This window comes from Streptomyces sp. NPDC048504, assembly GCF_043200035.1.
Lineage (GTDB): Bacteria > Actinomycetota > Actinomycetes > Streptomycetales > Streptomycetaceae > Streptomyces.
The window spans coordinates 520,029-574,449 of the sequence record NZ_JBICXA010000002.1; the positions used below are offsets into that span (position 1 = coordinate 520,029).

Below are 54,421 nucleotides of genomic sequence, written 5' to 3' on the forward strand. Positions count from 1 at the left end.
GTCGATCTTGCCGCCCCGGATCACCACCCGCTCCAGCACGGCACCGTGCAACTGCACCCCGCCCATCCGCGCGTCGATCACCTCGACGTCACGCAGGGTCGACTCCGCGAGGTCGGTGCCGACACCCCGTATGCCGGTGAGGACGGAGTCCAGCACACGGGCGTGATGCAGCCGCGTCTCGTCCAACGCGCAGTCCGTCAGCGCGCAGTCCATGAAACGGGCACCCCCGCCGTCCTGCCCGACGAAGTCCTCGTCCCGGAACCGCAGCCCGTCGTAGTCCCCGTCCGGCTCCAACTCCCCACCCCCGTAAGCCTCCAGAGCCGGCAACCGCACCTCCGGCCGCCGTGCCCCCTTCACTCCACCCGCGCCACTCGCCGCTCTCCTCGCCATGCCCCCATCCTGCACCCCGCCACTGACAATCCCCCTGACCTGCGCAGACGCAATTCACCTCCCCGCCGACGTCACATTCCGGCCCCCTCGAACCGTCGTACTCACAGAAAGCCGCACCCAAGAAACGCCCAGGCGGACGCTTGACCTCAAGCACGCTTGAGGTTGAAAGGTGGAGCCCGCGCAAGCCACAACTCGCCCAAGCCGCATAACGCGCACAGCCCTCACGCGAAGCAACCCATCCCTACGTGACGACGGGGACCTCATGCACGCCATACGACTCCACATCTTCGGCCCCGCCGAAAACCTCACCCATGAACCTGTCGACGATCCCGCCCCCGCCCCCGGCCAGGTCCGTATCGCCGTCGCCGCGGCCGGCGTCCACCTCCTCGACACCGTCCTGCGCGCGGGCGAACAGGGCCCGCTCCCCGAACTCCCCTCCCTCCCCACCATCCCCGGCCGCGAGGTCGCCGGTGTCGTCGAGTCGCTCGGGGACGGGGTCGCCGGGCTGTGGCTCGGGAAGCGGGTGGTCGCGCATCTGGGGTTCGCGCCGGGCGGGTACGCGGAGTTGGCCGTGGTCGATGTCGACCGGGTGCACGAGATCCCCACGAACCTGGACTTCGCACAGGCCGTCGCGATGATCGGGACCGGGCGTACGGCGATGGGGATCGTGCAGTTCAGCGAGCTGGGCGTGGACCCCGTAGTCGTCGTTCCGGCGGCAGCGGGCGGCCTCGGGACGCTGCTCGTGCAGTACGCCCAGCACGCCGGTGCCACGGTCGTCGGTCTCGCGGGCGGCCCGGAGAAGGTCGCTCTCGTGCGGGCGAACGGCGCCGATCTCGCCGTCGACTACACGGACCCGGAGTGGCCGGGGAAGGTACGGGCCTGGCTGGGCGGGCGGCACGCGACGGTCGTGTTCGACGGGGTGGGCGGAGCCATAGCAAGGGAGACCGTCGACCTGCTCGGGCCGAAGGGCCGGCACATCGTCTTCGGATGGTCGAGCGGCGAGCCGTATGCCGTCGAAGAGCTGTCCGAACAGGTGCTCGGCCCCGTGATGATGCGGAAGGCCGGCGGCCCGAGCCCCATCCGGACGCTGGAGCTGCGCGCACTCGCCGAGGCGGCGGAAGGCCGACTCACACCAACCGTCCAACGATTCCCGCTGGCCGCGGCGGCGGACGCGCACCGGGCACTGGAAAACCGGAAGACAACCGGAAAGGTGGTCCTGGAACCATGACCACACCGAGCACATCACCCGGCACACCACCGAACACACGCGCGAATACGACTGGGGATGCGATACCTACCGATTCATGGTCTTCTGACCAGATGAGCGTCACCCAATCAGGTGAATCAAGCGCAGCTACCGGGCCGGATCCCCGCCGCTGGTGGGGGCTGGTGATCATCGCTCTCGCGCAGCTCATGGTCGTCCTCGACGCGACGATCGTGAACATCGCGCTCCCCTCCGCGCAGCGCGACCTGGGCATGTCCGACGGCAACCGGCAGTGGGTCATCACCGCGTACACGCTCGCCTTCGGCGGCCTGCTCCTGCTGGGCGGCCGCATCGCCGACCTGGTGGGCCGCAAACGAACATTCATCATCGGACTGATCGGCTTCGCCGCCGCCTCAGCACTCGGCGGCGCGGCCACGACCTCGGGCATGCTCTTCGGCGCCCGCGCCCTCCAGGGCGTCTTCGCCGCTGTACTGGCCCCCTCCGCCCTCTCCCTCCTCACCACGACCTTCACCGACCCCAAGGAACGCGGAAAGGCCTTCGGGATCTACGGCGCGCTCGCGGGCAGCGGTTCGGCGATCGGCTTCATCGCGGGCGGGCTGCTGACCGAGTACCTGAACTGGCGCTGGTGCCTGTACGTCAACATCCCCATCGCGGTCATCGCCGTCTTCGGCGCCTTCGCCCTCCTGCACGACCGCCCCGGCCACTCCGGCGCCCGCCTAGACGTACCCGGCGTACTACTGGGCTGCGGCGGTCTGGTCGCGATCGTCTACGGCTTCAGCGAGGCGGAGCCGCGCGGCTGGACGGACTCACTGGTACTGGGCCTCTTCGCCGCAGGCGCGGTACTGCTCGCGTCCTTCGTCTGGTGGCAAACCAGAGCCCCCAGCCCCCTCCTCCCCCTGCACATCGTCAAGGACCGCAACCGCGCCGGCTGCTTCCTCACCATGGGGCTCGCGGTCATCGGCATGTTCGGCATGTTCCTGTTCATGACCTACTACCTCCAGGTCATCCTCGGCTACTCCCCCGTGAAGACCGGCATGGCCTTCCTGCCCCTCACGGTCGCGATCATCATCGGCTCGACCCAGATCTCGGCCCGCCTGATGCACCACGTCCCGCCGCGCGCCCTGATGGTGCCGGGCGCGGTCCTGGCCGCGGCCGGCATGTCCTTCTTCACCCGCCTGACCGTCCACTCGGACTACACGACCGAACTCCTCCCGGGCCTGCTCCTGATGGGCCTCGGCATGGGCCTGATCTTCATGCCGGTGTTCGCCACCGCCACGGCCGGTGTCGCCCCGCAGGACTCGGGCGTGACCTCCGCGACCGTCAACACGGCCCAGCAGGTGGGCGGTTCGATCGGTACGGCCCTCCTCAACACGATCGCCACGACCAGCAGCACGGCCTACATCGCCGCCCACCTCCACAACCCGGCCCAGAAGGCCCTCATCACCAGCAAGGGCATCGTCCACGGCTACACGGTCGCCATCTGGTGGGCCGTCGCCGTGATGCTGACGGCGGGACTGGTCGCGGGGTTGATGGTGACGGCCCGGGCGCCCAAGCACGGGGAGGCCGCACAGTCACCCGCGTCGGAGTCGGCGTCCGAGTCGGTGACCTGAGCCGAGCGGACCGCAGGCCGCGTACGGCGGCAAGGCGACGTGTCGGGGGGTGTCCGCCCGCAGCGGTCGGCGCTCAACACCGCCACGTTCTTGAGGAACCTTGCCGCGCCGATCCGAGGACGGACACCCCCCGGCGCGGCGCCGCCCCACAACGAACCACAGGCGCCGAAACGCACCCGCACCCACACACGGAGCCGCACCCCCACCACCCAGGGGCGCGAGGAACGGCGCGACCAGCCCCCACCGGACCCGCACCCGACAACGACCCGCCCCCGCGCCTCAGTCCCGCCCCGCCACCCGATCCGCGAACCGCGCCAACCGCGACGACTCCGCGCTGCGCCCACCGGACTCACGCCGATCCGCCGCCCGATACGTCGCGTACATCCCCTGCACCCCCAGCCAACGGAACGGCTCCGGCTCCCACTTGCGCACCTTGTGCCCGACCCACGGCAGCCCGGTCAGATCAGTCGCCCCCGCCTGCCCAGAGTCCAGCTGGACCAGGTCGCGGAGTGTCCGCGCGGCGAGGTTGGTCGTGGCCACCCCCGAGCCGACGTAACCCCCCGCCCACCCCAGCCCGGTCGACCTGTCCAGCGTCACCGTCGCGCACCAGTCGCGCGGCACCCCGAGGACCCCCGACCAGGCGTGCTCGATCCGCAGCCCCGCGAGCGAGGGGAAGAAGCGGACGAGGATCTCGCGCAGCGCCTCGACCGTCGCCGCCTGCGTCCGCCCGTCGTTGTCCGTCCTCGATCCGAAGCGGTACGGCACCCCGCGCCCGCCCAGCGCGATCCGCCCGTCGGCGGTGCGCTGCGCGTACATGTAGGCGTGCGCCATGTCACCAAGCGTCTCCAGACCACCCCACCCCACCGACTCCCACTGCGTGTCGGTGAGCGGCTCGGTAGCGATCATCGAGGAGTTCATCGGCAGCCAGGTCCGCCGCTGCCCCTTGAGGCTCGCGGTGAAGCCCTCGGTGCAGCGCAGGACGTAGGGCGCGCGGACGGTGCCGTACGGCGTGACGGCGTGCTGGGGACGGATCTCCGTCACCGGCGTCGACTCGTGGATGACGACGCCCAGCGCCTCCACCACCGCCGCGAGCCCCTTCACCAGCTTCACCGGGTGCAGCCGCGCCCCGTGCGGCGTCCACGTCGACCCGACCGCGTCCACGACCCGGATCCGCTCGGCGGTCTCGCGGGCGCCGTAGAGCTCGCGGTCGGTCTCGCCGTACGACAGCTCGTGCTCGTGGAAGGCCTTCAACCGCGCCAACTGAGCGGGCGTACAAGCGACTTCGAGCACGCCACCCCGATGGATGTCGGCCTCGATCCGCTCCTCCTCCGCAACCCTGACGACCTCGGCGACCGTGTCGTTCATCGCCTTCTGCAGACGTACGGCGGCTTCGCGGCCGTGGAGTTTCGCGTACCGGTCGCGGCCCGCGATGCCGTTGTACAGCCAGCCACCGTTGCGCCCCGAGGCGCCGTAGCCGCAGAACTTCTGCTCCAGGACGGTGACCCGGAGGAAGGGGGCCGCCTTCTTCAGGTAGTACGCGGTCCAGAGGCCCGTGTATCCGCCGCCGACGATCACGACGTCGGCGGAGGCGTCACCGGCGAGGGGCTCCCGTCGTGCCGGGAGGCCGTCGTCCGCGTACCAGAAGGAGATGCCGCCGTTCACGACACCGCTCACCGAGCTGCTCATGCCCGGACGCTAACCCCTGAGGGCGGCCACTGTCTCCTTCGGATTCCATGCTTTTCCACAGCCCCTGACCAGCGGATAACACGCGAGACCGATCAGCACGGAGGTGAAATGCCCGAGATCGGTGAAGGTGCGGTGGGTCTCCAACGGCACCCCGTAGATGCCCAGTACGACCACCAGATACGGGTACCGCCACGGGACCGCGATCCGGTACACCAGCACCCCGACGACACCCGCCAGCGCGTAACTCACCCCGATATCAAGGGTGTTGACTGCGGACTGCGGCGCCACGCCCTTCCTGATCGCCTCCAGCAGCGCGCCCTCGCTGATCAACGAGGCCAGCACATGCGCGGCTACACACACCATCAGCCACCGCGCCGTCCCGAGCCACCGCTCGGCCTGCGCGTGGAACACCGTGTACAGCGCGGCGTACGGCAGCCAGCGCCCCCCGTCTATCCACATCGCGCTCGCGAACAGCACCCGCACCGGGTTGTTCGACAACTCGTGGATGTTGGTGGACCGCTGGCGCAGGAACTCCTGCTCGAACTCGGGCGACATGTGGTGCATGGCGACCGTGGTGACGAAGAGGATCCCCAGCCAGGCGTAGGTGCCGGGGGCGCTGCGGACGTACGCCCACACCCTGTGGAGGCCCCGGGTAATTCGCATGAGCCGATTCACGCACGCAAGTATCGTCGGAGGCGTGATCGACATTCCGGCCGGACTGGTCGCCAGTTACGAGAGTTTCGGCGGGAAGTCGGGAGAGACCTTCGCCACCGCCCTCCGGGAGCGGGCCGGGCGGTTCCTCGATCAGTGGGAGCTGCGCCTCGACGGACCGTCGATGAACGGCCGGTGCGCGCTGGTCCTGCCCGTGCTGCGGGCGGATGGGACGCCGGCCGTGCTCAAGCTCCAGGACGTGGACGAGGAGACGGCCGGGGAGCCGGTCGCGCTGCGGGTCTGGGACGGCGACGGGGCCGTACGACTGCTGGAGGCCGACGCCGGCACGGGCACGCTGCTGCTCGAACGGCTCGACTCGGGGCGGGCGTTGGCGGATCTGCCCGACTCCCGCGAGGCCACGCTGGTCGTCGCCCGGCTGCTGGCCCGCCTGACGGCCGTCGAGGCACCGGCGAGTATGCGGCGGCTCGGCGACATCGCGGCGCGGTGGCCGCACCGGACCTCGGCGGTACTGCCCCGCGTCTGTGACCCCGCCGAGCGGCGGCTGCTCGCGGACTGCGCGGCGGCGGTGCGCGAGGTCGCCGGCGAACCGGGCGACCGGCTGCTCCACTGGGACCTGCACTTCGAGAACGTCCTGGCCGCGGACCGCGCCCCCTGGATCGCCATCGACCCCAAGCCGCTCGCGGGCGACCCCGGCTTCGACCTCCTCCCGGCCCTGTGGAACCGCTTCGACGCGGACGAGGTCGGGTGGCGGTTCGACGCGATGACGGAGGTACTCGGGCTGGACCGGGACCGGGCACGCGCCTGGACGCTGGGCCGGGTGCTGCAGAACGCGCTGTGGACGGTGGAGGACGGGCGTCCACCGTCACCGGATCACCTGGAGATCGGCCGACGGCTGCGCGGCTAGCTAGCTAGGTCTGTTTTTTACGCCCAGGACGGTGTCCAGGTCTCCGCGTCGTCGGAGTGACCTGGCCCGCCACCGTCGTGAAGGTGATCGCGGAGGGCGGCCAGCGCGGGGTGGCGGTTGTCGCGGTGCCGGACCAGCGAGTGCGGGTAGACCGGGGTCGGATTCCGTACGGCGATACGGCGCAGGTCGTGGCCGGCGGGCCAGACCAGGCGGGTCTGCTCGCCGACGAAGGTCGCCAGCGAACGCGAACCGGCGATGGTGTCCAGCAGCGGTTCCACGCCGAAGTCGGGGCCGCTGCTCTCGATGGTGAGACCGAACGCGGCGGCGAGCGCGTCGTAATACGCGGCCCACTCGGTGCCTGGGACGAGGCCGGGCATCCAGATCCGGTGCCCGACGAGGTCGGCCGGGGTGACGGTCCGGGCGGCGGCGGCGAGCGGGTGGGCCGGGCCGGTGAGGAGCTGGACGGGTTCGTCGAAGGCGCGGCTGACCTCGATGTCGTCGGGAAGCCGGCGGCCGGTCATCGTGACGGCGCGGAAGGACGCGTCGACCGCGCCGGAGCGGATGGCGTCCACGGCCGCGTCGGCGTCGAAGAGGGTCACGACGTCGAGCTCTATCTCGGGGCGGGCGCGATGGAAGTCCCGTAGCAGGGCGGCCGGGGCGAGCCCCCGCCCGATCACGTCGACGCGCAGCGCGCGGTGGCCGGGCCGGACGGAGGCGAACGCCCGCGCCTCGGCGTGCAGCAGTTCGCGGGCGTGCGGCAGGAACGCCCGCCCGTCGACGGTCAGTTCGGCCCCGCGCGGGGTCCGCGCGAAGAGCCGTACGCCTACGGCCCGCTCCAGTGCGGCGACCCGCTTGGAGACGGCCTGCTGGGTGATCGACAACTCCGTGGCCGCATGCTGGAAACGGCCCGCGTCCGCGATGGCCACGAAGGTGCGCACAGCGTCGAGATCCACGTCGGCGACGATAGCGGCGGCCACTGACAATCGCCGTTCATCAGCGGGTACAACCTGGGGTTGTAGCTTTCCGGCGAGTCGGTTGTTTGATCTCGGCGTCCGGCACTCGCTTGGATGCCGGTGGCCGAAGTCGTGGCCGTGGTCGGCGGGCGGGTGTCCCGGAAAGGGTGGGCGGGGATGGCGGGGAGACGGGCGCTGGGGCGCCGGTTCGGGTGGCTGTGGGCGTCGTTCGCGGTCAGCTCGTACGGCACCGGGCTCGGGTTCGGCGCGTTCTCCTTCATGGCGATCCTCGTGCTGCACTCCGGGCCGACCCAGGTGGCGGCGCTGGCCGCCTCGGGGCGGGCGGTGGGGGCCCTGGTCGCCGTACCGCTGGGGCCGTGGGTGGAGTTCCGCCGCAAGCGGCCGGTGATGATCGCGATGGACCTGACCCGGTTCGGGGCACTGCTGACCGTCCCCCTCGCGTTCGCGTTCGGGCTGCTCACCTTCGCCCAGCTCCTCGCGGTCTCGGTCGTCGTCGCCGCGGCGAACATCGCGTTCAACGCGGCCAGCGGCTCGTACCTGAAGGCGCTGGTGCCGCCCGAGGACCTGCTGGTCGCGAACTCCCGCTTCGAGTCCACGACATGGACCTCGACCATGCTCGGGCCGCCGCTCGGCGGGGTCGCGATCGGGCTGTTCGGCCCGGTGACGACGGTGGTGGCCGACGCGGTCAGCTACCTGCTCTCGGCGCTGGGCATCCGTGCCATCGGCGGGACCGAACCGCGCCCCGAGCGGAGCGGAGCGCCACGGCTGCGCGCGGGCGATCTGCTCGACGGCTGGCGCTACATCCTCGCCCATCCCACCCTGCGCCCGCTGCTCCTCAACGCGATGGTGGTCAACGGCCTGATCATGGCCGCCGAACCGCTGCTAGCCGTACTCCTGCTGGGTCACCTCGGCTTCTCTCCCTGGCAGTACGCCCTCGCGCTCGCGGCCTCCTCCGGCGCCGGGGGCTTCGTCGGCTCCCGCCTCGCGCGCCCGCTCGCGGCCCGGTTCGGGCAGCACAGGGTGATGCTGGTCTCCGGGGTACTGCGCGCGTGCTGGCCGGTCGGCCTGGCGTTCGTCCGCCCCGGAGTCCCCGGGATGCTCCTCGTCACCGCCGTCCAGCTCGGCCTGGTGACCTGCATCGGCGTCTTCAACCCCCTCCTGGCCACCGCCCGGCTCACCCACACCGCCCCCGACCGCGTGGCCCGTACCCTCACCGCCTGGTCGGTCAGCACCAGCGCGGCGATCGCGACACTGACGGCCACGTGGGGGCTCCTGGCGGCGACCACCACCCCGCGCACGGCGATCGCGATCGCGGGGGTCCTGCTGCTGGCGAGCCCGCTGCTGCTGCCACGCCGGGAGCACGCGACCCACGACGACCCCGGCAAGGACCCGAGCGCGTCTACCCTCTCGGCATGATCCGCACCGCGACCCCCACCGACATCCCCGTCATCCACGCCCTGATCCGCGAACTCGCCGCCTACGAGAAGGAACCCCAGGAGGCGAGGGCGACCCCGGAACAGCTCCACGAGGCGCTCTTCGGCCAACACCCGGGCGCCTACGCCCACATCGCGACCGACGACACCACCGGCGAACCGGTCGGCTTCGCGCTGTGGTTCCTCAACTTCTCGACCTGGCGCGGCGTCCACGGCATCTACCTGGAGGACCTGTACGTCCGCCCCACCGCCCGCGGCACCGGCCACGGCAAGGCCCTCCTCACCGAACTCGCCCGCATCTGCGTCGACCGCGGCTACGAACGCCTGGAGTGGTCCGTCCTCGACTGGAACCGCCCCGCGATCGACTTCTACGAGGCGCTGGGCGCCCGGCCCCAGGACGAGTGGACGGTGTACCGGCTGACGGACGGGGCGTTGAGGGAGCTGGGCGGGCGCCGGTGACCGGTGGACCACCTGCCCACCTGCCCACCTGCCCGACTGGGCGTCTGTGGCCGGGAGTTGAGGACCGACGGCGAAAATTGGCGCGCACGATCATGTGGAGAATGGGCAGGGTCGGGGCATGAGCTTCACGAATATGCCAACTTTTTTACCCGGCCTCGAACTCTCCCGCCATTTCTACACAGAAGCCGTCCGCCCTCTCCTCGAAGACGCCGCCCCCGACATCCCGCACTCCGCCGCCCGCATCGGCAGCGGCTCCGAGGTCCTCGGCTACGACACCCCGCGCTCGACGGACCACGAATGGGGGCCGCGTCTCCAGCTCTTCCTCCGCCCCCGGGACGTCCCCCGCCACGCGGGCCGCATCAGACACCACCTGGCCGAGCACCTCCCGAAGACCTTCCACGGCTACCCGACGAACTTCGCCCCGACGGCCGACGGCGAAGTCCGCGTCATGCGCACCACGACCGGCCCGGTCCACCACAGAGTCGAAGTCACCCACACCACGGCGTGGTTCACGGCGACGCTCGGCTTCGACCCCAGCCACGAGATCACCGCGTCCGACTGGCTGACGACCCCCACCCAGCTACTGGCCGAGGTCACCGGCGGCGCGGTCTTCCACGACGGCCTGCACGAACTGGGCCCTCTGCGCCACACCCTCCGCTGGTACCCCCGCGACGTGTGGCTCCACGTCCTGGCCCGCCAGTGGAACCGCGTCGCCCAGGAGGAGGCCTTCGTGGGCCGCTGCGGCGAGGTGGGCGACGAACTCGGCTCGGCGACGGCGGCAGCCGGCCTCACCCGAACCCTGATGCGCCTGTGCCTCCTCATGGACCGCCGCTACCCCCCGTACAACAAATGGCTGGGCACAGCCTTCGCCCGCACGGCGGCCGGCCACCGCCTGATCCCGGTCCTGACGGCCGCCCTCTCGGCGACGGACTGGCACACGAGGGAGAAGCACCTCACCCATGCCTACGAAGCGGTGGCCGGCATCCACAACCAACTGAACCTGACCGACCGCGTGGACCCGGCCACCCGCCCCTACCACTCCAGACCCTTCCGGGTACTGCGCGCCGACCGCTTCACCAACGCCCTGACGGCCCGCATCACGGACCCGACACTGAAGGATCTGCCCGACGACTTACGAAAGCCCGGCCCCTGAACACCCCTCGGCCGGACGGTGTGGCTGCGCGTCTCCCGAATCGATCACGCCTTCGCCTACCACGCAGCCCTCGACGGCAACACCTGGCGGATGATCCGCTTCTTCACCTTCGACGACACGTCCACGCCCGCCTCCATCGGCTTCGAGGCACAGTCGCCGACCGGTGACGGCCGTGCGGTCACCTTCGACGACATCCACTTCACCCGCGAGCGTCTGCGCGAACTGCGCGACGGCTCGTGACTCAAGGGCCGTTTTCAGCTAGTTGGCGTCGCCGCATGCGCCACAGGGACAGGAAGACCTGCCGCCGGGTGCGACGGTAGGCATCGCTCCCGCAGAAGGGGCTGCTGATCAGTGTCCGTGCCGGGCCGGGTGGCGCCGTGGCTGCGTCCGCCGCCCGGTCCGGGGTTCAGGTGCCCGCTACGAGGTCGGGGTGCTCGTGTTCGCAGGTGTCGTCGATGCCGTAGGTGTCCCAGGCGAGGAACGGGTCGACGGGCGGGAGGCTCTCGCCGTCGGTCATGAGGCAGTTGGTGAGGGTCGCGTGCAGGGTGTCCGGGTGCAGGTGTGTGCCGATGAAGACCAGTTCCTGGCTGTCGGGGCTGTCGGGGTTGCTCGCGGCGGAGGGTTCGAAGCGTGCGACGGAGCCTGCCTGGGACCACAGACCCGTCACCCGCGGGCGGCCGGCCAGCGTGAAGAAGCCCTTGGAGCGCAGGATCTGCCCGTATGCGCCGCTGTCGAGTCCTTCGGTCACGAACGTCCACAACCGGCCCGGATGGAAAGGCAGTTCGGAGCGGAAGACGGTCGAAGAGATGCCGTACTCCTCCGTCTCGGGGACGTGGTCGCCGTTGAGTTCCCGCACCCAGCCGGGGGCCTGTTGGGCACGTTCCAGGTCGAAGAGCCCGGTGCCCAGTACGTCGCCGGCCCGCACGCGGCCGTGGACGGCCGGGATGACGCGTGCGGCCGGGTTGAGGCGGGTGAGGGTGGCCCGCAGCCGGTCGGCCGAATCGTCGTCGACGAGGTCGAGTTTGTTGAGGACGATGACGTCGGCGAACTCGATCTGGTCCATGAGCAGGTCGCTGACGGTGCGTTCGTCGTCCTCGTACTGGTCCAGGCCGCGTTCGGCGAGTTCGTCGCCGCCGGTCAGTTCGGGCAGGAAGTTGGCGGCGTCGACGACGGTGACCATGGTGTCCAGGCGGGCGATCTCGCCGAGGGTGGCGCCGTCGTCACGGGCGAAGGCGAAGGTGGCGGCCACCGGCATGGGTTCGGAGATACCGGACGACTCGATGAGCAGGTAGTCGAAGCGGCCCTCGCGGGCCAGCCGGTCGATCTCCTCCAGCAGGTCGTCGCGCAGGGTGCAGCAGATGCAGCCGTTGGTCATCTCGACCAGGCGTTCCTCGGTGCGGGACAGGGCCGCCTCGCCGTCGCGGACCAGGGCGGCGTCGATGTTGACCTCGCTCATGTCGTTGACGATGACGGCGACGCGCAGTCCCTCGCGGTTGCCGAGGACGTGGTTGAGGAGGGTGGTCTTGCCCGCGCCGAGGAATCCGGACAGGACGGTGACGGGCAGCCGGTCGTGAGAGCCGTAGGACATGAACGGTCAGCCCTCGGGGCGCAGCAGCCCGCGCTCGTACGCCTTCGCCAGCCGCTGGGGCACCAGGTAGGGGACGCCGTCGATGGTGATCGGCACGAGCGTCGGCGTGGCCGCCTTCCACTGGGCGCGGCGGTGACGGGTGTTGCTGCGGGACATCTTCCGCTTGGGAACGGCCATGGGGACCTCCTGGACGACTGCGATGGACAGCGGTGAGCTGCAGCAAAGCTACATGAAAATGAATCCCATTATGAACTTGCCCGGCACTGCGGGCAGAGACCGGTGAGTTCCACGGTGTGCTCGACCTCGGCGAAACCGGAGGAATCGGCTACCCGCGCGGCCCAGGTCTCGACCGCCGCGGAGTCGACCGGGGTGCTCAACCCGCAGGCGCGGCACAGCAGATAGTGCTGGTGCTCGGGGAACGGGCGGTGGCGGAAGAGGCGTTCACCACCCCGGTCGCGTACGACGTCGGCGCGGCCGGCGTCCACGAGGGCGGCCAGGGTGCGGTAGACGGTGTTGAGGCCCACGCGCGCGCCCTGAGTTCTCAGTACGTCGTGCAGGGCGCGGGCGCCGACGAAGCCGCCGTGGTCGATCAACGCCCGTACGACGCTGGTGCGTTGGGCGGTGCGGCGGCCGATGAGGTCCAGGTCGTCGGCCGGTGCGCCCATCACGCCTCCGTGAGAGCGGCGTGGGCGTGCGGTCGGCGTACGGCGATGAGCGCGGCCGCGTAGACGGTGGTGGCGACGGCCATGATGGCGAAGCTGGGCGGCAGTCGGGGGACGTAGTAGCTCAGGGCGAGGCCCGCCCACATCTCGGCCACCGCGAGTCCCGCGGACAGGGCCAGAGCGGGGTAGGGCCGGTCGGTGAGTCGCTGGGCCGCGCCGGCGGGGGCGGCGAGCAGGCCGAGCAGCAGGAGCGAGCCGACCGCCTGGGTGGCCTCGGCCGCGCAGGCGCCGACCAGGATCAGGAAGGCGAGGCCCAGCAGGCGTACGGGTACGCGGCGGGCCGCCGCCACGGCCTCGTCGACGGAGGCGAAGAGCAGGGGACGGGCGACCACGAGCACGGCGAGGCAGATGACGCCCGCGACGACGGCCGCCAGTTCGGCCTGGCCTGTGGAGAGACCGAAGATCGATCCGAAGAGGACGTTCACCCCGGCCGTGCCGTTCCCGGTGTTGCGGGACGTGGTGTAGAGGGTGAGGAAGAAGACGCCCAGACCCAGGATCCAGGAGAAGAGACTGCCGATGGCGACGTCGTCGGCGCGACTGCGGCGGCCCAGCGCGCCGAGCACCACGGCGAACAGCACCGTGGCCGCGAACAGTCCCAGCCGCAGGTCGTAGCCGAGCGCGAGGGCCGCGAGCGCCCCGGTGAACGCCACGTGGCTGAGCGCGTCGCCGGTGAAGACCTGGGCGCGCAGCACCAGGAAGTACCCCACGAGACCGGCCGCCAGGGCGATCGCGGTGCCGGCCAGCAGCGCATGCACGAAGTACGGATGTGTGAAGGCGCTCATGCGAGAGCACCCGCTCCCACCGTCCGCTGCCTGCCGACGGTCGTGGTGAGAGTGCGGGTCGCGCGGGCCAGGACGTAGACGGCGAAGGCGAAGGTCGTCACGTAGAAACCGATCGGGTACGGCGAGTAGTAGGCGGCGATCAGCCCGGTCCAGGTCACCGCGATCGCGATCAGCACCGAGAGCGCCAGGCTCGCGGCGGGCCGCGCGGTGAGCTGTTGCGCGGCCGCCGCGGGCATCACCAGCAGGGCGAACACCAGCAGCGTGCCGGTGATCTGGCTGGCTTCCGCGGTCGCCGTCCCGAGGAGGACGAGGAAGACCACGGACAGGGCCCGCACCGGCACTCCGCGTCCGGTGGCGACGTTCTCGTCGACGGAGGCGAACAGCAATGGCCGTCCGATGACCGCCAGTGCGCCGAGCGCGAGTGCCGCCACGATCGTCAGCACGGCGACCTGGTCGGTGGTGATGCCCAGGAAGCTGCCGAACAGCAGGGAGTTGACCCCGCCGAGGAAGCCCTTGTACAGGGCGACGAAGAGGAATCCGCAGGCCAGCAGGAACGCCTGGACGGTGCCGGTCAGCGCCGACTCCTGGCCGCTGCCGCCACCCTGCCCGGCGCGTGGGATGGCGGCGATCACGAGGGCGCCGCCGATACAGAACGCGAAGTAGCCGAAACCCGCGCCGATGCCCAGCAGGGTCGCGCAGGCCGCGCCGGGAAAACTGACCACGGCCAGGGTGTGCCCGGCGAAGCTCTGCCGCCGCAGCACCATGAACCAGCCCATCACGGCGGCCAGTACGGCCACGACGGTACCGGCGCGGAAGGCGTTGACCATGAAGGGGAACGCCCAGATCTGCTGGAGGTCGGTCACCGGGTTCCACGACCAACCGGCGCTCGCATCAGCCCAGTTCACGACCCACCTCCCTCGGCGTGCCGGTCGGTGTGGACGGCGGGTGCCTCGGGCTGGCCGACGACCACCAGTCGCCCGTCGCTGGTGCGCAGCACCTCCACCGGCACGCCGTACAGCCGCGACAGCGTCTCCGTGGTGATGACCTCCTGCGGTGGGCCCGCGACCGCACCGCCCTCGGCGATGTACACCACCCGGTCCAGCCAGGCGAGGATGGGATTCACGTCGTGCGCCACCATGACGACGCTCACGCCGGCCTCCCGGCAGATCCGCCCGATCAGCGCGGCGACCGCGCCCTGATGCGACAGGTCGAGACTGTCCAACGGCTCGTCCAGGAGCAGCAGTTCGGGGTCGCGCACGAGTGCCTGGGCGATCAGCAGCCGCTGCTGCTCCCCGCCGGAGCACTCGCCGATCGGCCGGTGGGCGTACGCGCTCGCCCCGACCAGTTCGACGACCTCGGCGATACGGTCCCGGGCCGCCCGCCGCCGGGCGCTGAAACGGGCGGGCAGCGGAAGCGGTACGCCCCAGCGGTCGCCGTCCAGGCCGAGCCGCACGATATCGGTGCCGCGGATGCGCAGGCTCGCGTCGAAGCTTCGGCGCTGCGGCAGATAGCCGACGCGGTGGCCCGCCCGGCCGGGCGCCTCGCCCAGCACCCTGACCTCACCGGCCGACGGAGGCAGGATGCCGAGCAGCATCTTGACCAGGGTCGACTTGCCGACACCGTTCGGGCCGAGGACGGCCACGAACTCACCGGCGCCGACCTCCAGATCGACACCCGACCACAGGGTCCGGCCACCGACGCGCACACCGGCGCCGCGCAACGACACGGCGGGAGAGCGCGGCGGCTGTGGTGCGGCCGGCTGTGCGGGGACTCGGTGCCGGGCCGTTTCGCCCGGCCGGATGGCCGGATTCACCGTGCTCACCTGCCCGTCGCCTGCCCCAGGGCCTTCTCGATGCCCTGCAACTGCCGCACCTGCCACGCCTGGAAGGACGCCCCGGCCGGGGTGAGGGTCTCGGTCACGGTCGCGACCGGGATGCCCTCGGCCTTGGCCGCCTTGACCTGGGCCTGCACGTCAGGGGTGGCGTTCTGGCTGTTGTAGACGTAGACCTTGATCTGCTTCTCGCTGATCTGCCGGTCGATCGTCTGCTTGTCCTTGGCCGTCGGGTCGGTGCCCTCGCTGATGGCGTCCAGGAAGGACTCGGGCGTGAGCATCTTCAGGCCGAGGCCCTCGGCGAGCGGGGTCACGATGGACTCCGAGGCGCCGACCGGGGTGTTGGCGTACTTGGCCTTGATGTCGGCGATCAGCTTGTTGTAGGGCGCCAGGGTCTTCGTCTCGAAGGTCGTCTTCCGCGCGTCGAAATAGGCGGCGTCGGCCGGGTCGAGCTTCTTGTAGTCGGCGGTGATCTTCTCGATGACCTGGTGGACGTTGTCCGGTGAGTACCAGCGGTGCGGGTTGCCGCCCGGCTTGATGCCCACCAGGTCGCCGACCTTCAGATCGGTACGGCCGCTCTCGGGGTTGGCGGACAGCAGCTTGTCGGCCCAGGCGTCGTAGCCGATGCCGTTGACGATCGTGTACTGCGCGCCGGCCACCAGCCGGCCGTCGGCCGCGGTCGGTTCGTAGTCGTGGGGGTCGGCGTTCGGGTTGTTGATGATGCTCTTGACCTGGACGTGGTCGCCGCCGAGTTGGGTGGCGATGCTGCCCCAGAAGTTCTCCGCCGCCACGACCTTGATGGTCTTGCCTGCTGTCGTCGACCCGGCGTCCGCGGTGTCGGTGGAGGAGGCGGTGGAGCAGCCGCTGGTGGCGGCCAGCGCCGCGACGGCGGCCAGGCCGCCGGCGATCAGGCGGGCGGGGCGGGATATCGGGATGCCGGCAGTGCGCACGACGCGGTCTCCTTGACGGGCTGATGGGCCTCGCACACAGGGCAGGGCCCGGTGGAGCGGAACACTCACGACCGTAGATGGAAACGATTGTCACTACTAGAGGGTCAGCTGATCCAAATGAAAATCATTACGGATACTTGACCCTTGTCGTCGTGCGGCGATGCCGACGGTGATCTTGGCGACGTGACGCCGATCGGCAGCGGTGTCAGCAGTCGCGGAACTCCGGCGACTGGTTGAGGATCTGGGACCGCAGCGAGGTGAAGCGGGTGTACGTCTCGCCGCCGCGGGCCTCGGGGCGGAAGGCGGCGACGCGGTGGCAGTTCTGGAAGGCGAGGGTGACGCCGAAGTGCCGCTCCAGGCTGCGGCGGATCGCGTCGCTGGACAGGGCGCGCAACAGTTGGCCGCGCTCCTTCTCGGAGGGCGGCGGGGTCTGGTTGTCGGTGAACTCGGCTGTGCCGGACAGCAGTTCACTGACCAGGCGGTCGACGAGGTCGTAGGCGTACGGCAGGGATGTACGGACCGTTTCCACGAAGTCCTCCTCCCGCACCTCACCGTTCTCGGCTTCGGCGAGCAGCTGCGGGGAGACGTCGAGCGACATGTAGGGAAGTCCTTGTCTTTTGGGGCTTGTTGCGGCTTGCGGGGTCTGTTGCTGAGCTGGTTCTGCCGGGTCAGGCGAAGGTGGCCAGGGCCGCGGGGCCGTGCTGGAACTCCGGGTCGACCTGGGCGGCGAGGTCCTGGCCCGTGGCCTCGTTGGCCCAGGCGGTGGCGTTGCGCAGGTGGAACTCGGCGGCATGCCGCTGGAAGGCGCCCCAGTCCTTGGGCCGGGCGTCGACGGCCTCGCGCAGCAGCTCCAGGGTCCGCGCGTTGTGCGGCTCCAGCGCGCCGGGCTCACGGCCCTGCTCCTGGGCGCGTACGAACGAGGACTGCTCGCAGTGGGCGACGAGGTCGGCGCCGACGTGCTCCCGGAGGAAGGCGAGGTCGTCCTCGCCGGTGACCTTGTTGCCGACGACGCCGACCGGGACGCCGAACTCGGCGGCGTGGTCCCGGTACTGGCGGTAGACCGAGACGCTCTTGCGGGTCGGTTCGACGACCAGGAAGGTCATGTCGAAGCGGGTGAACAGGCCGGAGGCGAAGGCGTCGGCGCCGGCCGTCATGTCGACGACGACGTACTCGCCGGTCCCGTCGACGAGGTGGTTGAGGTACAGCTCGACCGCGCCGAGCTTGGAGTGGTAGCAGGACACCCCGAGGTCGCTCTCGTCGAAGGCACCGGTGACCATCAGCGCCACCCCGCCGACGTCCTGGACGTGGTGGGCGTGGATCTCGTCGTCGCCCAGCAGCCGCAGCAGGCGGGAGCCGCGTCCGGGCGGGGTCGTCTTGACCATGGCGGCGCGGGAGCTGATCCGCGGGTTCGTGCCGCGGAGGTAGTCCTTGATCTCGCCGGTTCGCGCGCTGAGCGGCGGCGCGGTGAAGAACTCGTCCTCGTCGAGGCCGAGCGCGTAGGCCAGGTGCTGGTTGATGTCGCCGTCGACGGCGACGACCGGTGCGCCGGAGCGCGCCAGGTGGCGGGAGAAGAGGGCGGACAGGGTCGTCTTGCCGCTGCCGCCCTTGCCGACGAATGCCACACGCATGTTCAGCCACCCCTGTTGGAAATGGATTTCATGACCATAGAGTGGGGAGGTGGCTGTGCGGTGTCAAATCATTCGCCGCCAAATGGCTTGCCGCCGGAGTGAGTTGAGCCCGAATCCAAAGGAGGGCACGGACATGGGCGACGCGGGTCGCGGCCCCCGGAGCCACCCGTTCACCCTTGTGGTCTGCTCGTCCCGCCCGGTGCCTGGAGAGAGTTCCGCACTGCCGTCGCGACCGCGGGCTGCAGGCCGCGGTGCAACCGTGCGCCATGGCAGGTCGCCCGCCTCGACTGAGGGGCTACTCCTGTGCGTGCCGGATGGCGTCCAGCACGATGTGGGCGACATGGTCGTCGGTGAGGCCGTACTGGATCTCGCGGGCCTGCCGCCGGGCCGTCACGATGCGGGAGTTGCGCAGGACGCGAAGATGCTGGGAGACCAGCGGCTGGCTCACGCCGAGGGCGGCGACCAGTTCGTGGACGTACTTTCCGCCCCCGGACAGCTCCCGCACGATGCCGAGGCGGACGGGTGAGGCCAGCGCCTTGAGGAGGTCACTCGCGGCCTCCAGGGCGCGTATCGGCTCGTCCGCGGGAGCTGTCGGGGAGGGAGGAGTCGTCGTCACATGCATACATTAGCAAGTGACAATGATTTTCGATCTGGGTGAGAGCCTCCGGGGGACGGATCAGTGATCGTCCCAGTGACCCTCGTGGGCGGCGTGACGGTGGCCGTCGTGCACGTAGTCGACGTGGTCCTCGTGCGGTACGGCGACGTGGCCGCAGTCCTGGCCGTGCTGGTGGTCGTGTCCCTCGTGGGCGCTGTGGCCGGTGCTCGCGCACTCGTCGACGTGGTCCTCGTGGACCTTGTGGAGGTGGCCGTCGTGCGCGTAGTCGGTGTGGTCGCCGTGCGGGACGGCGACGTGGCCGCAGCCCTCGCCGTGGGTGTGCGTGTGGCTGTCGTGGGTGCGGTGCTCGGTGGCGGTGGTCATGTCGTACTCCTGCTTCCGCTTCTGCTTCCGGGGTGCCTGCGGCCGTGTCCCGCAGGCGATGCATGGCGACATTAACATATAGCGATCCATGCATGTGTTGATTGGTGTGCGGCGCCCGGTGCTGCCTCGATGTCAGTCGAGGGCGCGTGCGCCGAGCCGCAGGTGCTCGATGTGGTGGACGGCCTGGTCGAGGAGTTGGGCGACGTGGTCGTCGTAGAGGCGATAGACGATGCGGCGGCCGTCGCGTTGCCCGGTGACGAGGCCGAGGGCGCGCAGGAGGCGGAGTTGGTGGGAGACGGCGGACTGCTCCATGCCGACGGCTGTGGCGAGTTCGGTGACCGAGTGCGCCGAGTGGCGCAGGGTGGTGAGGATCAGCAGTCGGGAGGGGGTGGCCAGTGCCTGGAGAGTGGCGGCCACCGAGGCGGCGGTTGCCTCGTCGAGGCGGGCGGCCACGATGATGTCGCGGCTGCCCTCCGCCTCGTCGGGATGCTCACCGGCGTGCACGGAGCCGGGCCTCGCGCGGCGGGCGGACGAACTGGAGCTCCAGCGTGGCCGGGGGCCGCGCGACGCCCGGTCCGCCGGCCGCCGCCCAGTTCACGACCTCCTCCGTGCAGTCGTCGTCCATCGCGAAGCCGATCCAGACGGCCCGGCCGCCGGCCCGGCGTCCGGCGGCGGAGGGCTGGACGACGATGACGTTGGCCTGGTCGCAGGGGCCGAGGCAGTCCGTCGTGCGGACCTGGAAGCCGTACTCGACGGCGCCCGCGCGGAGCCGGTCCAGCTGCCAGGCGTGGTCGGTCCCGGTGTGTTTGCGCGGGTTGCCGCAGCAGCAGCCCCGGCAGACGACCAGGGTGCAGGGTTGCTGGGGGTACCGCCCGGTCGAGCGAAGCCGAGACTGGGGGAGGGCGGCGCCGATGGTCACCGTACGAGGGTTCACAGGGCGGTCCTGGAGGGGACGCCGTAGGCCCGGACGCGGCCGTTGCGGTACGCGGCGATCAGCAGGTGCGGTCCGGCCCAGGCGAGCGCCGCGACGGCTGCGCCGTCACCGGTCAACTCCCGTGCCGGGCGCAGGCGTTGCTGTGCCCGTCCGGCCGTGGCGTACCACAGCGCCACCGTGCCGTCGTCCCCGCCGCTGGCCAGCCGGCCGCCGGCGCCCGGTCGCCACGCCAGTGCCGTGATCGTCTCGTGGCAGCGCAGGGAGCGCGGTGCTGTGCCTTCCGGTCCCTTGCCGGAGAAGTCCCAGACGGTGATGTCCGGTGCTCCGTCGGCGGCGAGCCAGAATCCGCTGTCGTCGAAGGCGAGGCGGGAGATCTTCTCCGGGTAGCCGGACATGGTCAGCTCTCCGCCGTCGCGGGTGCGCCAGATGTGGATGGAGGCGTCCTGGTTGCCGCTGCAGATCCAGCGGCCGGTGGGCGCGACGGCGAGCGCGAGGTGCGAGCCGACGTACGGGTAGGTCACCACCGGCTTCGGCGTGTGCCGCTCGTGTCCGTGCACCGCCCCGTACGCGGCCACCGCGAGCCGCCGCCCCTGCCGCATCCAGGCGAGGTCGGTGACGGTGGACGCGGCAGGGTCCGTACGCCACAACTCCTCGCCGTCCGCGTCGAGTACGAGGGCACGGCGTCCGGAGGCGATGGCCACCCGCTCGGGGCCGGCCCAGGCGGCGGCCGCGGACCAGGCACCGGACTCCCGGACGGTCGCCCTTCCACCCGTGCGCCGCCACAGCGCGTACCCCGTCGGCCCGGTGGCGGCCAAGTGACCGGCATCCGGCGCGAGTTGGACGGACAGCGCCCCACCCGGCAGCTCAAGGGAACCCAACTCGGCCCCCATGGCCGCATCCAGCACCCGGACCGTGCCCTCGGCCCCGGCGACGGCGATCAGGTCACCGCGTGCGCTGAGGGAGACGGGTGCGTCGTCGACGGCGATGTCCCACACCGTCGGAGCTTCGACGGCGGTGCTCACGCGAGTGCCCCCGCCGTGGCCAGGCACGCCGCGAAGCCGCGCTCCAGGGCCTCGCGGTCGAGGTCGCGGCCGATGAAGACGAGCCGGTTGCGCCGTTCCTCGCCGTCCCGCCAGTCCCGGCCGAACTCCCCGTCCAGGAGCATGTGCACACCCTGGAAGACGTACTGCTTCGGTGCCCCGGCGATGGCGAGGATGCCCTTGGAGCGGAAGATGTCGACGCCCTTCGTGCGCAGCAGTGTGCCGAGCCAGGGGTTGAGCTTGTCCTCGTCGAGTTCGCCGGGCAGGTCGATGCCGACCGAGGTGACGGTGGCGTCGTGCTGGTGCTCGGTGTCGGTGAGGAAGGACGGGTCGTCGGCGAGCACCCGCTCCAGGTCGAACGCGCCCACGTCCAGGACCTGTTGGAGGTCGATGCGGGCATGCTGGGCCGGGATGACGCGCACGCCGGAGTTGATCGCGCGGACGCGGCGGATCACGTGCCCGATGGTCTCCTCGTCGGCGAGGTCGGTCTTGTTGAGGACGACCCGGTCGGCGAAGGCGATCTGCTCGACGGCCTCGTTCTCCACGCCCTCGGGCTTGACCTCGTCGAGGTGCTGGAGCACGTGGGCGGTGTCGACGAGGGTGACGATGGCGTCCAGGCGCAGCTGGGCGGCGATCTCGTCGTCCATGAAGAAGGTCTGGGCGACAGGCGCCGGATCGGCGAGTCCGGTGGTCTCGATGAGGATGTGGTCGAACTTCTCGCGCCGGCGCATCAGCGCGCCCAGGATGCGGATGAGATCGCCGCGCACGGTGCAGCAGATGCAGCCGTTGTTCATCTCGAAGATCTCCTCCTCGGCGTCGACGACCAGCGCGTCGTCGATGCCGACCTCGCCGAACTCGTTCTCGATCACGGCGATCCGCATGCCGTGGTGCTCGGTGAGGATGCGGTTGAGCAGGGTGGTCTTGCCCGAACCGAGGAAGCCGGTCAGGACGGTGACGGGCACGCGCGTGTCACGAGGTTCCGCTGTGGTGGTCAATTCGGGCTCCTAGTTGGTTCTGTTGGTCCTGGTCGGTGTCGAGCAGGACGCGGCGCAGGTCGGCCTCGGTGATCCGGTCGGCGGGTGCGTGCAGGGTCCAGCGGCGGGCCGCGCCGTCCATGGGCAGTACGGCGACGACCGTCTCCACGGGCGGACAGCCCGGCTCGGCGCAGGCGAGCTGACGGACCATCACGGCGGTGTCCTCGTCGAGGCCGAGCAGCCGGCGCACGGTCTCCTTCAGCTCGCGCAGCTGCGGGCTCGGCCCCGGCTGCCTCGGTGATCGGGCTCCCAGCGGCACGACGGCCCCTCTCCTCGTTCGTCTGCGGTGTGGCAGTCGGCACACAGGCCGGTGAGTTCGACGGTGTGCCGTACCGCGGCGAACCCGGTGTCGGCGGCGATCCGCTCGGCCCACTCCTCCACGACCGCGGACTCCACCGGACGGCTGCGGCCGCAGCAGCGGCAGAGCAGGTAGTGACGATGACCGTCGGCGGGCCGCCGCCGGTACAGCCGCTCGCCCGCCTCGTCGCGTACGACGTCCACACCGCCGACCGCCTCCAGCGCCGCCTCGGTACAGTCAAACACCGTAGATGGAAATGACATCCATGTCCATGTGAATGTCGATTCAGGCATGCGGTGGCGGTGAAGGGTGATGACGGCGGGAAGCGTTCGCCGGTGGCGCGCCAACCTACCGACAATTCACGATTCCCTGAATTCAGGATTCTGTGTACTGTTGGGCCGTGCTGACTGTTGCCTCCGACATCGACGTACTGGCCCGGTTCGGCCGCGCGCTCGCGGACCCGATCCGCTGCCGCATCCTGCTCGCCCTGCGCGAGGCCCCGGCCTACCCCGCCGATCTCGCCGACGCCCTCGGCGTCTCCCGCACCCGGCTGTCCAATCACCTCGCGTGCCTGCGCGACTGCGGCCTGGTCGTCACCGTGCCCGACGGCCGCCGTACCCGCTATGAGCTGGCCGACGAACGCCTCGGGCATGCGCTGGACGACCTGCGCGCCGCCGTGGTGGCCGTCGAGACCGACCGCACGTGCGTCGACGCCGACGACAAGGGGTGCTGCTGATGACCGCGACATCCCTGGGCCCGTCCCCGGTCCGCCGCGATCTGCTGGCCCGCCGGATACGTCTGCTGGTCGCCGCGACGATCACCTACAACGCCGTCGAGGCGGCCGTCGCCCTGACCGCAGGCACCCTCGCCTCGTCCACCGCGCTGGTCGGCTTCGGGCTGGACTCCGTCATCGAGGTCTCCTCGGCCGCCGCGGTCGCCTGGCAGTTCTCCGCCCGTGAGCACGCTGTGCGCGACGCCCGCGAGAAGACCACCCTGCGCATCATCGCCGTCTCGTTCTTCGCGCTCGCCGCCTACGTCACCGCGGACGCCGTACGCGCCCTCACCGGATCCGGCGAGGCCGAACGCTCCGTCCCCGGCATCGTGTTGGCCGCTGTCTCCCTCGCCGTGATGCCGTTCCTGTCCGCCGCCCAGCGCCGCGCGGGCCGCGAACTCGGCTCTGCCAGCGCGGTCGCCGACTCCAAGCAGACCCTGCTGTGCACCTACCTCTCCGCCGTGCTCCTGACCGGTCTGATCCTCAACGCCGCCCTTGGCTGGTCCTGGGCCGACCCTGTCTCCGCCCTCGTCATCGCCGGCGTCGCCGTCAAGGAGGGCCGCGATGCCTGGCAGGGCAAAGGCTGTTGCGCGCCGTCCGGCGCTTCGGCCGCCCCGGCCGCCGAAGCCCATGTCGCTGTCGAGGTGGGCGACGCGTGCGGGTGCCGTCCCGAGTGCGACTGCTGCAACTGACCCTCCGCCGACCCGGGTTGGGGACCAAGAACAACTACACGCGCCTGCCGTGCCACCCCCGTTGCGAGGGCGGCACGTCGGGCGCGTCTGCTTACACGGTGTCCTTGGCAGGGTTGGTCCAGGCGGTCTCGCGCAGCAGGCGGAGGCCGTTGAGGCCGACGATGACGGTGGAGCCCTCGTGCCCGGCGACGCCCAGGGGCAGTGGGAGGCTGCCGATCAGGTCCCAGGCGACCAGCGCGGTGATGAACACTCCGGCGATGGCCAGGTTCTGGACGACCAGGCGGCGGGCAGCACGCGAGAGCCGCACGACAGCGGGGATGGCGGCCAACTCGTCGCGGACGACGACGGCATCGGCGGTCTCCAGAGCGAGGTCGGAGCCGGCCTTGCCCATGGCGACGCCCGTGTGGGCGGTGGCCAGCGCGGGTGCGTCGTTGACGCCGTCGCCGACGACGAGCACCCTGCGGCCCTGCTCCTCCCACTCCCGCACGGCTGCCACCTTGTCCTGGGGCAGCAGGCCGGCGCGTACCTCGGTGATGCCGACCTCGGCGGCCAGGTTCCGCGCGGCACGCGCGTTGTCGCCGGTCAGCAGGACCGGGGCGCGGCCGGTCAGACGGGTGAGCGCGGCGACGGTGGCGGCGGCGTCCGGCCGCAGCCGGTCGGCGATCCCCAGTACCCCCACCGGCGCACCGTCGCGCAGCACGACAACCGCCGTACGCCCGGCCTCCTCCAGTTCCCCCACCACCTTCTCGTAGGTCCGGTCGGCGCATGCGACCGGCAGGCGGGCGGGAGAGCCGACCTGGACGGTGTGGCCGTCGATCGTGGCGGTGACACCCTGGCCGGGGACGGAGGCGAAGTCGTCGGCGGCGGCCAGGGGCAGGCCGCGTTCGCGGGCGGCCGTCACGACAGCGCGGGCCAGGGGATGTTCGCTGGAGTGCTCGGCCGAGGCGGCGAGCCGGTGCAGGGCGTCCTCGTCCAGGCCGCTGCCGGGCAGCGGGCGGATGTCGGTGACGCGGGGAGTGCCCTCGGTCAGGGTACCGGTCTTGTCCAGCGCGACGGCGTCGATCTGCCCGAGGCGTTCCATCACGACGGCGGACTTCGCGAGCACGCCGTGCCGTCCCGCGTTGGCGATCGCGGACAGCAGCGGCGGCATGGTGGAGAGCACCACCGCGCACGGTGAGGCGACGATCATGAACGTCATCGCCCGCAGCAGGGCCGGCCCCAGTTCCTCGCCGAGGACGAGCGGGATGGCGAAGACGGCGAGGGTCGCGAGGACCATGCCCACCGAGTAGCGCTGCTCGATCTTCTCGATGAACAGCTGCGTGGGCGCCTTGGTCTCGGAGGCTTCCTCGACCATCCTCACGATCCGGGCGATCACCGAGTCCGCCGGGTCGCGCTCGACGCGTACGCGCAGGGCGCCGGTGCCGTTGACGGTCCCGGCGAACACCTCGTCCCCGACCTGCTTGGCCACCGGCAGCGGCTCGCCGGTGATGGTGGCCTGGTCGAGGTCACTGGCCCCGTCGAGGACCTGGCCGTCGGCGCCGACGCGCTCGCCGGGCCGGACCAGGACGACGTCCCCGACGGTGAGCCGCTCGGCCTCGACGCTCTCCTCGGTGCCGTCGGGCAGGAGCCGCGTCGCCGTAGTGGGGGCGAGGTCGAGCAGGCCGCGCACGGAGTCCGCGGTCCGCGCGGTGGCGATGGCCTCCAGGGCGCCGGAGGTGGCGAAGATGACGATCAGCAGCGCGCCGTCGAGGACCTGGCCGATCGCGGCGGCGCCGAGCGCCGCGACGACCATCAGCAGGTCCACGTCCAACGTCTTGTCCTTGAGGGCCTTCAGCCCCTCCCAGCCCGGCTCCCAGCCGCCCGTGACGTAGGTGGCGGCGAACAGCGGACCCCACGACCAGCCCGGGGCACCCGACAGGTACAGCGGCAGGGCGAGCAGGAACAGCAGCAGCGCCGCGAGTGCCCAACGGGCTTCCGGCAGCACCAGGATGCGGGTGCGGCGCCGCGGAAGGGTCGGTCGCGGGCCTGCGGCGGCCGGCGCGGGCCGCCGATCCAGGACAGAAGACATGACAAAACAACCCTTCGCGGGCAGACGGGGCAACAGCTCCCACCATACAGGAACACCTGAACAGGTCTTCATTTGTCATGGGTAGGATGGACACATGGGCCACGGAACCGACGCCACCAGCAGCGCCACCACGCGCGAGCGGCTCGACGCGGTCGGCACCGCCGACGTCGCCGCCACCCTCCAGGCCCTCGCCACCCCCTCCCGGCTGCACATCCTGGCCCGGCTCCAGGAGGGCCCCTGCTCGGTCGGCGACCTCGCCGACGCCGTCGGCATGGAAGCCTCCGCCTGCTCCCACCAACTGCGCCTGCTGCGCAACCTCGGACTGGTCACCGGCGAACGCCACGGGCGCTCGATCGTCTACACCCTCTACGACAACCACGTCGCCGAACTCCTCGACCAGGCCCTCTACCACGTCGAGCACCTGCGCCTGGGAGTCCGCGACCTGCCGGCCGAACTGCCCGAGCCCGTCGCCGCGGACTGAGACCGGCGCGCCGGTTACCGAGGAGCTCGGCGGCGCGCTCGGGTGAGCGGCGGTGCCATAACCATGGCGGTTTTCCCGGGTGATGCCGAACAGCCGCAGCCGCATCGGCTTGAGGGGATCGGCGCTCGCGGACGCCTCGTTGAGGATGCTCGGGTATTCGCGAGCGGTTCACGACCGCCGTGTGGACACGCCCGCTTTCGCAACTCCACCAGCTCCGTGGCGAAGGCCCTCAGCGAGTCGCCGAGTTCAATGCCGTCACGCCCCGACAGACAACGCGGGGTCGGGGTCGCTACCGCCGGCCGGGGTCGATGGTCGGGCGACCGTCGCGGGCAGCGGCAGTGATCTCAGGTCCGGTGAGGATCACTGCTCGCCTCCCTCGGTGGCGCCGCCGGGCAAGGCGGTAGCCAGGACACGACGTACGGCTTGGCTGAGCCGGAGCCCCCTGTCGGATTCGAACCGACGACCCGGAGTCGTCGTTCTTACTCCATTGTGCGCATCAGGCCGCTGTCGCCCGATCACCGTTGCACCCGGCTCTGTGGCGGTCGCCCGCCTCGGGTCGGATGGCGACCGCCACAAGGGGCGGTGTCAGGCGGACAGATGGTCGGCGCTGGTGTAGATGGACTTGTAGTCGAGGTAGCTGTTGAGCCCCTCGGGACCGTACTCGCGGCCGATACCGCTCGCCTTCAGGCCGCCGAACGGGGAGTTGAAGTCGATCGCGTAGTAGTTGACGCCGACCGTGCCCGTGCGCAGTCGCCGGGCCACGTCGATGCCGCGTGCCTCGTCCTGGGTCCAGACGGACCCGGCCAGCCCGTAATCGGAGTCGTTGGCGATCCGTACGGCGTCGGCCTCGTCGTCGTACGCGATGATGGCGAGGACCGGTCCGAACACCTCCTCGCGGGCTAGCCGGTCGGAGTTGTCCACGTCGGCGAAGACCGTCGGTTCGACGAACCAGCCGCGGTCGTGGCCCGCGGGACGCGCGCCGCCGGTGATGAGCCGGGCCGACGAAGCGCGGGCCGCGTCGATGTAGCCGAGCACCCGCTCCTGGTGCGCTTTGCTGGCCATCGGGCCGCAGGTCGTCGCCGGGTCGAGCGGGTCGCCGACGACGAGGCCGGAGGCGAAGTCGGCCACGGCCTCGACGATCTCGTCGTAGCGCGAGCGCGGTGCGAGGATCCGGGACTGGAGGGTGCAGGTCTGGCCGTTGTTCATGAAGGAGGCGCCGTCCAGACCGGCGACGAACGTGTCGAGGTCGGCGTCGTCGAGCACGATCGAGGCGGACTTGCCGCCGAGTTCGAGGGTGCAGCGGCGGATCAGGCGCCCGCACTCGGCGCCGATCGCTCGGCCGGCCGCGGTGGAGCCGGTGAAGGCGACCTTGTCGACGCCGGGATGGCTCACAAGGTAGGCGCCGGCCTCCCGGTCGGCGAGCACGATGTTGAGCACACCCGCGGGCAGGCCGGCCTCGATGGCGGCGTCCGCCAGCAGATAGCCGTCGAGCGCGGTTTCCGGCGACGGCTTGAGCACAACGGTGCAGCCGGCCGCGAGGGCCGGGGCGAGCTTGCTCAGCGCCAGTCCGAGCGGGAAGTTCCAGGGGGTGATCGCCGCGACGACACCGACGGGTTCGCGGCGCACGATGGTGGCTCCCCGCATGCTGGGGCGGAGCGCTTCCAGGGGAAAACTCTCGACAAGATCGGCGTTGCGGCGCAGATGACCGGCCGGCCCGAGCCCGTTGGTCTGTCGCGACAGGGCGACGGGCATCCCGTTCTCGCGGCTCACGAGGGTGGTGGCGAGGTCTGCTCGCTTGTCCCACGCGTCGGCGAAACGGCGCATGGCCTCGGCTCGCTCCGCCGCGGTGCTGCGGGCCCAGGGCCCGCTCTCCAGGGCGGCGCGGGCGGCGGCCACGGCGGCGTCGATGTCGGCGGGGCCGGCCATCGCGGCGATGCCGATGGGTTCCTCGGTGGCGGCCTCCAGGGCCACATGACGCTCATCGGTGCTGGGGCCGATCCAGTCGCCGCCGACGAAGAACATCGGCCGGTCGAAAGGGGTCTGGTTCTGGACGGTGTTCATGGGAATCTCCTTGTGAGGAGCGGCGGTTGGGAAAGAATCCGATTCCGGAATGCTTCGGAACTGCCGGTCGGGTGACGCGGCCTCGGTGTGTGCGGGCAGACTGGAACGGCGCGGATGGTGGGAGTCGCGGTGCACCCGCCGCATGCGAGGGCCGCGAGATGTCCGAGCGGGAGACGCCGCGGTCGGGTCGTCCGCCCGGAGAGGCGGTCGGCTGTTTTCGGGCACGTCGAGCAGCCGTCCGAAGACGGGTCGGAGACGGGCTGGAGACGAAGAGTTGCTCTGCCTGGACGGTTATCCGGGTTCGCGCCCGGTGGCGTGCGGGTCGCCCGCGGGGTGTGGCTGATCCGCGCCCGGCTTCGACGCCGCCCAACTGGCGAGCATCCGCAGCGCGTCCTCCGACGGGGTGTCCGGCTCGGGGGTGTACATGATCAGTATCTGACCGGGGTCGGACAGCCGGGTCGATTCGTAGGCGAGCTCGAAGTCGCCGACGACCGGATGGTGGACGCGTTTGACGCCAGTGGCGTACGAGCGCACGTCATGGCGAGCCCAGCGGACCCGGAAGTCTTCACTGCACGTCGACAGCTCTCCGATCAGGGTCGTGAGCTTCGGGTCGTGAGGCGTCCGGCCGGCTTCGGCGCGCAGCAGTTCGGCAGAGTCATCGGCGATTCTGTCCCAGTCGCGCCAAAAGGTACGGGCCGCCGGGTCGAGGAACGCGAAGCGGGCGGTGTTGACCGGCCGCCCCGGGTCGGCGTACATCGGTTGGTAGAGCGCTCGGCCGAGCGCGTTGGCGCCGATGATGTCGAGGCAGCCGGTGAACACGAGCGCCGCGGTGGTGGTCATCGAGTCGAGGATGCGCTGAACCGGCGGCCGCAGCCGCGGCCGTGCGGTGGGCGGCGCTGGTCGACGGGAGCGCCTGGCGTCGAGCAGGTCACTCAGGTGCGCCCGCTCGGCATCGGTCAGCTGCAACGCGTGATGGATGCCGTCGAGGACCGATTCCGAGACACCGGTGGCGTCCCCGCGCTCCAGACGGACGTAGTACTCGACACTGATGTCGGCCAGTGCCGCGACCTCCTCGCGACGCAGACCCTTGACCCGCCGATCGCCGCCGAACACCGTGAGACCCGCCTGCTCGGGGGTCAACCGTGCGCGACGAGTCGCCAGGAACGCGCGGATCTCCTCCCGCACCCCTGGGCTGACCTGCTTGCCATCACTCATGCGATTGACGGTACGCCGCCGCTTGCCCGCCAACGAGTCACGCTCAGTACCCCCCAGCGGATCCGTCACCGGCACAGCTGGGGGGCCTCGCTCGGGCTGGGCCCTCCGGGCCGAGCCGCGGTGTTGTCAGTCCTCGCCACTGTCGCTCGGCCGATCACGATATTCACGGAGGGTGGCCTGGTGGGTGCGTGCCAGCGGCGGCCTCGGCGACTTTGCATGCCAGAGCGTCAGGCCTGAGGACGCGGCTGGGTGAGCAAGCCCTGCTCGGTCTCGGCGAGGATCCCGCGCTCGGCGAGTCACTTGAGCTTCAGGCGGGTGTTCTTGACGGTGGCGGGCGCGATCTGCAGGTCCATCGCCTCGCACACCTGCCGGACCCGCGGCGGGACGTCGGCCGTGATGAACACCGCCATGATCTGCTGGTGGGCCGGATGGTCCGGCAGTTGCGGGGCGGGGCCGGCTCGGGCAGTTCCAGCAGCGTCCTGCGGGCGATCCGGATCTCCTCGGCGGCCCGGTGAGATTCCTCCAGCTGCCCCCGACTCGGTGGCACAGTGGAAGTTCTGTCGGCGGACGGGCGTCGGCTGAACCCCGACGACACCACCGTCCACAAGATCTCCGCCCAGTGACCGGCTGCACCCCGATCCTGCCCCGGCTGGAGGCGATCACGAGGCAGTGGCGGCAGGAGGTCGTCGGCCTTCTCCTTCAGCAACACGCCGAAGACGCCGGCCAGTTGGCCGGGATTCGACATGATGGGGAACCTGAAACGCAGGCTGGGCGGCTGCCCGGCCCGCGCTCCGCATACAGAGCGATCAGGCGACGGCGACGAGTTCGCGGACCGCGGGCGCGACCTCTGCCGCGAACTGGCGGAGGAAGTCGGCCGAGGCCGCACGGTAGAGGAAGAACGTGTCCGCCTGCTTGTCCAGGACCAGCTCGGCAAGCTGCTCGGCCCACACCGTCGCGGGGCCTTCGAGGAAGCCGGTGCCGGTGCCGAAGGTGCCCTCGATGTTGTAACCGCGGCCGATGTCCCGCGGCGAGCGGCCCGCGGCGAGCGCCGCCTCGTCGATGATCCGGTTGGCGTCCGGCAGCGCGACCGGCGGGAGGAACGGGGAACTCGGGATCCAGCCGTCGGCGATCGTCCCGACCACCCGCAGCATCCGCGGCTGGTAGGCGCCGAACCAGATGCCGATCTCGTGCCGCGGCTCGGGCCCCGGCTTCGCGTTGTCCAGCCGGTAGTGCTTGCCGTCGAAGGCGACATCCGTCTTGGACGTCCACAACGCGCGGATGAGGTGGGTGGCCTCCTCCAGCGCCTCGATGGACTCCCCGGCTGTGCGCGCCGGCCCGCCCTCCGCGGTGATGGACCCCCACATCTGCTGGGCGCCGGTGCCGAGACCGAGTTCGAAGCGGCCGCCGCTGAGGATGTCGATGGTCGCGGCGGTGCGGGCAAGCACCGGAGGCGGACGCAGCGGAAGGTTCAGCAGGTTGGACATGACCGTGATGCGCTGGGTCCTGACGGCCATGGCGGTCAACAGCGCGAGGGTGTCGAGCCGTTCGGGCCAGTACGGGTGATCGGACAGCGTGACGACGTCGTAGTCGAGCTGTTCCATCAGTTCGGCCAGTTCCACGACGTCCTGCGGGCGGTCCGGGCTCGGCTCCAGCAGGGCGCCGAACCTCACTGTGCCGGTGGTCATCGGCTCACCCCGCCGCGCGCACCGACACGCTCCGGTGTGGCGGTGCCGTAGACCTGCTGCGCGTGGGCCGCGTAGGCCTCCGTGGCCAGACCGCCGATGATGCCGCTGACCTCGGGCGGCATCTGGGCGACGATGTCGCGGACGGTGTCCGGGTCCGCCTCGTAGGCCATCATGCCGAAGATCAGCGGGGCCTGTTCCGGCGCGACGTCCCCCGCGCCGTCGGCCAGCATCTGCCCCCACTCGGCAGCGGTGATGTACTGCGCGAGGAGCGGTACGGCGTGGTCCTCCTCCGCCGCGAGGTGCTCCTCAAGAAGGTCCGAGAGCTGGGCCATCGACACGGCGAGGGTTTCGCGCTGCGCGGGGTCCGCGGTGCCGCGCCAGTGCGCCAGCCCGGCGCGCACCTCGTCCAGGACCCTGTCGATCTGTGCGTGCTGTTCCTCCATCAGCCGCGCGATGGACTCGGCGTCCGCCGCGTTGCGCTCCAGCAGGCGCGGCCACAGGTGTTTGTCCTCGGCACTGTGGTGGTGATGGAGGCCGTTGTCGACGATCTGCAGGTGATCGGCGATGACGGCCGCGCGGGTGACATCGTTGTCGGCCACACCGCGGATGAGTTCCGGGGCGAGTCCGAACTCGCGACGGAACATCGTGTGGGCCATGTACATGTCACGCACGTCGGCGAGCGGTTCGTTGCTCATGTTTGCATTCCCAGGGGTCGCCGGAAGGACTTGGCGTTCCGGAATCTAGCAACCTGGCCTGCGTCGCCAAAGAAAATGTCCAGCACGCGAATCAGGCTATCCGCGGAGCGTATGCAGCGGCTTCTGACCGAATTTCGCTTCGTGCGCGGCGGCGAATCTCCCCAGATGAGCGAAACCCCAGCGGCGCGCGACGGCGGCGACCGAATCCGTGGCCGGGTCGGCCACCCGGAGCTCCTCGTGCGCCCGACGCAGCCGGACGTCACGCACGTACTCCATCGGTGACATCTCCAGATGCGCCTGGAACGCCTTCTGCAGAGCTCGCGGACCGACCCCGCAGCGGTCCGCGAGGAGCGAGAGCGTCAGCGGCGCCTGCGGGTCCGACTCGATGATGTCGATGGCCGTACGGACCGACACGGGCCGTGCACGCGTGACGGGCGCACCGAGCGCCTCGGGGTGGGAGTGCGTCGCCGCCAGGAGGAATCCGTTCACGATGCTGTCCGCCAGGGGCCCGGCCACCAGCGGCTGCGACAGCAGACTGCCCGGAGCCGCGATCTGCCGGTTGACGGACACCAGCAGTTCGGCCCAGTTGCGTCCGAAGCCGTCGGCGTAGTTCATCACCGGGTCGAAGCTGACACGGCGGGAGGTACGGTCGCCGACCAGCCGGGCCAGCATGGTCTCCACCGCGGGCATGCCGATGCGGACGCACAGCCCGCGGTACCCGGCAGGCCAACGGGCGGAAACGGCGCCGCCACCCGGTCGGTACAGAGCCGAGCCCAGGCGGCTCACGGTCAGGTCCACACCCCGGTGACGTGACGCGAAACGCCCCGCGATGGGCACGTGCACGTAGAAACCCGTGCCGACGTCCTCGGTCTCCAGCCTCAACTCGCCGCTGAAATCGACCTCACCGATATGGATGGGACCGAGTTCGGCGAAGCGATACGTCGATACCGTCACCTCGTCCTGCGGCACGGTTTCGATCGTCGACGTGCGAACGAGCATCAGACACTCCCCCGATGCCGGTCGGACCACTCGGCAGGAGACCGGGCATTCGAATCAGGGTAGCCCGTGATCGCGAGGCCGGCCGGGCGGTTCACGGAACCCCGGCCCGGCGGCGCAGCGGTCACGACGGCTTTTGGAGCGCCGGGCTCTCAAGGCGGGTGCCCGGCTGCGCGTGGACACCGAGTCCCAGAGCCCTGACGTGATGAAGCAGGCGGCCGTCAGCGACTCCGCCGTCACAGTGCTTCCAGGTCCGGCCCTCGGCGATGAACTGGATGAACTGAAGGACGGTCGTCTGGCCGTCGTCGACATCGACGGGATGCCGCCCGTGCGGGCCGCCGCGATCGTGGTCCGCCCGGGAGACGAACAACACACTGTCATCCGCGAGTTCATCGAACCCCTCGTCCCCGTCGGACGTGCCGCGCCGGATGACGCCACACCGGAGATCCGCTGGAGCCACGGCCCAAAGGTCGCCGGAGCACGACGCCCCCTGCTACACCTGTGACGGCCGAGCCCTGCCCCTTGTCGGCCACCTCGTCAGCGGGGTGGAGGACCGGGCTGATCTCCAACACGGCGGGCGAGCGATCACGCTCCCGGACTTCCCCACCTCAACGGTCAACTCCGCCGCTCGACAGGCCGTGGCCCGGTTCGCGGTCACCGGGGAGTTTTTCTCCCGCTCGGGCTGCGCACTTCGGATCGAGGACGCACGGCTGTGGGAGTTCGGAACCGGCCGGCGCCTGCGGACATTCCGGCGGTACCGACGGCGGGTGGAGGCCGCCGGAATGGACACCACCTGAGCAGGGCGGCTCTCACGGGCAGCTCCGGCAACACGATTCCCCGCTGGGGCCTTCCGGGGCGGTATGTGAGTCCCTTCCAGGCCGGCAAACTCCGGCGACACGCTGAGCTGAACCACCTGACCGACCGGGTAGAGCGGCAGCCGGCAAGGGCTCAGGGAGCCTGGCGGGGGTCCTCGGCGAGCACGGTGCCGCTGACGGAGACCTGCTGGGGAAGGTAGTCCGGCACGGTGGGAGTGGCCGTCAGGTCGGGGATCGTGACGATGGTCCGGTACTGCAGGGTGTACGGGGAGAGGGCACCGGTGACCGTGGCGCCGGAGGAGTCCCGGAGGTCGACGGTCACCCGGTAGTCGCCGAGATCGGCCAGGTGGACCGGCGCCCGCCAGGTTCCTGACGTCGCGTCCGGTCCGGAGTACTGGGTGAAGTCCTCGGTCGATCCGGCCTCCGGCTCCCCCGCTGGTGCGTCCAGCGGGTAGAAGTGGGCCGTGATGTGGGTGAGGGGGCTGTCGGAGGCCGCGGTCACGAAGAGCATCCCCGGCTGGCTGGACCATCGGCTCAGCCTGGACAGCGCCTGACCGGCAGTAGGCAGCGTCCGGTCGAGCGCTTCGGCTTCTCGACGCGATGGAGTCCGTTCCGCCCCAGGCCCTCCCGGGCAGGACACGCGTGAGCCCGGTCCGGCCGCAACCCCACACCGTTCTGACGGCGCCCACCGCGACCAGCCCACCCACCGTCACTGCGTGGAAGGCTGCGACCGTACAGGACAACGGCTGTCCGGCCAGGCGGCCGTGGTCATCGCTCCGGATGATGGTCCGGGCCCCGGCCGGGGTGCCAGAGGGTCTGCACCGTCGACGAACCTAGGCAACCCCGTACGGCTCCTCGGCCGTGGTCTCCGGGATCTCTCCCGTGTGCGGGGCGGGCTTGTGCCGCCGTCCGGTCAGGCGGGTGGCCAGGGGCTCGGTGTAGCGGGCGGTGAGCGGGCCGACGATGACCAGGATCAGCACGTACGCGGTGGCCAGGGGGCCGAGGGAGGGTTCGATGCCGGCGGTGACGGCGAGTCCGGCGATGACGATGGAGAACTCGCCCCGGGCGACCAGCGTGCCGCCCGCCCGCCAGCGGCCCTTCGCCGAGATCCCCGCGCGCCGGGCGGCCCAGTACCCCGTGGCGATCTTCGTGCCGGCGGTGACGACCGCGAGGGCGAGCGCGGGGAGCAGGACCGGCGGGATGCTCGCCGGGTCGGTGTGCAGGCCGAAGAAGACGAAGAACACGGCGGCGAACAGGTCCCGCAGCGGGGAGAGCAGGTTGTGCGCGCCCTCCGCGGCCTCTCCGGACAGGGCGATGCCGACCAGGAACGCCCCCACGGCGGCCGAGACCTGGAGCTGCTGGGCGAGTCCTGCCACCAGCAGGGTCAGGCCCAGGACGACCAGCAGCAGTTTCTCGGGGTCGTCGCTGGAGACGAAGCGGGAGATGTGGCGGCCGTAGCGGACCGCGACGAGCAGGACGAGTGCCGCGGCGCCGAGCGCGACGGCCAGGGTGAGGCTGCCGGCCGCGAGGCCCGTGCCGGCCAGCAGGGCGGTGATGATCGGCAGATAGACGGCCATGGAGAGGTCTTCCAGGACCAGGACGCTGAGGATGACGGGAGTCTCGCGGTTGCCGAGGCGGCCCAGGTCGCCGAGGACCTTGGCGATGACACCCGAGGAGGAGATCCAGGTGACCCCGGCCAGCACCACCGCGGCGACCGGTCCCCAGCCCAGCAGCAGTGCCATGGCCGCGCCGGGCAGCGCGTTGAGGGCGGCGTCGACGAGACCGGCGGTGTACTGGGTCTTGAGGTTGGAGACGAGATCGCCGGCCGAGTACTCCAGGCCGAGCATCAACAGCAGCAGGACGACACCGATCTCGGCGCCGATGGCGACGAACTCCTCGCTCGTGCCCAGCGGCAGCAGCCCGCCCTCGCCGAAGGCCAGCCCGGCCAGCAGATAGAGCGGTATCGGGGAGAACTGGAAGCGTGCGGCGAACCGGCCCAGCAGTCCCAGGGCCAGGATGATCGCGCCGAACTCGATCAGGAACCTCGCGGAGGAATGCACCGGTTCACTCCCGCCCGAGTATCGCCGCGGCCGCCTCGACGCCCTCGCGCGTGCCGATCACGATCAGGGTGTCCCCGCCGGCCAGCCGGAAGTCCGGCGTGGGAGACGGCACGGCCTCGGCCCGGCGCAGTACGGCCACGATCGAGACGCCGGTCTCGGTACGCAGCCGGGTCTCGCCCAGCACCCGGCCGTTCCAGTACGACAGCGCCGACAGCGCGACGCGCTCCGCGACCAGCCCCAGTTCGGTCGTGGACAGCAGATTCGGGCTGTGGTGCGAGGGCAGCAGGGCGTCGATGAGCGCCGTCGTCTCCCCCGCGGTCAGCCGCACCGACAGGGCACAGGCATCCGGATCGTCCGTGCGGTACGCGTTCAGCGTGCGCTCGCCGTCCCGGTGCGCGACCACCGACACACGGCGCCGCTCACGCGTCGTCAGGTCGTACCGGACCCCGATCCCCGGCAACGGCGTACTGCTCACGCGTGGAGTACCCATGTGTGTGTCCCTGTCCTCTGTCTCTGTCATCTCTGTCGGATGTCGGTGCGGTGGCCCGGTTCAGGCCAGTGCGAAGTAGCGCAGCCACACGTAGCCGAGCGAGATGGCCACGGTGACGGCGGTGACGATCAGGCCGTACTTGGTGAACTGCCAGAAGGTGATGGGCTGTCGGTTGCGTTCGGCGATGCCGAGGACGACGACGTTCGCGGAGGCTCCGATCGCGGTGGCATTGCCGCCGAGGTCCGCGCCGAGGGCGAGGGCCCACCACATGACGTGGTCACCGGCGCCGCCCATGTTCTGGACCAGGTCGCCGGTGATGGGCGCCATGGTGGCGACGTACGGGATGTTGTCCACGACCCCGGACAGGACCGCGGAAGCACCCAGCATCGTCAAGGACCCGCCGAGTTCGTTCGTGCCGATCGCGTCCGCGAGCGCCTTGGAGACCTCGTCGATCACACCGGTGTCGATCAGGCCGCCGATCATGATGAACAGGCCCGCGAAGAAGGCGAGCGTGGGCCATTCCACCTCGGCGAGGACCTCGCTCGTCTCGGCCGTGGAGACGGCGACGAGCAACCCGGCGCCCAGCAGTGCGACGATGCTCGGCTCGTAGTGCAGTACCGGGTGCAGGACGAAGCCCGCCACCACCAGGGCCAGGACGACCAGGCCCTGGACCAGCAGCCGCGGGTCATTGATGGCCTCGCGCTCCTCCAGGGCCATGATCTCGGCGGCGCGGTCCTGGTCGTACACGAACGTCTTGCGGAACATCACCCGGCACAACAGGACGAGGACCACCACCAGGACCGCGGACAGCGGGGCGAGGTGGACCAGGAAGTCGTTGAAGGTGATCCCGGCCCGGCTGGCGATGATGATGTTGGGCGGATCACCGACCAGGGTCGCCGTGCCGCCGATGTTCGAGGCGAACACCTCCGCGATCAGGAACGGGGCCGCGGGCAGGGCGAGGCGTTCGCAGACCAGCAGCGTCACCGGGGCGATCAGCAGCACCGTGGTCACGTTGTCGAGCAGGGCGGAGGCGAGGGCCGTGATGACGACGAGCATGGCCATCACCCGGAAGGGTCGGGCCCGGGCCTTCTTCACGGACCAGATGGCCAGGTACTCGAACATGCCGGTCTTCTTCAGCACGCCGACGATCATCATCATGCCCATGAGCAGGAAGATGACGTTCCAGTCGATGCCGGAGTCCTCGGAGTAGAACGCCGAGACGTCGTCGGTCGCCCCGATCGCGAGCATGAGGCCCGCGCCGCCGAGGGCTACGGCGACGCGGTGGATCTTCTCGCTGATGATCAGGGCGTACGCGCCGACGAACACGACGATCGCCGCCCAGCTGTGCCAGTCGTTCACGATCCTCCGCGGGGTTCCGAGACGGGTTCGGCGGTCGAGCCGGTGATGTGATGCGGGGCGGCGTGCCAGACGTCCGCACCGTCCGGGCGGGAGTCCCCGTGGACAGCGACGCACGCGAGGACGCGGGCAGCCAGGACGTCCGTGGCAGCGTGGGCTACGACCGGAAAGGCGATGTGGACCGCGATCCGGGCGAACGACTCCTTGGCCTGCGGAACACGAGCGCCGGGCCGCGACAGCGGCGACGGCACGTCCAGGCCCGGCGCACGCGCGGGGTCCTTCCAGGCGGCACGCGGCTCGGGCAGGAAGACCTGCGTGCCGTCGGTGACCAGAAGTCCGCCGACGAGGAAGAGGAAAAGGAAGGAAGGGGAGAGCGGCGCGGCCCCGAACGCCATCACGAGCACCATGGCTTACGCCCCCGATCGGAAGAGAGAGTGATCCCCTGCTCGCCGACCAGGCTTCCCGGCACACCGCTGGGAACCATACAGGTCCTTGACGCTTCTTTAACAGCTCTTGGTGAGCCTGGTCGGGGCGAGGATTCTGCCGGGTTCCGGCAATAAGGGATCGCCACTTCTCCCTGATCGGGGGAACCCGGCCAGCCCGGCCGGCGGCCTCTCGAACGGCGGCCGAGGACGCCCACGCCCAGGGTGACGTTCAGGTGCGCCGGGAAGCCTGGTCGGCAATGGCCGCCCCCTGCCCTGGAGCCCCGGATGCCAGACTCGTCTCCCGCCCGCAGACCCCGTGAACACAGCCGGCTGCTGGGAATGGGCAACCGCCCACGGCATCCGTTCCACCGTGGTGCCGACAGCGCGGTTGCGCACGCCGACCACGTCGTCGTCCGGCTCTCGGGGGACATCACCTCCCAGAACACCCGGGACGTCGGTGTGGGGCTGCGGAAGGCCCGCCGGGCATCGCCCCGTGTCCTTCTTTATGGCGATCCTCGCGGCAGAGCCACACGGCACCCGGGTGATCGTCACCCACGCCGGTGCCCAGGCACGGGCCGCCCTCGACCAACTGAGTCTGCCCCGCGCCCTGGACATCTACGAGGGCGACGGCCCGGACAACGCCTGACGCCGCCGGTCAGGACGTGGCGGCGAGCAACCGCTCCAGCAGATGCGAGGCCGTGATCACACCGAGGAGCCGGCCACCGGCCGCGTCCTTCTCCACGACCGCCACCAGGGGGCTGCGTACGCGCGCCATCTGCGCCGCCACCTCCAGCGCGGTGTCGTCCGGGGCGGCGACCGGCGGCGCGGGCACGGTCTTCGACAGGCAGTCGCGCACCTTGCGGCCCGTGAGCGCCTGGCACAACCGGTCGGCGTGATGTTCGTCGACCACGGCGGCGAGCGTCGGGTCCTCGACCACGTACACCGGAACCAGGATCTTGACCATCTGCGAGGCGGGCAGGATCGCCTTCGGGGCGCCCCGCTCGTCCACCACCAGCAGCGCCGGCAGCCGGCGTTCGGCCATCAGACGCGCGGCGTCCATCGCGTCGCTGTCGAGGCCGACCGTCTCGTACTCCACCGCCAAGTCACGCGCCCGCACGCCCGGCTCCCGTCTCGCTCCCGAAGTCCCGACGGCCACCGTCATACGGATGATGCGGACGCACTGCCAGGACGGCTCTTCGCACGATACAACCGGCCTGCCCAACGGCCTACGACGCGGAGAGCAGGCCGGTCGGGGGGCACCGGCCGCCGACCGTGGCACGATGCGAAGGTGACTCGGTCCCGGGCAGGAGTCGGCTGCTTGGACGACGGTGCCCGGCCCGGATCCCCCAGGGCCTGCTCGTCCTCGGCCGCATACGCCCCGGGCGGGGCAAGGAGTCCACGTGAGCAACGACCGACGTCACGGCCCGGACGAACACCCCACCGAGGTGGCCGAGTTGGCCGCCGGGCGCGTCGAGTACCGCTTCGACCGGCGCGGTCCGGCCACCGTCATGGTCCTCTACGGCGGACACCTGCGCGCGGGGCTCTCGCTGGGCGAGGAGGTGTTCACCGAAGCCGGATGCTCAGTGCTCGTGCCGTCCCGCCCGGGGTACGGTCGTACGCCAGTCTCGACAGGGGAATCGGCCGCCGGGTTCGCCGATGTCACCGCCGGGCTCTGCGCCCACCTGGGGATCACCGAAGTCGCCGCGGTGGTCGGCGTATCGGGCGGCGGACCCACCGCGGTAGCGGTGGCGGCACGCCATCCTGCCCTGGTCCAGAGACTGATCCTGCAAAGCGCTGTCGGACCGCTGCCCTGGCCCGACCGCCGCACCCGCCTCGGCGCCCGGATCGTTTTCGCACCGCACACGGAGCGCGTTTCCTGGACGCTCGTCCACTCCCTCGTGCGGTACGCGCCCGAGACCGGCCTGCGGATGCTGCTGCGTGACCTCACCCTCCTGCCCGTACGGGACGTGGTGGCGGGCCTTCGGCCGGAGGACCGGGAGAGGCTGCTCGCACTGTTCTCGCGGATGCGGTCGGGGCGAGGGTTCACACGTGATCTCAAGGAACTCGCGACGACCGGAGACTTGGTGGGTGATGCCGGCCGGGTCTCCCAGCCCGCCCTGGTGATCGCCACCCGCCAGGACGCGGCGGTGCGCTTCGTGCACGCCCGGGCACTCGCCGCCGCCCTCCCGCACGCCGAGCTGCTCGAAAGCCGCGCCGACAGCCACCTCGTCTGGTTCGGCCAGGACTGGCCGCTGATCTCCGAGCGGATCCACGCCTTTCTCGCGCAGGGTCCGTCGAAGACCTCATAGCGCTGGGGGACGATCGCCGTCCGGGCCGCGGAGGGGTGAGCCTCGCCTCGGATCCTGGTGCGGGCACCTGTCGGCCCCGCTGCCGGTTCCCGGCAGAGTTCACCAAGGTCTGGATGCCGGTCGCCGCCTCCCCCGCGAGGAGATCGAGTCCCGTCGCCCCCTGGGTGAACAGGCCGCCGACGCCGGCCACGGACTGCGCACCCTCGTCAACGCGCATCTCGCCGCCACCCGCGCAGCCTGGCCCGACACCCCCGGCTCCGCCGACAGCACCCTGGCGGCGATGCAGCAGGTCATCGACGCCTTCGCCGAAGGCTACGAACGCGCGCAACGTCTCGCCGTACGACAGGAAGAAGCCGCCCGGCGGGAGTTCATCGACGACCTCCTCCACTGCCGCAGCGACCTGCGCCGGCTCGCCGAACGCGACGAACGCTTCGGCCTGCGCCTCTCCCACACACACGCCGTCGCCGTCTCGCAGGGCCCGACACCTTACGACGAGAGCGCCCCGGTGCCCCACCAGTTGGAACGCTCCCTCACCGCCCGCTTCGGCGACCGCAGCATCCTGCTCACCACCAAAGACGGCCGATGCTGTGCATAGCACCCGGCGACCAGGACGAGGTCCTCACCCACTTCGCCAAGCAGGCGTGCGCCGCCACCGACGGCGGACGCGTCGCGATCGGCCGCGCCCAGCCGGGTGCGGGCGGGGTCGTCCAGTCGTACGAGGAAGCCCTGAACACCCTCGAACTGGCCGAGCTCCTGGACCTCGACGACCCGGTCCTGCGCGCCGCCGACCTGCTCGTCCACCCCGCCCTCACCCGCGACCGCCAGGCAATGGCCGACCTCGTCCTCGGCACCCTCACCACGTACTTCGCGTGCGGCCGCGTCGCCGCCGAAGGCATCGGGCACCCTCCCCCACCCGGGCCACCGGGGCGGCCAGGGCCCGGCGACCGGACGCGGACAGCAGCCGGCCGACCGCGCCCTCCACCGGCGCCGGGCCACCGGCGATCGGCTCACCAAGGTCAGTGGCGCGGAGGACGAGCAGGCGGGGAGACGGGCTCGAGGACGGAGACCAGGAGCAGGACCAGGCTGATGCCGATCATGATCCAGGCGATCAAGTGGACGCCGGGGTCGCTGACGCTGGTGTGGAAGACGAGTCCGGTGATGGCCGAGGAGGCGATCGAGCCGACGTAGCCGAAGGTGCGCAACAGCCCGGAGGCGGTGCCGAGTTGCTCCGGTGGCGCCTGGGCGTACAGGGCGGTCTGATTGCCCGCGGAGGCGAAGCCCACCACCAGGCCGAAGCAGAGGGTGACGATCACGACCCAGCCGATCCAGGCGGACGCGCTGAGCACGAGCACCCCGGCCGAGCCGGTCACGCAGGCGATCGCGGCGGCGATGACGGGTCCGCGGACCAGGTTGCGTCGCGCAAGGGGCGAGATGACCAGGCCGGAGACCAGCGTCATCGGGAGCAGCAGCAGGCCGGCCTGGGTCTCGCTCAGGCCCCGCACGCCCTCGACCCACTGGGTGATCCCGTACAGCACCACGTACTGGCACAGCATGGCCAGTCCGAAGCGCAGGTAGGTGCTGGAGAGTGGTTTGTTGGAGCGGAGCATCCGCACGTCGAGGAAAGGGGCGGTGGCGCGCAGTTCCCACGGCACCAGGGCGATCCACAGCACGGCGGAGACGGCCAGCAGGTACCAGTGCGCGGTGGGGAGGAAGAACAGGAACAGCAGCAGGGCGGTCATCGCGGCGGCGAACCCGGCGATGCCGCCGGCGTCCAGGCGGACGGCCAGCTCGCGCAGCCGGAGCGGGTGCTTGAGCGGCCCGTCGGGCAGGACCCAGCGGAGGGTCGCGGCGAGGGCGATCAGCCCGACCGGCACATTGATGAGGAAGACCGAGCGCCAGCCGAGCGCGCCGACCAGGAGACCGCCGACCGGTAGGCCGAGGGAGGCGGTGGCGATGCCGGCGATCTGCAGACCGCCGAGTACGCCGCCCGGTGGCTTGTCCAGTCCGGCATCGTGCGCCCGGCGCCGGATGAGGAGCATGGCGGTCGGATAGGCGCAGGAGGTGCCCAGGCCGATCAGGACGCGGCTGATCAGCAGGGTGATCAGGTCCTGGGCGAATCCGCCGAGCAGTCCGCCGGCGGCGACCAGGACGATGCCGGCCAGGAACACCCGGCGCGGTCCGAGCACCTCGGCGGCCTTGCCCGCGGTCGGCTGCGCGATCGCGCTGGCCAGGTAGAGGGCGGTGACCAGCGCCGCGGTCTGGCCGACCGGCACGCCGATCCCGTGCGCGATCGGCAGCAGCGCGGTGGCGATCAGCGAGCTGTTGACGGGGTTGAGGGCCGAGCCGATGAACAGCGGTGTGGTGAACCGCCATGAGAACGCGCGGTCCCGCGGGATCGCGGTGTCACGGTTCGCGACGGAGGGATCGGCCCCGGATGGTGCGGGCATGACGGCTCCCGGTTGTGCGGGCAGGTCGGCGCTAGAGGAGTTCCGCGAGCCGCTCGATCAGGGGTGCCGCGGCGGAGAGGGTTTCGATGTCCGCGTCGGTGAAGGAGTCCTGGAGGGCGGCGGTGACCTTGTCGACCATGGCGTTGCGCCCGGAGTGGACGGCCGTCCGGCCGTCCGGGGTGAGGCTCAGGGCCGACCGGCGCCCGTCCGTCGCGTCCGGGCTGCGCGTGACCAGGCCGAGTTTCTCCAGGCTCGCGATGGTCGCGCCCATCGCCTGCGGGGTGATCTGCTCGCGCCTGGCCAGGGCGGAGGTCGTCATCGGGCCGAGTCGGTCGAGCCGCGACAGAGCGGTGAGCTGCGGGTTGCTCAGTTCACCGAGGGTTGTCACCTCCTGGGCGCGGCGCTTGAACGCGCCGATGGCCATCCGCAGCCGATTGGCCGTCTCACGGATGCCCGGCACCTCGTTCGGAAGACTCTCAGTGTCACTCATACTTTAAGGCTAACCTTGGCAGCCCAGGCTTACAAAGCCAGCCTTCATAGTTCTGTTCGGCATCACCACGGGTGCCCCGTTCGGAAACGGCATCCTGGTCGAGCGCGCGGAGACCGACGCCGCCTGATCACGGGTCACCCGAACCGCCCCTCACCAGCGCAAGGAGCAAGCCTGTGGCCTCCCTCCACGTGGACATCGCAAGCTTTCGCTACGACACCACCCGCCCGCTCTTCGACGGCACCGTGGCCTTCGACGGCCTCGACGCGACCCTGCACACCGCGTCCACCATCCCCGAAATCTTCTCGGGTCTGACGGCCGGCCGGTTCGACGTCGCCGAGTTCGGCCTCACCTACTACCTGCGAGCACTGGATGCCGGTGCCGAACTCGTCGCCCTGCCGGTGTTCCCCAACCGGGTGTTCCGGCATTCCTGCGTGTTCGTCAACACACACAAGGGCATCCGCGGACCGGAGGACCTCGTCGGCAGGACGATCGGTGAGTTCGGTATGTACGGCCAGGACTCGGGCGTCTGGGCCAAGGGCATCCTGTCCGACGAGTACGGCTTCGCGCCGGAGAAGAACCGCTGGATCCTCGGCGGTCTGGAAACGCCGTTGCCCGCCCCGTTCGAGTTCACCACGCATCCACACCCCGACGACATCGAGATCACCCTCGCTCCCGCCGGGCGCACCCTGGCCGACATGCTCGACCGCGGCGAGATCGACGTCCTGTTCAGCGCCAACGCGCCGACGCCGTACCTCGCGGGATCACCGAACATCGCACCCCTGTTCCCGGACCACGAGGCGCGCGAACGCGACTGGTACCGCCGCACCGGAATCTTCCCGATGATGCACACGATCGCCGCGTCCCGCGGACTCCTCGCATCCCATCCCGGCCTGGCCCAACGCCTCTACCAGGGCTTCTCGGAGGCCAAGAACGCCGCCGCGGAGTCCTACCGCAATATGCGACGGCTCTACCAGGTCACCACGATGGTGCCGTGGATGAACGACCTCGTCGAAGAGAACCAGAAGCTGTTCCCGCACGACTGGTGGCCCTACGGCGTCGACTCCAACCGCACAGCCCTTGAGACCTACCTGCGCTACCACCACGAACAGGGACTGTCCCCGGTGCCGCGCACGGTCGACGAACTGTTCGTCGCCGAGCTGAGGAACACCTGAGGCACGGACCACGGCGTCGAGCACATCCAGATACTGCTTCAACTCCCCCGCTCGGGCAGGGCCGGCGGTACGCCCGCCCGTGCGTCGACTCGGTCACCCGACCCGTCGCCGAACGGCACCCCGTCCTGGGCGCGTTCCTCATCACCCGGCACCAGCCAGTTGGGCACCTTCACCGCCGTACTCCATATAAGGCGAATATTCGTTCTCCTGGTAGAGTCAGGAGACTTTCCTGTTCGGCCGCCAAGTCGAGTCAAGGTCCAGGCGTCGACCGGCCGCGACGGGACGGAACCGATCAAGGAGCGGCGGTGCCGAAGGTCAGCGAGGCGTACAAGGAGAACCGGCGCACGCAGATCCTCGACGCCGCACAGCGCTGTTTCGTCCGTGACGGGTTCCACCGCACCTCCATGCAGGACATCCTCACGGAGGCAGGCCTGTCCGCCGGTGCGGTCTATCGCTACTTCCCCAGCAAGGACGACATCATCGTCGCGATCGCCACGCGCAATCTCGACCACATCGTGGCCGTGCTGCGCGACGCGGCCGACAACGGCGACAGCCGCGGACTCGGCGCGACGATGGCCGACCTCCTGACAGCCGCCCAAGGCGAGCAGGACGAGCACCAACTGGCCACCGTCGCACTGATGGTGTGGTCGGAGGCCCTGCGCAATCCCGCGCTCGCCGACCGCCTGGCAGCCACCGACACCGAACTGCGTGGCGTTCTCGCCCGCCTGGTCGCGGAGCAGCAGAAGCGCGGCACCCTCCCGGCCGACGTACCGGCCGAGACGCTGTCCGGGGTCTTCGTCGCGATCCTGCCCGGGTTCCTTCTCCAACTCGCGCTGTCGGGACCGCGGGCGGTGGACGGGCTACCCAGCGCGGTCAAGGGGTTGTGGCCGGCGTAGAGCCGGGCCCGGCAGGTCAATAGCCCCGTGTCAGGACTGCCACGCCGGCTCCGAGGTACTCGGGAAGGCCGAACGGCGGGCGCCCGGAAATACGGAACAAGCGTTCACCTTGCATCGCCCTCCAGCCGGACGTACGTTGAAAAAGAAAACGATCCACCGTTCGCTTTACTTTGCCTACCTCTACCTACCTCCACGGGAGACAGGAGGTCGTCATGCGGCTCCCGTTGGTCCGCCCAGATGAACTGACCCCCAGGCAGCGGCCTCTGTACGACGCCTTCGAGGCGATGGTCGAGGCCGATGAGTACAAGGGCTTCGAGGTGCGCGACACCGACGGCGCGTTCGTCGGCCCCTGGGGCGTGATGCTCCACTTCCCGGAACTGGCACAGCCACTCGCCCAATTCATCGACCTCGCACAGCAGTTGCCGGGTCTGTCCGAGCGTGCGCGGCACATCGTCATCCTGACGATCGGAGCACGCTTCAACGTGGCCTACGAGATGTACGCGCACGCCCGGCTTGCCGCGCGGGCCGGGCTGCGCCCGACGGAGATAGCGGCACTGTGCGCGGGCGGCCGCCCCTCCGACCTCACCGAGGAGGAGTCGCTCGCCGCCGACGTCGCGACCGCCCTGACCGGAGAAGGCCCCTTGCCGGGACCGCTGTACGACACCGTCGTCGAGACGCTGGGACAGCAGACCCTCGACACGATCGTGTTCGTGACCATCCACTACCTGGCCCTCGGCACCGTTCTCAACGCCTACGACGTGCCGGCGGGAAGCCCGCGCAGGGAGCCGAAGAGCGCTGCCTGAGCCGTTCGCGGCGCGGGAACGACGAGCCCTGGAAGGACCGCCGAGGAAGAGGAGACCCTCGTGTTCGACGACCCCACGGACTTCGGGACGTTCGGCCGCTACGCGGAGACACCGGTGGAAGAGATGTCTCCCGAGACGCGCAGCGCGTACGACTACACACTGCGGCTGCGCGGCCTGGTGCCGGGACCGCACAAGATCTGGCTGGCCAACCCCAGGCTGCTGAAGGCGATCGTGCCCACAGGGGCGTACTTCCAGACGGACTCATCGCTGTCGAAGGCGGAGATCGAGATCGTCACGAACATCGTCACCGGCCGCTGGCTCACGGCCTATGCCACCTACGAGCACGAGAAGATCGGTGCGGCGCTGGGAGGTCTCGACCCGAAGAAGGTCGAGGCTCTGATCGCAGGCCTCCCCACCTCGTTCGACGACCCCCGCCAGCAGCTCGTGTACGAGCTCGCGTCAACCCTGGTGCAGCCGCGCGTGGTTCCCGTCAGCCTGTACCAGCGGGCCAAGGAGACGATCGGCGAGGAGGGCATCGTCGATGTGACCGTGCTGATGGGCTGGTTCACCAGCGTCTCGCTGACCCTGGCCGCCTTCGACGTGCCGTCGAACGCGGTCGGCCTGGAGCAGTAGGTGGTGGGCGTGCCGCGTTCCTTTGTCAGGCCTACCTGATACGCCATACAGAGGGAGGAATCATGAAGAAGTGGCCTTTCGCTGCCGCGGCTGCGGCGGTACCCGCGGCGCGCCTGGTGCGCGTCTTCAGCCCGTCCGGGCTTCCCGAGCCGGCCCCGCTGCCCGAGTCGATCCCGGTCCCGCAGGCTGATCCGCCGGCGGACATGGACCTGGTCGCGGTGCCGACCGGAGTCAACAACAGGGTCGCCGCCTACGCGTATACGGGCGGTTCCTTCTTCGACAAGCGCGACTTCTACATCGGTGCGGCGCTGATCAAGCATCCGCAGGGTGATCTCCTGGTCGACTCCGGGTTCGGGCGCGACATCGCCAAGCAGTTCGCCACGATGCCCCGCCCGTTCCAGAAGCTGACCAAGTACGAGCTGTGGAAGCCGGCCGTCGACCAGTTGGAGGCGGCGGGCTACGACCCCAGCCGACTGTCGGGGATCCTGCTGACCCACGCCCACTGGGACCACATGAGCGGCATCCCCGACTTCCCAGGTCTGCCGGTCCTGGTCTCAGGACGCGACCGGGCCGCGTTCTACAACCCGGAGATCTTCGGCAACTTCCGCGGATACTTCCGCGAAACGCCCTTCAACTGGCAGGAGTTCACCTTCGAGGGCGGCCCCTATCTCGGCTTCCCCCGGCACCACGACGTCTACGGCGACGGCTCGATCGTCTGCGTCCCCGCCCCCGGACACACCCCGGGCAGCGTCATCGTCTTCGTCACCGTGCCCCACCAGGTGCGCTACGCCCTGGTCGGAGACCTCGTATGGCAACGCGAAGGACTCACGCGCCGACTGGAGAGGCCCTTCCTCATCAGGCGTCTGGGCGACTTCGACGCCGAGGGCAACCGCCAGAACATCCTCCGCATGGCCTCGATCACGCAGCGCATCCCCGACATGATCGTGGTCCCGGCCCACGACCAGCGAGCCTTCGCGGAAATGAACCAACTCCCCCACGTCACCACCAAGGGCCGCATCCTTCCGTAGCCGGGAAGGACCGACTAGGTCGGATGACTGGTGCGGGTCGGATGCCCCCAGGACGACGATTCAGTTGTCACCGCCGCTCGGCGGGACAACCCCCCGTACGGGCGCCACTGATGAGTTTCGTCGTACCCGAATCCCCTGCCGGCCATCAGTCCCGGAGTGGTGGCCTGCACGTTCCCGCCGCCGAGGGCATCACCACCTGGTTCAACGGCGACATATACACGACCAAGCTCACCGCTGAGCAGTCCAACGGAGGGCACTCGGCTTCGTGGAGGCCAGCGTGCCTCCGGGCGGCGGGCCCGCTCCCCATGTCCACGCGCACACCGACGAGACGTTCTACCTGGTGTCCGGGGAGCTGGAATTCCTCGACGGCGACGACATGGGCCTGCCCGCCGCGCCGTAGCGTCGCCGAACGGCAAGGGGCCCGGCAGCGCGATGGTCGCGTTGCCGGGGCCCTTGCCGTCGGGTCAGGCTTCGATGTCGACGACGATCTTGGCGTGGGCCGAGCCGTCCTCGACGGCCGCGTGGGCCTGGGCGACCGCGTCCAGGGTGTAGCGGCGGGGGTCCAGCAGCGGCTTGAGCAGGCCCGCGTCGGCCAGGGCGGCGGCTTCGCGCAGGATCTCGCCGTGGTGCTCGCGGCCGTTGCCGGTGAGCATGGGCAGCAGGGTGAAGACCCCTGAGTAGGTGGCGCCGCGGAAGGAGAGCGGGGCCAGGCTGTGGCTGCCCCAGCCCAGGGCGCTCAGGACGTGCCCGGTGTAGTGGCGCACCGCGGCGAAGGAGTTGTCCAGGACGGTGCCTCCGACGGTGTCGAAGACGATGTCGAAGCCCTCGCCGCCGGTGTGGGCGGCGACGTACTCCTCCACCTCGGTGCTGGCGTAGTCGATCGCGGTGGCGCCGAGCCTTCGGACCGTCTCGGCGTCGGCGGCCGAGGCGGTGGCGAAGACCTCGGCGCCACGGGCGCGGGCGATCTGTACCGCGACATGCCCGATGCCGCCCGCACCGCCGTGCACCAGGACCTTGTGCCCGGCGCCGACCCCGGCCCGGTCCACCAGCCCCTCCCATGCGGTGACGACCGACAGCGGCAGCGCAGCGGCCTGGCGCAAGGTCAACGCGGCGGGCTTGTGGGCGAGCAGGCGGGCATCGGCGGCGGCGTACTGGGCCAGTGACCCCTGCAGGTCGCCGACGCCACCGCTCAGCCCGTACACCTCGTCGCCGACGGCGAAGCCGGTCACCTGCGGCCCGACCTCCTCGACCGTGCCGGCCAGGTCCAGGCCCAGCACCGCGGGCAGGACGGCACGTGCATGCGCGGCCTGACCGGCGCGGATCTTGGTGTCCAGCGGGTTCACGCCACTGGCGGCGATCCTGACCAGGACCTGGTCGGCGCCGGGCACCGGTGTGGCGATGTCGGCGAGTTCCAGCGGGGTGGCGAATTGTCTGAGCACGGCTGCGCGCATGGTCACTGTCTTTCGGTGGGTCCGGGTAGTGGCCGCCGTCATGAGGGGCGGTGGAGCTGGGCTTGGGCCGCTCGCGCGGGGATCGACAGATCGAGGACCGCCGCCGCGAAGGCGGCGGGGTTCTCCTGGGGAAGGTTGTGCCCTGCGTGCGGCACCCGGCGGTGGGTGCGCGGACCGGTGAAGTGCGCCGCCGACGCGGAGCCGTCGGTGGCGGGGAAGTTGCCGTCCGCCTCTCCGTCGAGCGTGATGCTCGGGACGGGGATGCCGGGTTGGCAAGCGAGTTGTCGCTCGATCGCCTCGTAGGAGGGGGCACCAGGTGCCAGGCCGAGGCGGTGCCGGTAGGAGTGGATGACCACGTCCACATAGTCCTCATTGCGGAACGCCTCGCCGATGCGGTCCAGGAGCGTGTCGTCGAAGTCCCATTCGGGTGAGTTGCGCCGCCAGATCACCTCGGCGATGGCGCGACGGTTGGCGGTCAGGCCGCGCCTGCCGCGTTCGGTGGCGAAGTAGTGGAAGTACCAGAACCCGGCTTCAAGGTCGGGGCGCAGGGGTTGGGCGGCGGCGGTGATGTCCTGGATGAGGTAACTGTTCACCGACACCAGCCCGGCGCAGCGCTCGGGCCACAGCGCCGCGACGACGTTGGCGGCCCGTGCGCCCCAGTCGTAGCCGGCCAGCACGGCGCGCGGCAGTTCCAGCGCGTCCATGAGCGCGACGACGTCGGCCCCCAACGCCGCCTGCTGCCCCGACCGCGGGGTGGTGGCGTCCAGGAAACGGGTGGGACCGTGGCCCCGGAGATAGGGGACGATCACTCTCATCCCGGCGGCGGCCAGCATCGGGGCGACGTCGACGTAGCTGTGGACGTCGTAGGGGAATCCGTGCAGCAGCAGGACGGCGGGGCCCTCGGCCGGGCCCGTCTCGAAGTAGGCGATGTCCAGGACACCGGCCCGCACGGTGTGCGGGGTGCCGAGCCGGGTAGATCCTACGGACGGCGTCGTCGCTGCGGGGATCACGGTTGCAGCAGCCACTGGGCTTCGGCGCTCGCGCGTGAGGGGCGCCAGTCGATGACCGTGTGCGTGGCCACCTTGGCGATGCCGAACGGGTCGATGGCCAGGATGCGGTCCAATGCCTCGCGGTCGGCGGCCCGGGCCAGGATGAGACCGCCCGTCCTGGGGTCCTGGCGGCCCGAGGCGAGGAAGTGGCCGGCCGCGTAGTTCTCCTCCAGCCAGGCGTTGTGGGCTTCCAGGTGGCGGTCGATCTCTTCGAGCGGCGCGGTGTAATTCAGGATCACGATGAACATGGCGTGCACTTCCGATCTTCGGACAGGGCGGTCAAGGGGGTGCGGCAGCAGGGGTCAGGCGGGCTGGACCCGGGCCCAGAAGTCGTTGAACTCGACGCTGTCGAAGAACGCGACTGCTCTCACGATCCGCTGGTCACGCATCGTCAGGAACCATGCGTACGTGTTGTCGTAGCGCGAGCCGTCGCGCACCGTGGCGCTCGCGTCGAACAGCGCGACCACGGTGTCTCCGTCGGCGTACAGCGCGCGGACGGACGGCACCAGCGGGCTGCTCATCCGGGCGTTGAACGGGGCGATGACCGTGCTGATGAACGCCTCGCGGGTGGGGTAGGTGCCGGAGGCGACGCTGTTGCCGACGATGGTCCAGTCGGCGTCCTCGGCCAGCAGGTCGAACACCCCGCCGGTGCCGGCGGCCCAGGCGTCGAACGCCTCCGCGACCAGTTGCTTGTTGGTTTTCTCGGACATGGGGTTTCTCGTTTCATCGGTGAGGGATGGTGGGGGATTCGGCGGCTGCGCCGTCCCTACCCATGGTCGTCGCCGCCCCACGGCCGGGCATGAGTCATCCGACCCGGGTTTCACCGCCCCGGGCCCACCTGGGCGGATACGGGCAGCGGCCCGGTGCGCTCGTCGCAGGCACACGGCACACCCGGTGCGGTGGTGTCGCCGTAGGCCGCACGGCTCCGGTGCGAGGGCGGCGCCGCGCAAAGACCCCGTGGAGTCAGGTCGGATGACTGGTGCGGTCCGGATGCCCCCGGGGCGACGCTTCAGTTGTCCCCGCCACTCGGCAGGGACGACGCATCCCGACCCAAGGAGCACCTCATGCCGTTCGTCAACGTCAAGCTCGTCGACGGAGTGTTCACCACCCAGGAGAAGCACGACATGGCCGCCGCCCTCACCGAGGTCATGGTCAAGTTCGAGGGATCCGAGGCCTTCCGCGAGATCGTCTGGGTCCTCATCGAGGAACTCCACACCGACGGCTGGCACATCGGCGGCAAGCCCTTCGCCGGCCCCGCCACCCTCCTCGACACCCTCGGCCGCTCCGCCGCCACCTACCAGACCATCGACGGCCACCCCGTCACCCGCCCCGACCTCGCCAAGGCCGCCCCCTACCAGGAGAAGTGACACCACCCGGCACGACCTCCGGCACGACCCGAAGAGGAACGGCCATGCCCATCACGCAGATCTCGCCCGTCATCCTCACCCTGGACGACGCGGCCACGGCCACCGCCGCAGGCGTCCACAAGGCCACTGAGTTCGGGGTCCCGTACACCTTCACGGTCCTCGACGGCGGCGGCAACACCGTGCTGGTGACCCGGATGGACGGCGCGGCGCTCGCCTCCATCGACACCTCCCGGGCCAAGGCCCGTACCGCGGTGTACTTCGGCGCCGCGACCGCGGACCTGGCCCCCGCGGTGCAGTCCGGCGCCCCGCTGTCCTCGATCCAGACCGCCGCCACGCTCCCGCTGGCCTTCGTCGCCGGCGGCGTCCCGATCACCGACGCCCGCGGGGTCGTCGTCGGGGCGCTGGGGGCCGGCGGCGGATCACCCGCGCAGGACCACGAAGTCGCCGCCTTCGCGGTCCAGGCCCTGCGCCGGCCCTGAACCGGCACCCCTCCCCTCTCCTTTCCTCACCCACTCAGGAAGCGAAGCCATGCCCTACATCACCGTCGCCAAGGAAAACACCACCGATGTCGACCTGTACTACGAGGACCACGGCGAGGGCTCGCCCGTCGTGCTGATCCACGGCTACCCGCTGGACGGCAAGTCCTGGGAGCTGCAGATCCTGGCGCTCCTCAAGGCCGGACACCGCGTCATCACCTACGACCGCCGGGGCTTCGGCCAGTCCAGCCAGCCCACCACCGGCTACGACTTCGACACCTTCGCCAACGACCTCGACGTACTGCTCGACGTGCTGCGTCTCAAGGACGTCGCCCTGGTCGGCTTCTCGATGGGCACCGGCGAGATCGGCCGCTACATCGGCACCCACGGCACCGACAACCTCCGCAAGGTCGCGTTCCTGGCACCCATCGAACCGTTCCTGCTGCAGACCCCCGACAACCCCACCGGCCTTCCCGCCGACGTGTTCGACGGGATCATCTCGGCCGCGGAGAAGGACCGGTACGCCTGGTTCACCAGCTTCTTCAACGACTTCTACAACCTCGACGTGAACCTGGGCACCCGCATCAGCGAGGAGGCGGTGCGCGGCAGTTGGGTCACCGCCACCCGCATGTCCCCGTTCGCGTCCTCGGCCGTGGTGCCCAGCTGGCACACCGACATGCGCGCCGACATCGCGAAGATCGACGTGCCGGCGCTCATCCTCCAGGGAACCGCCGACCGGATCCTGCCGATCGACGCCACCGGTCGGCAGTTCACCAAGGCGGTGCCCGACGCGCAGTACGTCGAGATCGACGACGCCCCCCACGGGCTGCTGTGGACCCACGCGGACCAGGTCAACGCCGCGCTCGTCGACTTCCTGGCCTCCTAGGCGGCACGCGGGCGGGCGGGAGCCCGGCTACTGCCAGCTCCTGCCCGCCCGTGTACCACCCGCCCGCTACTCCTACTTCTTCGGAGAAGACATCAACCATGAGCGTCAGTCCCCTCGTCCCCCTGCTCGACTCCTGGCAATGGCAGGCCGAGGCCGCCTGCCGGGGCATGGCATCGGCTGTGTTCTTCTCACCCCCCGGCGAACGCGGCCACCGCCGACGCAGGCGCGAACAACGTGCCGTAGAAGTCTGCCGGGCCTGCCCGGTCCTCGACAGGTGCGCCGCGTTCGCGCTGAGCACACGTCAGCCGTACGGAATCTGGGGCGGTCTGACCGAACGTCAGCGTGACATACCGCGCCCCGAGTCGAGGGCCGCGTGAACGCGGCCGACCTGCCGTCAGCAACAGAGGCTCCCGCCGGGCTACACCGGCCGATCCGCGCGAGCGTCGGCACCCCGCCGAACTTTTGGACGAACGTTTATTGGATCAGGAAGGCAGACCATGGCACACGACACGGCACGCCCGGCCGACGCCTCCGGGGTCTACCGCCTTGGCGGCGACCTGCCCGTCAACCGGCTCGGCTACGGTGCGATGCAGTTGACGGGCCCCGGAGTGTGGGGCGACCCCAAGGACCCCGAGGAGGCCGTGCGCGTGCTGCGCCGGGCCGCCGAGCTGGGCGTGAACTTCATCGACACCGCCGACTCATACGGCCCGTTCGTCAGCGAGCAGCTCATCCGCAAGGCCCTCCACCCGTACTCCCAGCACCTGGTGATCGCCACCAAGGGCGGGCTCTCCCGCTCGGGCCCGGACGACTGGCGCGCGCTCGGCCGCCCCGAGTACCTACGTCAGCAGGCCGAACTGAGCCTGCGCCACCTGGGCGTGGAGCGGATCGACCTCTACCAGCTGCACCGTATCGACCCCAAGGTCCCGCCGGCCGACCAGGTCGGTGAGCTGCTCCTGCTCCAGCAGGAGGGCAAGATCCGCCACATCGGCCTGTCGGAGGTGACCGTGGAGCAGATCAAGGAAGCCCGGAAGATCGCGGACATCGTCTCCGTGCAGAACCTGTACAACCTGGCCAATCGCGGTGCCGAGGACGTCCTGGAGTACGCCGAACGGGAAAACCTGGGCTTCATCCCTTGGTTCCCCATGTCCACCGGCCAACTGGCGCGCCCAGGCAGCCCGTTGGACACGCTCGCCAAGGAGCACGGCGCGAGCCCCTCCCAGCTGGCCCTGGCCTGGCTGCTGCGGCGCTCCCCGGTGATGCTGCCCATCCCCGGCACCTCCCGCGTGGCCCACCTGGAGGAGAACACCCTGG

General features: G+C 70.5%; 63 protein-coding genes and 2 pseudogenes (2 of these 65 only partly in view). 25 read left to right on the forward strand and 40 right to left on the reverse strand.

Going from position 1 to position 54,421, the window contains the following annotated elements:
• On the reverse strand, positions 1-390 hold the 5' portion of the coding sequence (locus tag ACGFY9_RS06655; RefSeq protein WP_393752605.1) for a pentapeptide repeat-containing protein. 291 nt of this gene lie to the left of the window's left edge; 390 of the gene's 681 nt are visible here — the first part of the coding sequence; its start codon is at positions 388-390; its stop codon lies beyond the left edge, outside the window.
• Between the two features lie 262 nt (positions 391-652).
• Between ACGFY9_RS06655 and ACGFY9_RS06660 the strand changes: the two genes are divergently transcribed.
• Positions 653-1,618 carry a zinc-binding dehydrogenase gene (locus tag ACGFY9_RS06660; protein ID WP_393752607.1) on the forward strand — a complete coding sequence of 322 codons (966 nt, stop codon included), beginning with the start codon at positions 653-655 and terminating at the stop codon, positions 1,616-1,618.
• A gap of 92 nt (positions 1,619-1,710) precedes the next feature.
• A complete protein-coding gene (locus tag ACGFY9_RS06665) occupies positions 1,711-3,225 on the forward strand; it encodes an MFS transporter (protein ID WP_393752609.1) in 1,515 nt (504 codons plus the stop codon).
• A 279-nt stretch (positions 3,226-3,504) separates the two neighbouring features.
• Here ACGFY9_RS06665 and ACGFY9_RS06670 read toward each other — a convergent pair whose 3' ends face one another.
• Entirely contained in the window at positions 3,505-4,911 is a 1,407-nt protein-coding gene (locus ACGFY9_RS06670) for an NAD(P)/FAD-dependent oxidoreductase (protein ID WP_393752611.1), read from the reverse strand.
• A gap of 9 nt (positions 4,912-4,920) precedes the next feature.
• Entirely contained in the window at positions 4,921-5,574 is a 654-nt protein-coding gene (locus ACGFY9_RS06675) for a rhomboid-like protein (RefSeq protein ID WP_393752612.1), read from the reverse strand.
• Here ACGFY9_RS06675 and ACGFY9_RS06680 point away from each other — a divergent pair.
• Entirely contained in the window at positions 5,573-6,487 is a 915-nt protein-coding gene (locus tag ACGFY9_RS06680) for an aminoglycoside phosphotransferase family protein (protein WP_393752614.1), read from the forward strand. The two genes, ACGFY9_RS06675 and ACGFY9_RS06680, sit on opposite strands and share 2 nt — an antisense overlap.
• A 17-nt stretch (positions 6,488-6,504) precedes the next feature.
• Here the strand turns inward: ACGFY9_RS06680 and ACGFY9_RS06685 are convergent, their stop codons facing one another.
• Complete coding sequence (locus ACGFY9_RS06685; protein WP_393752616.1) at positions 6,505-7,440, reverse strand: LysR family transcriptional regulator; 936 nt, start codon at positions 7,438-7,440, stop codon at positions 6,505-6,507.
• 177 nt (positions 7,441-7,617) lie between these two features.
• On the opposite strand from ACGFY9_RS06685, the gene ACGFY9_RS06690 reads away from it, so the two are divergent.
• The 4 genes from ACGFY9_RS06690 to ACGFY9_RS06705 all read left to right on the forward strand — a co-directional run bounded on the left by ACGFY9_RS06690 (position 7,618) and on the right by ACGFY9_RS06705 (position 10,746).
• The gene (locus tag ACGFY9_RS06690) at positions 7,618-8,877 is read left to right on the forward strand and encodes an MFS transporter (protein ID WP_393752618.1); all 1,260 of its coding nucleotides are present in this window, start codon (positions 7,618-7,620) and stop codon (positions 8,875-8,877) included.
• Positions 8,874-9,353, forward strand: a complete 480-nt coding sequence (locus ACGFY9_RS06695; protein ID WP_393752620.1) for a GNAT family N-acetyltransferase — start codon at positions 8,874-8,876, stop codon at positions 9,351-9,353. Before ACGFY9_RS06690 ends, ACGFY9_RS06695 begins: the two co-directional genes overlap by 4 nt.
• Positions 9,354-9,471: 118 nt before the next feature.
• Positions 9,472-10,506: a DUF4037 domain-containing protein gene (locus ACGFY9_RS06700; RefSeq protein ID WP_393752622.1), complete on the forward strand. Its 1,035-nt coding sequence runs from the start codon at positions 9,472-9,474 to the stop codon at positions 10,504-10,506.
• An 18-nt stretch (positions 10,507-10,524) separates the two neighbouring features.
• Positions 10,525-10,746 (forward strand): DUF1349 domain-containing protein, encoded by a 222-nt coding sequence (locus ACGFY9_RS06705; protein ID WP_393752624.1) that lies wholly within the window; start codon positions 10,525-10,527, stop codon positions 10,744-10,746.
• Positions 10,747-10,912: 166 nt separating this feature from the next.
• Here the strand turns inward: ACGFY9_RS06705 and ACGFY9_RS06710 are convergent, their stop codons facing one another.
• From ACGFY9_RS06710 to ACGFY9_RS06790, 17 genes are all read right to left on the reverse strand, one after another.
• A complete protein-coding gene (locus tag ACGFY9_RS06710) occupies positions 10,913-12,094 on the reverse strand; it encodes a GTP-binding protein (protein ID WP_393752626.1) in 1,182 nt (393 codons plus the stop codon).
• Between the two features lie 6 nt (positions 12,095-12,100).
• Entirely contained in the window at positions 12,101-12,271 is a 171-nt protein-coding gene (rpmF, locus tag ACGFY9_RS06715; protein WP_019065309.1) for a 50S ribosomal protein L32, read from the reverse strand.
• Positions 12,272-12,339: 68 nt separating this feature from the next.
• The gene (locus tag ACGFY9_RS06720) at positions 12,340-12,759 is read right to left on the reverse strand and encodes a Fur family transcriptional regulator (RefSeq protein WP_393752628.1); all 420 of its coding nucleotides are present in this window, start codon (positions 12,757-12,759) and stop codon (positions 12,340-12,342) included.
• A complete protein-coding gene (locus ACGFY9_RS06725; protein WP_393752630.1) occupies positions 12,759-13,598 on the reverse strand; it encodes a metal ABC transporter permease in 840 nt (279 codons plus the stop codon). The genes ACGFY9_RS06720 and ACGFY9_RS06725 overlap by 1 nt, the downstream gene beginning before the upstream one ends.
• Positions 13,595-14,503, reverse strand: a complete 909-nt coding sequence (locus tag ACGFY9_RS06730; RefSeq protein WP_393752632.1) for a metal ABC transporter permease — start codon at positions 14,501-14,503, stop codon at positions 13,595-13,597. The genes ACGFY9_RS06725 and ACGFY9_RS06730 overlap by 4 nt, the downstream gene beginning before the upstream one ends.
• Complete coding sequence (locus ACGFY9_RS06735; RefSeq protein WP_393752634.1) at positions 14,500-15,420, reverse strand: metal ABC transporter ATP-binding protein; 921 nt, start codon at positions 15,418-15,420, stop codon at positions 14,500-14,502. Before ACGFY9_RS06735 ends, ACGFY9_RS06730 begins: the two co-directional genes overlap by 4 nt.
• Positions 15,417-16,379: a metal ABC transporter solute-binding protein, Zn/Mn family gene (locus tag ACGFY9_RS06740; RefSeq protein ID WP_393752636.1), complete on the reverse strand. Its 963-nt coding sequence runs from the start codon at positions 16,377-16,379 to the stop codon at positions 15,417-15,419. The genes ACGFY9_RS06735 and ACGFY9_RS06740 overlap by 4 nt, the downstream gene beginning before the upstream one ends.
• 205 nt (positions 16,380-16,584) lie before the next feature.
• A complete protein-coding gene (locus tag ACGFY9_RS06745) occupies positions 16,585-16,977 on the reverse strand; it encodes an SCO5389 family protein (RefSeq protein WP_393752638.1) in 393 nt (130 codons plus the stop codon).
• Positions 16,978-17,047: 70 nt separating this feature from the next.
• Positions 17,048-18,007, reverse strand: coding sequence for an ATP-binding protein (locus ACGFY9_RS06750; RefSeq protein WP_393752640.1), 960 nt, complete (start codon positions 18,005-18,007; stop codon positions 17,048-17,050).
• A gap of 295 nt (positions 18,008-18,302) precedes the next feature.
• Positions 18,303-18,623: a helix-turn-helix transcriptional regulator gene (locus ACGFY9_RS06755; protein ID WP_019063700.1), complete on the reverse strand. Its 321-nt coding sequence runs from the start codon at positions 18,621-18,623 to the stop codon at positions 18,303-18,305.
• Between the two features lie 60 nt (positions 18,624-18,683).
• Positions 18,684-18,986: a hypothetical protein gene (locus ACGFY9_RS06760; RefSeq protein ID WP_393752642.1), complete on the reverse strand. Its 303-nt coding sequence runs from the start codon at positions 18,984-18,986 to the stop codon at positions 18,684-18,686.
• Between the two features lie 132 nt (positions 18,987-19,118).
• Positions 19,119-19,490 carry an ArsR/SmtB family transcription factor gene (locus ACGFY9_RS06765; RefSeq protein ID WP_393752644.1) on the reverse strand — a complete coding sequence of 124 codons (372 nt, stop codon included), beginning with the start codon at positions 19,488-19,490 and terminating at the stop codon, positions 19,119-19,121.
• On the reverse strand, positions 19,477-19,899 hold the full coding sequence (locus tag ACGFY9_RS06770) for a (2Fe-2S) ferredoxin domain-containing protein (protein WP_393752856.1): 423 nt from the start codon (positions 19,897-19,899) through the stop codon (positions 19,477-19,479). The genes ACGFY9_RS06765 and ACGFY9_RS06770 overlap by 14 nt, the downstream gene beginning before the upstream one ends.
• A 17-nt stretch (positions 19,900-19,916) precedes the next feature.
• The gene (locus ACGFY9_RS06775; protein ID WP_393752646.1) at positions 19,917-20,942 is read right to left on the reverse strand and encodes a WD40 repeat domain-containing protein; all 1,026 of its coding nucleotides are present in this window, start codon (positions 20,940-20,942) and stop codon (positions 19,917-19,919) included.
• Positions 20,939-21,955: a CobW family GTP-binding protein gene (locus tag ACGFY9_RS06780; protein ID WP_393752648.1), complete on the reverse strand. Its 1,017-nt coding sequence runs from the start codon at positions 21,953-21,955 to the stop codon at positions 20,939-20,941. The genes ACGFY9_RS06775 and ACGFY9_RS06780 overlap by 4 nt, the downstream gene beginning before the upstream one ends.
• A complete protein-coding gene (locus ACGFY9_RS06785; protein WP_393752650.1) occupies positions 21,930-22,184 on the reverse strand; it encodes a hypothetical protein in 255 nt (84 codons plus the stop codon). The genes ACGFY9_RS06780 and ACGFY9_RS06785 overlap by 26 nt, the downstream gene beginning before the upstream one ends.
• 8 nt (positions 22,185-22,192) lie before the next feature.
• The gene (locus ACGFY9_RS06790; protein WP_393752652.1) at positions 22,193-22,537 is read right to left on the reverse strand and encodes a Fur family transcriptional regulator; all 345 of its coding nucleotides are present in this window, start codon (positions 22,535-22,537) and stop codon (positions 22,193-22,195) included.
• 155 nt (positions 22,538-22,692) lie between these two features.
• Between ACGFY9_RS06790 and ACGFY9_RS06795 the strand changes: the two genes are divergently transcribed.
• Together ACGFY9_RS06795 and ACGFY9_RS06800 are read left to right on the forward strand one after the other, a co-directional pair.
• A complete protein-coding gene (locus ACGFY9_RS06795) occupies positions 22,693-23,028 on the forward strand; it encodes an ArsR/SmtB family transcription factor (protein WP_393752654.1) in 336 nt (111 codons plus the stop codon).
• Complete coding sequence (locus ACGFY9_RS06800; RefSeq protein ID WP_393752656.1) at positions 23,028-23,756, forward strand: cation transporter; 729 nt, start codon at positions 23,028-23,030, stop codon at positions 23,754-23,756. The genes ACGFY9_RS06795 and ACGFY9_RS06800 overlap by 1 nt, the downstream gene beginning before the upstream one ends.
• Positions 23,757-23,847: 91 nt before the next feature.
• On the opposite strand, the gene ACGFY9_RS06805 is transcribed toward ACGFY9_RS06800, so the two are convergent.
• Positions 23,848-25,824, reverse strand: a complete 1,977-nt coding sequence (locus ACGFY9_RS06805; protein WP_393752658.1) for a heavy metal translocating P-type ATPase — start codon at positions 25,822-25,824, stop codon at positions 23,848-23,850.
• Between the two features lie 94 nt (positions 25,825-25,918).
• Between ACGFY9_RS06805 and ACGFY9_RS06810 the strand changes: the two genes are divergently transcribed.
• The gene (locus ACGFY9_RS06810) at positions 25,919-26,305 is read left to right on the forward strand and encodes an ArsR/SmtB family transcription factor (RefSeq protein WP_393752660.1); all 387 of its coding nucleotides are present in this window, start codon (positions 25,919-25,921) and stop codon (positions 26,303-26,305) included.
• A 585-nt stretch (positions 26,306-26,890) separates the two neighbouring features.
• Here ACGFY9_RS06810 and ACGFY9_RS06815 read toward each other — a convergent pair.
• The 5 genes from ACGFY9_RS06815 to ACGFY9_RS06835 form a co-directional block, all read right to left on the reverse strand.
• The gene (locus ACGFY9_RS06815) at positions 26,891-28,366 is read right to left on the reverse strand and encodes an aldehyde dehydrogenase (protein ID WP_393752662.1); all 1,476 of its coding nucleotides are present in this window, start codon (positions 28,364-28,366) and stop codon (positions 26,891-26,893) included.
• Between the two features lie 291 nt (positions 28,367-28,657).
• Complete coding sequence (locus ACGFY9_RS06820; protein WP_393752664.1) at positions 28,658-29,581, reverse strand: helix-turn-helix domain-containing protein; 924 nt, start codon at positions 29,579-29,581, stop codon at positions 28,658-28,660.
• 806 nt (positions 29,582-30,387) lie between these two features.
• Positions 30,388-31,266: an LLM class flavin-dependent oxidoreductase gene (locus tag ACGFY9_RS06825; protein WP_393752666.1), complete on the reverse strand. Its 879-nt coding sequence runs from the start codon at positions 31,264-31,266 to the stop codon at positions 30,388-30,390.
• Positions 31,263-31,961 (reverse strand): hemerythrin domain-containing protein, encoded by a 699-nt coding sequence (locus ACGFY9_RS06830; RefSeq protein WP_393752668.1) that lies wholly within the window; start codon positions 31,959-31,961, stop codon positions 31,263-31,265. The genes ACGFY9_RS06825 and ACGFY9_RS06830 overlap by 4 nt, the downstream gene beginning before the upstream one ends.
• A gap of 96 nt (positions 31,962-32,057) precedes the next feature.
• The gene (locus ACGFY9_RS06835; protein ID WP_393752670.1) at positions 32,058-32,960 is read right to left on the reverse strand and encodes an AraC family transcriptional regulator; all 903 of its coding nucleotides are present in this window, start codon (positions 32,958-32,960) and stop codon (positions 32,058-32,060) included.
• 127 nt (positions 32,961-33,087) lie between these two features.
• Between ACGFY9_RS06835 and ACGFY9_RS06840 the strand changes: the two are divergent.
• A pseudogene (locus tag ACGFY9_RS06840) lies at positions 33,088-33,462 on the forward strand (LysR substrate-binding domain-containing protein); the annotation flags it as partial.
• Between the two features lie 443 nt (positions 33,463-33,905).
• Here the strand turns inward: ACGFY9_RS06840 and ACGFY9_RS06845 are convergent.
• The 5 genes from ACGFY9_RS06845 to ACGFY9_RS06865 form a co-directional block, all read right to left on the reverse strand.
• Positions 33,906-34,283 (reverse strand): hypothetical protein, encoded by a 378-nt coding sequence (locus ACGFY9_RS06845; protein WP_393752672.1) that lies wholly within the window; start codon positions 34,281-34,283, stop codon positions 33,906-33,908.
• A gap of 322 nt (positions 34,284-34,605) precedes the next feature.
• Positions 34,606-35,832, reverse strand: a complete 1,227-nt coding sequence (locus ACGFY9_RS06850; protein ID WP_393752674.1) for a cation:proton antiporter — start codon at positions 35,830-35,832, stop codon at positions 34,606-34,608.
• A gap of 4 nt (positions 35,833-35,836) precedes the next feature.
• The gene (locus ACGFY9_RS06855) at positions 35,837-36,322 is read right to left on the reverse strand and encodes a cation:proton antiporter regulatory subunit (RefSeq protein ID WP_393752676.1); all 486 of its coding nucleotides are present in this window, start codon (positions 36,320-36,322) and stop codon (positions 35,837-35,839) included.
• A 60-nt stretch (positions 36,323-36,382) separates the two neighbouring features.
• Positions 36,383-37,681: an SLC13 family permease gene (locus ACGFY9_RS06860; protein WP_393752678.1), complete on the reverse strand. Its 1,299-nt coding sequence runs from the start codon at positions 37,679-37,681 to the stop codon at positions 36,383-36,385.
• On the reverse strand, positions 37,678-38,085 hold the full coding sequence (locus tag ACGFY9_RS06865; RefSeq protein ID WP_393752680.1) for a hypothetical protein: 408 nt from the start codon (positions 38,083-38,085) through the stop codon (positions 37,678-37,680). The genes ACGFY9_RS06860 and ACGFY9_RS06865 overlap by 4 nt, the downstream gene beginning before the upstream one ends.
• A 511-nt stretch (positions 38,086-38,596) precedes the next feature.
• Here ACGFY9_RS06865 and ACGFY9_RS06870 point away from each other — a divergent pair.
• The gene (locus ACGFY9_RS06870; RefSeq protein WP_393752682.1) at positions 38,597-38,749 is read left to right on the forward strand and encodes a hypothetical protein; all 153 of its coding nucleotides are present in this window, start codon (positions 38,597-38,599) and stop codon (positions 38,747-38,749) included.
• A 9-nt stretch (positions 38,750-38,758) separates the two neighbouring features.
• Here ACGFY9_RS06870 and ACGFY9_RS06875 read toward each other — a convergent pair whose 3' ends face one another.
• Entirely contained in the window at positions 38,759-39,220 is a 462-nt protein-coding gene (locus ACGFY9_RS06875) for a CBS domain-containing protein (RefSeq protein WP_393752684.1), read from the reverse strand.
• A gap of 283 nt (positions 39,221-39,503) precedes the next feature.
• Here ACGFY9_RS06875 and ACGFY9_RS06880 point away from each other — a divergent pair, with 283 nt between their 5' ends.
• On the forward strand, positions 39,504-40,412 hold the full coding sequence (locus tag ACGFY9_RS06880) for an alpha/beta fold hydrolase (RefSeq protein WP_393752686.1): 909 nt from the start codon (positions 39,504-39,506) through the stop codon (positions 40,410-40,412).
• A gap of 67 nt (positions 40,413-40,479) precedes the next feature.
• A pseudogene (locus tag ACGFY9_RS06885) lies at positions 40,480-41,303 on the forward strand (PucR family transcriptional regulator); the annotation flags it as partial.
• Between the two features lie 125 nt (positions 41,304-41,428).
• Here the strand turns inward: ACGFY9_RS06885 and ACGFY9_RS06890 are convergent.
• Together ACGFY9_RS06890 and ACGFY9_RS06895 are read right to left on the reverse strand one after the other, a co-directional pair.
• Positions 41,429-42,859, reverse strand: coding sequence for an MFS transporter (locus ACGFY9_RS06890; protein WP_393752688.1), 1,431 nt, complete (start codon positions 42,857-42,859; stop codon positions 41,429-41,431).
• Positions 42,860-42,890: 31 nt separating this feature from the next.
• Positions 42,891-43,349, reverse strand: coding sequence for a MarR family winged helix-turn-helix transcriptional regulator (locus tag ACGFY9_RS06895; RefSeq protein ID WP_393752690.1), 459 nt, complete (start codon positions 43,347-43,349; stop codon positions 42,891-42,893).
• Between the two features lie 173 nt (positions 43,350-43,522).
• Here ACGFY9_RS06895 and ACGFY9_RS06900 point away from each other — a divergent pair, with 173 nt between their 5' ends.
• Positions 43,523-44,521: a 4,5-dihydroxyphthalate decarboxylase gene (locus ACGFY9_RS06900; RefSeq protein ID WP_393752691.1), complete on the forward strand. Its 999-nt coding sequence runs from the start codon at positions 43,523-43,525 to the stop codon at positions 44,519-44,521.
• 38 nt (positions 44,522-44,559) lie between these two features.
• On the opposite strand, the gene ACGFY9_RS06905 is transcribed toward ACGFY9_RS06900, so the two are convergent.
• On the reverse strand, positions 44,560-44,694 hold the full coding sequence (locus ACGFY9_RS06905) for a hypothetical protein (RefSeq protein WP_393752692.1): 135 nt from the start codon (positions 44,692-44,694) through the stop codon (positions 44,560-44,562).
• Positions 44,695-44,826: 132 nt separating this feature from the next.
• Between ACGFY9_RS06905 and ACGFY9_RS06910 the strand changes: the two genes are divergently transcribed.
• The 5 genes from ACGFY9_RS06910 (at position 44,827) to ACGFY9_RS06930 (ending at position 48,281) form a co-directional block, all read left to right on the forward strand.
• Positions 44,827-45,417: a TetR/AcrR family transcriptional regulator gene (locus tag ACGFY9_RS06910; protein ID WP_393752693.1), complete on the forward strand. Its 591-nt coding sequence runs from the start codon at positions 44,827-44,829 to the stop codon at positions 45,415-45,417.
• A gap of 212 nt (positions 45,418-45,629) precedes the next feature.
• Positions 45,630-46,220, forward strand: coding sequence for a carboxymuconolactone decarboxylase family protein (locus ACGFY9_RS06915; RefSeq protein WP_393752694.1), 591 nt, complete (start codon positions 45,630-45,632; stop codon positions 46,218-46,220).
• A gap of 60 nt (positions 46,221-46,280) precedes the next feature.
• Entirely contained in the window at positions 46,281-46,853 is a 573-nt protein-coding gene (locus tag ACGFY9_RS06920; protein WP_393752695.1) for a carboxymuconolactone decarboxylase family protein, read from the forward strand.
• Positions 46,854-46,915: 62 nt separating this feature from the next.
• Entirely contained in the window at positions 46,916-47,881 is a 966-nt protein-coding gene (locus tag ACGFY9_RS06925; protein ID WP_393752696.1) for an MBL fold metallo-hydrolase, read from the forward strand.
• Between the two features lie 277 nt (positions 47,882-48,158).
• Positions 48,159-48,281 (forward strand): cupin domain-containing protein, encoded by a 123-nt coding sequence (locus ACGFY9_RS06930; RefSeq protein WP_393752697.1) that lies wholly within the window; start codon positions 48,159-48,161, stop codon positions 48,279-48,281.
• A 64-nt stretch (positions 48,282-48,345) separates the two neighbouring features.
• On the opposite strand, the gene ACGFY9_RS06935 is transcribed toward ACGFY9_RS06930, so the two are convergent.
• From ACGFY9_RS06935 to ACGFY9_RS06950, 4 genes are read right to left on the reverse strand one after another with little or no spacing between them, the layout of a single operon-like run.
• Complete coding sequence (locus tag ACGFY9_RS06935; RefSeq protein ID WP_393752698.1) at positions 48,346-49,332, reverse strand: zinc-dependent alcohol dehydrogenase family protein; 987 nt, start codon at positions 49,330-49,332, stop codon at positions 48,346-48,348.
• A gap of 38 nt (positions 49,333-49,370) precedes the next feature.
• On the reverse strand, positions 49,371-50,342 hold the full coding sequence (locus ACGFY9_RS06940) for an alpha/beta fold hydrolase (protein WP_393752699.1): 972 nt from the start codon (positions 50,340-50,342) through the stop codon (positions 49,371-49,373).
• On the reverse strand, positions 50,339-50,629 hold the full coding sequence (locus ACGFY9_RS06945; protein ID WP_393752700.1) for a YciI family protein: 291 nt from the start codon (positions 50,627-50,629) through the stop codon (positions 50,339-50,341). The genes ACGFY9_RS06940 and ACGFY9_RS06945 overlap by 4 nt, the downstream gene beginning before the upstream one ends.
• 54 nt (positions 50,630-50,683) lie before the next feature.
• Complete coding sequence (locus ACGFY9_RS06950; RefSeq protein ID WP_393752701.1) at positions 50,684-51,091, reverse strand: nuclear transport factor 2 family protein; 408 nt, start codon at positions 51,089-51,091, stop codon at positions 50,684-50,686.
• Positions 51,092-51,445: 354 nt separating this feature from the next.
• On the opposite strand from ACGFY9_RS06950, the gene ACGFY9_RS06955 reads away from it, so the two are divergent.
• From ACGFY9_RS06955 to ACGFY9_RS06975, 5 genes are all read left to right on the forward strand, one after another.
• Positions 51,446-51,748 carry a tautomerase family protein gene (locus tag ACGFY9_RS06955; protein ID WP_019064730.1) on the forward strand — a complete coding sequence of 101 codons (303 nt, stop codon included), beginning with the start codon at positions 51,446-51,448 and terminating at the stop codon, positions 51,746-51,748.
• Positions 51,749-51,792: 44 nt separating this feature from the next.
• Positions 51,793-52,227, forward strand: coding sequence for a heme-binding protein (locus ACGFY9_RS06960; protein WP_393752702.1), 435 nt, complete (start codon positions 51,793-51,795; stop codon positions 52,225-52,227).
• A gap of 49 nt (positions 52,228-52,276) precedes the next feature.
• Positions 52,277-53,110, forward strand: coding sequence for an alpha/beta fold hydrolase (locus tag ACGFY9_RS06965; protein WP_393752703.1), 834 nt, complete (start codon positions 52,277-52,279; stop codon positions 53,108-53,110).
• Between the two features lie 98 nt (positions 53,111-53,208).
• Positions 53,209-53,487: a WhiB family transcriptional regulator gene (locus tag ACGFY9_RS06970; protein WP_393752704.1), complete on the forward strand. Its 279-nt coding sequence runs from the start codon at positions 53,209-53,211 to the stop codon at positions 53,485-53,487.
• 120 nt (positions 53,488-53,607) lie between these two features.
• Positions 53,608-54,421 carry the 5' portion of an aldo/keto reductase gene (locus ACGFY9_RS06975; protein WP_393752705.1) on the forward strand. Its footprint extends 56 nt past the window's final position, so the window shows 814 of its 870 coding nt (coding positions 1-814); it begins with the start codon at positions 53,608-53,610; its stop codon lies beyond the right edge, outside the window.

What these genes read in the sequence shown, in the direction of transcription:
- ACGFY9_RS06660 (WP_393752607.1), top strand. Translation starts at nt 653, where the DNA reads ATGCACGCCATACGACTCCACATCTTCGGCCCCGCCGAAAACCTCACC.
- ACGFY9_RS06945 (WP_393752700.1), bottom strand. Translation starts at nt 50,629, where the DNA reads ATGTTCATCGTGATCCTGAATTACACCGCGCCGCTCGAAGAGATCGAC.
- ACGFY9_RS06720 (WP_393752628.1), bottom strand. Translation starts at nt 12,759, where the DNA reads ATGGGCGCACCGGCCGACGACCTGGACCTCATCGGCCGCCGCACCGCC.
- ACGFY9_RS06700 (WP_393752622.1), top strand. Translation starts at nt 9,472, where the DNA reads ATGAGCTTCACGAATATGCCAACTTTTTTACCCGGCCTCGAACTCTCC.
- ACGFY9_RS06970 (WP_393752704.1), top strand. Translation starts at nt 53,209, where the DNA reads ATGAGCGTCAGTCCCCTCGTCCCCCTGCTCGACTCCTGGCAATGGCAG.
- ACGFY9_RS06675 (WP_393752612.1), bottom strand. Translation starts at nt 5,574, where the DNA reads ATGCGAATTACCCGGGGCCTCCACAGGGTGTGGGCGTACGTCCGCAGC.
- ACGFY9_RS06825 (WP_393752666.1), bottom strand. Translation starts at nt 31,266, where the DNA reads ATGACCACCGGCACAGTGAGGTTCGGCGCCCTGCTGGAGCCGAGCCCG.
- ACGFY9_RS06690 (WP_393752618.1), top strand. Translation starts at nt 7,618, where the DNA reads ATGGCGGGGAGACGGGCGCTGGGGCGCCGGTTCGGGTGGCTGTGGGCG.
- ACGFY9_RS06830 (WP_393752668.1), bottom strand. Translation starts at nt 31,961, where the DNA reads ATGAGCAACGAACCGCTCGCCGACGTGCGTGACATGTACATGGCCCAC.
- ACGFY9_RS06820 (WP_393752664.1), bottom strand. Translation starts at nt 29,581, where the DNA reads ATGAGTGATGGCAAGCAGGTCAGCCCAGGGGTGCGGGAGGAGATCCGC.
- ACGFY9_RS06710 (WP_393752626.1), bottom strand. Translation starts at nt 12,094, where the DNA reads ATGTCCTACGGCTCTCACGACCGGCTGCCCGTCACCGTCCTGTCCGGA.
- ACGFY9_RS06810 (WP_393752660.1), top strand. Translation starts at nt 25,919, where the DNA reads ATGGGCCACGGAACCGACGCCACCAGCAGCGCCACCACGCGCGAGCGG.
- ACGFY9_RS06855 (WP_393752676.1), bottom strand. Translation starts at nt 36,322, where the DNA reads ATGGGTACTCCACGCGTGAGCAGTACGCCGTTGCCGGGGATCGGGGTC.
- ACGFY9_RS06925 (WP_393752696.1), top strand. Translation starts at nt 46,916, where the DNA reads ATGAAGAAGTGGCCTTTCGCTGCCGCGGCTGCGGCGGTACCCGCGGCG.
- ACGFY9_RS06805 (WP_393752658.1), bottom strand. Translation starts at nt 25,824, where the DNA reads ATGTCTTCTGTCCTGGATCGGCGGCCCGCGCCGGCCGCCGCAGGCCCG.
- ACGFY9_RS06665 (WP_393752609.1), top strand. Translation starts at nt 1,711, where the DNA reads ATGAGCGTCACCCAATCAGGTGAATCAAGCGCAGCTACCGGGCCGGAT.
- ACGFY9_RS06670 (WP_393752611.1), bottom strand. Translation starts at nt 4,911, where the DNA reads ATGAGCAGCTCGGTGAGCGGTGTCGTGAACGGCGGCATCTCCTTCTGG.
- ACGFY9_RS06845 (WP_393752672.1), bottom strand. Translation starts at nt 34,283, where the DNA reads ATGCTCTTCGTGACCGCGGCCTCCGACAGCCCCCTCACCCACATCACG.
- ACGFY9_RS06680 (WP_393752614.1), top strand. Translation starts at nt 5,573, where the DNA reads ATGAGCCGATTCACGCACGCAAGTATCGTCGGAGGCGTGATCGACATT.
- ACGFY9_RS06895 (WP_393752690.1), bottom strand. Translation starts at nt 43,349, where the DNA reads ATGAGTGACACTGAGAGTCTTCCGAACGAGGTGCCGGGCATCCGTGAG.
- rpmF (WP_019065309.1), bottom strand. Translation starts at nt 12,271, where the DNA reads ATGGCCGTTCCCAAGCGGAAGATGTCCCGCAGCAACACCCGTCACCGC.
- ACGFY9_RS06745 (WP_393752638.1), bottom strand. Translation starts at nt 16,977, where the DNA reads ATGTCGCTCGACGTCTCCCCGCAGCTGCTCGCCGAAGCCGAGAACGGT.
- ACGFY9_RS06950 (WP_393752701.1), bottom strand. Translation starts at nt 51,091, where the DNA reads ATGTCCGAGAAAACCAACAAGCAACTGGTCGCGGAGGCGTTCGACGCC.
- ACGFY9_RS06865 (WP_393752680.1), bottom strand. Translation starts at nt 38,085, where the DNA reads ATGGTGCTCGTGATGGCGTTCGGGGCCGCGCCGCTCTCCCCTTCCTTC.
- ACGFY9_RS06800 (WP_393752656.1), top strand. Translation starts at nt 23,028, where the DNA reads ATGACCGCGACATCCCTGGGCCCGTCCCCGGTCCGCCGCGATCTGCTG.
- ACGFY9_RS06750 (WP_393752640.1), bottom strand. Translation starts at nt 18,007, where the DNA reads ATGCGTGTGGCATTCGTCGGCAAGGGCGGCAGCGGCAAGACGACCCTG.
- ACGFY9_RS06915 (WP_393752694.1), top strand. Translation starts at nt 45,630, where the DNA reads ATGCGGCTCCCGTTGGTCCGCCCAGATGAACTGACCCCCAGGCAGCGG.
- ACGFY9_RS06960 (WP_393752702.1), top strand. Translation starts at nt 51,793, where the DNA reads ATGCCCATCACGCAGATCTCGCCCGTCATCCTCACCCTGGACGACGCG.
- ACGFY9_RS06760 (WP_393752642.1), bottom strand. Translation starts at nt 18,986, where the DNA reads ATGACCACCGCCACCGAGCACCGCACCCACGACAGCCACACGCACACC.
- ACGFY9_RS06965 (WP_393752703.1), top strand. Translation starts at nt 52,277, where the DNA reads ATGCCCTACATCACCGTCGCCAAGGAAAACACCACCGATGTCGACCTG.
- ACGFY9_RS06725 (WP_393752630.1), bottom strand. Translation starts at nt 13,598, where the DNA reads ATGAGCGCCTTCACACATCCGTACTTCGTGCATGCGCTGCTGGCCGGC.
- ACGFY9_RS06890 (WP_393752688.1), bottom strand. Translation starts at nt 42,859, where the DNA reads ATGCCCGCACCATCCGGGGCCGATCCCTCCGTCGCGAACCGTGACACC.
- ACGFY9_RS06835 (WP_393752670.1), bottom strand. Translation starts at nt 32,960, where the DNA reads ATGCTCGTTCGCACGTCGACGATCGAAACCGTGCCGCAGGACGAGGTG.
- ACGFY9_RS06695 (WP_393752620.1), top strand. Translation starts at nt 8,874, where the DNA reads ATGATCCGCACCGCGACCCCCACCGACATCCCCGTCATCCACGCCCTG.
- ACGFY9_RS06935 (WP_393752698.1), bottom strand. Translation starts at nt 49,332, where the DNA reads ATGCGCGCAGCCGTGCTCAGACAATTCGCCACCCCGCTGGAACTCGCC.
- ACGFY9_RS06815 (WP_393752662.1), bottom strand. Translation starts at nt 28,366, where the DNA reads ATGAACACCGTCCAGAACCAGACCCCTTTCGACCGGCCGATGTTCTTC.
- ACGFY9_RS06955 (WP_019064730.1), top strand. Translation starts at nt 51,446, where the DNA reads ATGCCGTTCGTCAACGTCAAGCTCGTCGACGGAGTGTTCACCACCCAG.